The organism is Pseudomonas sp. H1_D05 (genome assembly GCF_054682705.1).
This window is the reverse complement of the sequence record NZ_CP162825.1, coordinates 169,221-210,000: the sequence shown is the minus strand read 5'-3', so window position 1 is coordinate 210,000 and position 40,780 is coordinate 169,221. Positions and strand designations below refer to the sequence as shown.

Genomic DNA, 40,780 nt, shown 5'->3' with positions numbered 1-40,780 from the left:
CGCCCAAGAGTTCATATCGACGGCGGTGTTTGGCACCTCGATGTCGGCTCATCACATCCTGGGGCTGAAGCCGGTCCCAAGGGTATGGCTGTTCGCCATTTAAAGTGGTACGCGAGCTGGGTTTAGAACGTCGTGAGACAGTTCGGTCCCTATCTGCCGTGGACGTTTGAGATTTGAGAGGGGCTGCTCCTAGTACGAGAGGACCGGAGTGGACGAACCTCTGGTGTTCCGGTTGTCACGCCAGTGGCATTGCCGGGTAGCTATGTTCGGGAAAGATAACCGCTGAAAGCATCTAAGCGGGAAACTTGCCTCAAGATGAGATCTCACTGGAACCTTGAGTTCCCTGAAGGGCCGTCGAAGACTACGACGTTGATAGGTTGGGTGTGTAAGCGCTGTGAGGCGTTGAGCTAACCAATACTAATTGCCCGTGAGGCTTGACCATATAACACCCAAGCAATTTGCGTCGAAGAGACCAGATTGCGGTGTGTGAAGACGAAACGAACCGAAAGTTCGATGTTCACAAAACACCGAAAGCTGTCACATACCCAATTTGCTGAAGCGAGGCCATCTGGTCACGAGTCAGTACCCGAATTTCTTGACGACCATAGAGCGTTGGAACCACCTGATCCCATCCCGAACTCAGCAGTGAAACGATGCATCGCCGATGGTAGTGTGGGGTTTCCCCATGTGAGAGTAGGTCATCGTCAAGATTAAATTCCGAAACCCCAATTGCGAAAGCAGTTGGGGTTTTGTTTTGCCCGCAGGAAAGTTTATCAGGGATAAAAAGTTCGGGAAGACTATCAAGTTCAAATACAAAAGCCCCGTCGCAATCGAAATTGCGACGGGGCTTTTGTTTTACCGTCAGCCGACGAATTGCCACAACGTGCCGCGACTGCATCATTGATCTTCAACATCAGACTGGATAAGCGGTTAACCCTCGTTCAGCTCAATTTTACCCATTGAGGTACTGACTTCGGTTATGTGTCGGCGACCGTAGACTTCGTATGTGCGGCTGCCGTCATCGCTGTCCGGTTTACGCAATGCCAGTTGCGCGAACAAACCATTCTTTTCGCTGTAACTGCCGAACCAGTCGATCAAGGCGCCGATGTAACAATCATTGCCAATGAAGACTGGCAGGTCGGCTACTTTTTCAATGCTGTAATGCGCCGGGCCAAAGCTGTAGTAATCGTTTTCACCAGCGCCTGTAGCCGGAATAGGGCAGAGCGGTTCTTTTGAAGGGATAGCAGCGGTTTCATTTACTTTCGCCACTGCCAGATTGAGCGCTCGGTGCAGATCGGGTTCGAGTTCAAACGTGCTGTTGCCGTCATCTTTGTGTTGAAGAACGGGCACGTTGAGGTCGTAGTGATAACGGATCGTCACCGTAGGCACCTGGACGTTGATTTGCAGCGGGTTGAGCAAGTAGATCCGATCAACGCCGTACTCGCTGTTTCGATAAGCCGCGTAAGTTTTGCCACGCAGGTTTATCCAGTCTACCGACTGATTGGCACCGCGATCGTTGGTGTAGAACAGCGAACTTTCGGGCTCAACAGAGCATTTGACGAACCGTTCTCCGTCGCGACGCCAGGTTTCCACATAGGTGAACAGACCTGTGCCCCCGGCGTAGGTATTCACAATCAGATCGCGCTGCCCGTCGCCATCCAGATCCTGCAAAGTGTAAGAGGTCAGGCCGGTTTCGGCAGCGTCAGTGATCCGCGAAGCGGTCAAGGCTCGCCATTCATTTGCAGTAACACCTTTGGGTTGTGCAGTCGGAAAGTGCGTTATCGACGAATCCTCTTCACTGGCATCGCCGTGAAAACCGCCGGCAGTTGTTTTCACGGCGAGCGCGGCGAGTGCTCGGTCCAGCGCAAATTCGGGATCATCTTTACTGGCGGCTTGAATGCTCTTTTGCAGGTCGTCCAGCGCCTGTTCATCGAGGTCATCCGGTTGATAGGCAACGGCTGCCTGCCACTGTGCCAGCAGCACTTGCAGGCGCTCGCGATAGTGCTGATCCAGGCACGAAATGTCTTCGGCGCATTCGTTGCGGGCTTTCAGCCACAGTCGTTGAGTGCGCCTGAGCTCAGGTTGTGCGGGAGCAGAAACCTTGAATAAATCCCGATAAACCACCCCCATCTGCGCATCCAGTTCATACAGCGACTTGTTCGCGCAAACAGTGTTTTCGACGGCATTCGCCGCTTTTGTGCAATCCATTCCAGCCGCCATTGCCTGCTGAACAAACAGCAGAGCGCAGGCGGACACGATGTAGCGTCCTTTGATGTCCACGATGTAAGCCTTGTAGTGGGAAGTTGTCCTGGCACGCAGGGTAAATGCTCGCAGAGGAATCTTGAAGCGCTGGCTTCAGGGAACCGCACTTCTGGCCGATAACCCATTCGGTGACTTAAAAGTCGCGCGAAATCGCTTGATAGCATTTTGCCGCCAGCTATCATCTGCGCGCCTGAAATTGCCCTCACTTCAACTGCCTGGAAATCTTCGATGCTGTCGTATCACCAAAAAAGCTTTCTGATCGTCGATGATTTCTCGGATTTCCGCAGTTCCGTGCGTTCGATGCTGCGTGAGCTCGGGGTCAAGGACGTCGACACGGCCGATACCGGTGAGCAGGCGCTGAAGATGTGCGCGCAGAAGTCCTACGATTTCATCCTGCAGGATTTCCATCTCGGCGATGGCAAGAAGAACGGCCAGCAGGTGCTCGAAGATCTGATGTCGGAAAAGCTCATCAGCCATGAAGCGGTGTTTGTCATGGTGACGGCCGAGACCAGTCAGGCGATGGTGCTCAGTGCTCTGGAGCACGAACCGGATGCGTACCTGACCAAGCCGTTCAACCGCTCCGGCCTGGCCCAGCGCCTGGAGCGTCTGGAACAGCGCAAGACGTTGCTCAAGCCGATTCTACAAGCCCTCGATCGTGGCAAACCGGTCGAGGTGCTTAACGCCTGCATCGCCCTGTGCAAGCAGGACATTCGCTATTCACCGCTGTGCCTGCGTTATCGCGCCGATGCGCTGCGCGAGATGAATCAGAACGAAGCGCTGGAACGTCTCTATGACAGCATCATTGCTGACCGGCCGTTGCCATGGGCATTTGCCGGACTTGGCAAATTGCTGTTCAAGCGTGGCCAGGTGGCGCAAGCCAAGGGCGTTTATGAAAAGGCCCTGAAGGTGTTCCCGATGATGCCGGCGCTGTACGACGGCATGGCCGATGTACTGGTCGCCGAAGGCGATAGCAAAGGTGCGCAACGGGTGCTGGAGGAGGCGATTCGCCTGTCTCCCTTGGCGGTGCGTCGGCAGGCGTTGCTGGGCAAACTGGCGATGGCCAACGAAGACTTCGACACCGCGTCCCGCGCCTATCGTCAGGCCGTAGCGCAAGGCGCGCAGTCGCGCTTCAAGGATCCGGAAAGTAATCTCGGCCTGGCTCACGCGCTGATCAGCAAAGGCAGTGAGCGCGGGCTCGACACGCGCACACGCCTGGAGATCAACACCACGCTCAGTGCGGTGGCCAAAGAAAACCCGAGCGACCCCGGCCTGCAGATTCGTGCGCGTCTGATGAAAGCCACCAGTCTGTTGCTCAACGATGCCGAGACCGCAGACAAGCTCACCGAGCAAGCGCTTATGCGCCTCGACGGCATGGAGCAGTTCATGAGTCCGGAAGCTGCGCTGTTGGTCGCCAAGCAATTGCAGATGCTCGGACAGGCCGAGGCGGGCACCTCGATGCTCAAGAGCTGCGCAGAGATCTACGGTGACGATCCGGCAGTAATGAAAGACATCGCCAAGCTCACTGATGATCCGACTATCCTCAGTTCCAGCAACGCCGCTGCTGACCTCAACCGTCAGGGCGTGCGCGTGTACAAGACCGGCAACCTGGTGGAGGCCCGTGAGGTGTTCCGCAAGGCGCTGAAGATGCAACCGAAGAACATCAGTATCGCGCTGAACATGGCCCAGTCGCTGCTCCACGGCACCGACACCAGTGTGCCGTCGGCGGAACTGGAAGAATGTCGGGCCTGCCTGAAAATGGTTGGCCTGATGCCCGACACCGACGCGCGTTTTGCGCGTTATCAGAAGCTGAAAAGCAAGGCGTTTGGCGAATGAACCACGACGAGCAAGCTCTGGATTTTTCTACGGTGATCGCCTCCACCGTCCACGACATGAAGAACTCGCTGGCCATGCTCATGCAGGCCCACAGCCAATGGCTGGCACGGTTGCCTGAGGCGCAACGACTAGGCGCGGAGCAGGGTGTGATCGACTTCGAGTTTGCCCATCTCAACGGCATGCTGGTGCAACTGCTCGGGCTGTACAAGCTCGGCGTCAACCAGATGCCGCTGCAACCGGCGTATCACGAACTCGATGACTTTATCGAGGCGCAACTGGCGGCGCATCAGGAAGTGTTTGCCAGTCGCGGGATCATCGCCACCTATGAAGTCGATCCGCTGAGTCCGTTGGGTTTCTTCGACCGTGAGCTGATTGCCTCGGTGCTGGGCAACTGCATCAATAACGCCATTCGTTACGCCCGCGAATCGCTGCTGATCACCGTCAGTGACGAGGCCGGGCAACTGGTGCTGAGTATCAACGACGACGGCGACGGTTATCCGGCCGAGATGCTCGAGCGCCAGGCCGATTATGTACAGGGCATCAATCACAGCAGTGGCAGCACCGGGCTCGGTTTGTATTTCGCCAATCGTATCGCGGCGCTGCATCAGCGCAATGGTGTCGAAGGACGCACCGAAATCCGCAACGGCGGACCGCTTGGCGGCGGGGTGTTCAGCCTTTATCTGCCGTGACACAGGTTTTTCTTTGACGCTGCTTGATATTCCGAACAGCCGGAGCCTATTTTGTGCGGGTCGCCGTTCGCGGCTCGCACAATAACAAGGATTGCGTCATGACAACCGATGGCCAGGGTTCACTCGCGCAGCGATTGACCGGCATTGATGAGATTGAATGTGTTACGCCGGATCTGAATGGCGTGCCGCGCGGCAAAGTGATGACCGCTGAGGGTTTCCTCGAAGGGCGGCGTCTGCAACTGGCCCGTGGCGTGCTGTTGCAATGCATCATGGGCGGTTACCCGGCAGCACGGTTTTACGGCAGCGACGACGGCGATCTCGCCCTGATTACCGACCCGACCCAGATCCATCGTTTGCCATGGAGTGACGACCCGCGTGCCCTGGCGATTTGCGATGCCGATGAGTTGAGCGGCGAAAGCTCCAACCTGTCGACTCGCGGTCAGCTCAAGAAAGTCATTGCCCGTTATGCCGCGCGCGGCCTGGCGCCGGTGGTGGCGACCGAGCTGGAATTCTTTGTCTTCGCGCCGAATGCCGATCCGACCCAGCCATTCCGTCCGCCAGTAGGCCTTGACGGGCGTCGCGAGGATGGCCAATCGGCGTTCAGCGTCAGTTCCAATAACGGTCTGCGGCCGTTCTTCAACGAAGTCTATAAGTGCATGGCGGCACTCGGTCTGCCGCGCGATACTTTCATGCACGAGATGGGCGTCAGCCAGTTCGAGATCAATCTGCTGCACGGTGATCCACTGCTGCTGGCCGATCAGACGTTCCTGTTCAAGCACCTGCTCAAGGAAGTCGCGCTCAAGCACGGCTTGACTGTGGTGTGCATGGCCAAGCCGCTGGCACACACGCCAGGCAGTTCGATGCACATTCATCAGAGCATCGTCGAGACCGCTAGCGGCAAGAATGTCTTCAGTGATGCGCACGGTGAGCCGACCGCGATGTTCCGTCACTTCATCGGTGGCCAGCAGGCGGGCATGGCTGATTTCACCGCACTGTTTGCACCTAATGTGAATTCCTATCAGCGCCTGTGCCATCCGTACGCATCACCGAACAACGCCTGCTGGTCGCACGACAACCGGGCGGCCGGCCTGCGAATTCCGGCCAGCTCGCCGGTTGCCCGTCGGGTGGAAAACCGTTTGCCGGGCGCCGATGCGAATCCGTATCTGGCGATCGCCGCCAGTCTGGCTGCCGGTTTGCACGGGATCGAGAATGAGCTGGAACCGAGCGAAGCGATTCAGGGCGAGTTCGCGGTGCCGGACAATCTTGCGCTGCCGTGTACCTTGCACGCCGCGCTCGAACGTCTGAAACGTAGCCAATTGGCGAGGGAACTGTTCGGACAGGAGTTCATCGAAGGCTACATCGCTTCGAAGACCATGGAGTTGACCAGCTTCTTTGATGAAATCACTCCCTGGGAACGACGTGTTCTAGCAGCCCAGGCCTGACGTACCGCCGCCATCGGGCTATCGTTCTGGTAGCCCGATATTAACTGCAAGGAGCCGCTCGGAACGCCGATGCGCCAAATCTGGAAATCCTTTCGAGCACTGTATTTCGCCTCGCTGATGATGTTGATCGGCTCGGGCCTTCTATCCACTTATCTGGCATTGCGACTGGCCGCTGACAATGTCGACGGCCTCTGGGTCGGCGCGTTGATGGCGGCCAACTATTTCGGTCTGGTGCTGGGCGGCAAGATCGGTCACCGACTGATTGCCCGGGTCGGGCACATCCGTGCTTATTCGGCCTGTGCCGGGATCGTTGGGGCGGCGGTGCTTGGCCACGGTCTGGTCGATTGGCTGCCGGCGTGGCTGGTGCTGCGGACCATCGTCGGTCTGGGCATGATGTGCCAGTACATGGTGATCGAGAGCTGGCTCAACGAACAGGCGGACGCCAATCAGCGTGGCCTGGTGTTCAGCGGCTACATGATCGCTTCGTACCTGGGCCTGGTCCTCGGCCAACTGATTCTGGTCATGCACCCGGGCCTGGGGCTGGAACTGCTGATGCTGGTCGCGCTGTGTTTCGCCCTGTGTCTGGTGCCCGTGGCATTGACGCGGCGGATTCACCCGGCGCCACTGCATCCGGCGCCGATGGAGCCACGCTTCTTTATCAAGCGCGTACCGCAGTCGTTGAGTACGGTGCTGGGTGCCGGTTTGATCATCGGCTCGTTTTACGGTCTGGCGCCGCTGTATGCCTCGCAGCAAGGGCTTTCGACCGAGCAGGTCGGTCTGTTCATGGGTAGCTGCATCTTTGCCGGTTTACTGGTGCAGTGGCCGTTGGGCTGGTTGTCCGATCGTTATGACCGGGCGCTGTTGATTCGCTGCTTTGCCGGGTTTCTGGCGGTGGCGGCGTTGCCGTTGGCCGTGCTGCCGCAGGTTCCGCTGGAGGTGTTGTTCGGGGTTGGTTTCCTGTGTTCACTGGTGCAGTTCTGTCTGTACCCACTGGCGGTGGCATTCTCCAATGACCATGTGGAAGGCGATCGTCGCGTGTCGCTGACGGCGATGCTGCTGGTGACTTATGGTGTCGGTGCGAGCATCGGGCCGTTGCTTGCGGGCGTGTTGATGAAGCTGTTTGGCAGCCAGAGCCTGTATGCGTTCTTCAGCTTCTTCGCGTTGGTGCTGGTGTGGCGGATCCGGCCGAAAGCGGTGACCAATCTGCATCAGGTCGACGACGCGCCGCTGCATCACGTGGCCATGCCGGACAGCATGTCCAGCTCACCGCTGGTGGCGGCCCTTGATCCTCGGGTAGACGAGCAGGTGGTGCAGGAGCAGATGGTGCAAGACCCTGTGCAGGCGCCGGCAAGTCCCGAGCCTGAAGCTGATGCTCCGTCAGAGCCTGCGGCAGAAGTCGAACCGGATACCGATAAACCCGCGCCTGATCTCAGCGGCGGTAGACCCTGAACTGAACAAAAAACATCGCGCATAAAAAAGGGCAGTCCCGCCAAGGACTGCCCTTTTTATTGGCCGCAACGAATCAGAGATCGTCTTTGTCGAAACGGCGTGCTTCACGTTGCAACTGATACACGAAACGCTCAACGTTGCGCGCAGCCTGGCCACTGATGTTGTGGAAACGCAGACCGGCAAAGGTGATGTTGAGTTTTTCTTCGAAATGCAGATAGCGCAATTCGACGGAGATCGGCTGGTTGCCGAACAGCGGCGGGGCGATCAAGCGGTCATAAACCTGGCCCAATTGCAGGCGGTCGGTGATATCACCTTCGAAACGCAGCTTGCAGCCGGTCGCGGAGATATCCAGCAGTTTGCCGTTGATTGGCGCCTTGAGTTTTTCGCCGCCCAGTTCAACGCTGACCAGATCGGTCAGTTTCAGTGCCGCGCGGAAGGCATTGCGGCGCTGGTGGTAAACCACTTCAGTCGGCAGTGCGCCGGTGTAGAAACGATCACCCTCGGACTCTTCGATATTCAGCGTGCCGGTGCATTCCCAGGCGATGCGCACGCCTTCATGAAAACCTTCAACCTTGAATGGCTCACCGGCCTGCAGGAAGCGTTCGCCATCACGCGGGATCATCTCGTCCAGTGCGATCGTAGCGCTGTCGCGGTCGACTTTGATCAGATAGCTCTGGAAGCGCTGGCTGCGCTCATGAAAGGTGATGATCAGCGGATCGTGGCTTTCTTGCAGCTGGCGCAGGTTGCTGGAGATTTCCAGTGGCGTGGTAAGCACCTTAGGGGGCTGCGGAGCATCATCCGCGCTGAGGGCGTTGGACACGGTTTATCAATCTCCAGACAAAATATGACGACTAGCCAGCATTTTGCCAGCATGTTTCGCGGGTTGATAGAGCTGGCGCATCAACGGCTCATGCCTGGCTGAGCGGACGCGGTACGGCGGGTTTGGCAAAAGTACCGCTGGCGTTGTACAGCGCCGGCGCTTCACCACCGGTGAGGATCTTCAGCTGATTGGCCGTGGCGGCCTGCTGGATCTGGATCGACTGGCCGTTCTTGAGGTTGGCGGCCTGGCATTGAGCGATCAGATCGGTCAATGCATCGCCTTGCGCCAACAACTGCTCACCAATGCTCGACTGGCCAGCCAGTTGCTCCAGACCGCTGCGGTCTGTCGGCAAGTTGAGGCTGGCGAGGATTTCACTGCGCTTGCGGCCATGCTGTTCAAGCAGAATGATCAATGCCTGTTTATGCGCCAGAATGTTTTCCAGCAAGGGCATGTCGCGACCGTGCAACGCGAGGGATTCGGTTTGCAGCAACTCCAGCAATTGTTGAGCTGGAGCAAAGTCGTCGTTGATCAATTGCAATAAATTAGTGTCGTGCATGGCTGGCCTTGGGTTTTAAGCGTCCAAAAGCCTGGCGCCGGCAAAAGCCTAGCGCTGGGCTTCGAAGTTGAGCAGTTTGCTGGCTACACGGTTGCTGTCGACTTTATAGCTGCCATCGGCAATCGCGGCTTTCAACTCGGCCACACGGGCTTTGTCGACAGCAGGCTGATCGCGCAGCTTGTCAGTGACCTTCTGCAACTGTTGAGCCTCATTGCTGAGGTGTACCGATTCCCCGCTTTTTGCGGTACTGGCCGGTTCGGCCTGGGTATTCAGCGGCGCGGAGGTGCCGGTTTCGGCGGTTTCCTTGGCGTTGCTGGTACGTGTACTGCCCGTAAGTGACGAGGAGCTGTTCAAACGGCTGAAATCGATGACCATGATAAAAACCTCTGGGAATTTGGACGCTTGCCATGTTTTCGGCCATCCCCTGGAAAACTTTAGGCACATTTACAATGAGCCTTGCATGCGCCGGCGCGTGTCCTGCTGCGGCACAGTTTAGGGAACAGCCGGGGTCAGCGCCAGTTTTCTACATCGCCACTTCCACTTGGCCGGGCGCGGTGACTTGCGCCTTGATGACCCGTTGCGAGTTGAGGTTTTTCACCCGGATCTGTTCTTTCAAACCACCATTGGCCAGCGCTTCCCCGGGCATGCGCACGGCGAGCGTGCCGCTGCGCGCAGTGATGACCACTTGATCACCCTTGCGAATGACTTCCGCCTGTTCCAGATGGACCAGAGTAATGACCTGATCGGCTACCGTTGGTCGGGTTAATTTCTGCCCGATCGCTTCGTCTACCGAGGTCAGAAAGCCTTGGTTGATCGTGCTCACGTCGCGTTCACGCAGGGTCACGTCTTGGGGTTCGATGATCCCTGCACGTTTCAGCGGTCGGGTGGTTGTCACAATCTCGCGAAACAGGCGGACTTGAGCGGGCACGAACACAGTCCAGGGCGAGGCGCCCTCACAACGGACCTTCACGGTAACCCGGCCCAGCGGACGTGCCGGACTCTCCAAAGTCGCTGTCAATTCCTTGTCGCACATAGGCATGCGCATACGGGGGTCGAGCTGGTTTACTTCGATCTCGTAGCGGCCTTCCGTTTGACTGGTGGCCAGATAGTCTTCTACGGTGAACTCAAGAAAGCCCTGAGTGACGCCGATAAGCATGTCAGGCAAGGTAACCGCATCAGCAATGGCAGGGCTGCCAGCGAAAAAGCAGCAGACGGCGGACATCGCGCAAAGGCTTTTGCGAGCGCGGGAGGTCAGGTGTCGGAAAAATGTCGTTTGAGCGTTCATACGAGTTAAAAAGCAAGCGCCGTGCCGTTTAGCAATGAATGTGCGTCGCAACAACACTTGGCGTTGGTGTAGGAGTCTGGGCATGGCTGGTGTAATGGATTCGGTGAACCAGCGCACGCAACTGGTGGGGCAGAATCGCCTGGAGCTGTTGTTGTTCCGTCTCGACGGTCAGCAGCTCTACGGAATCAACGTGTTCAAGGTGCGGGAAGTGTTGCAGTGCCCGTCGCTGACGTTGATGCCCAAGTCCAGTCCTGTCGTGTGCGGGGTGGCAAATATCCGGGGGGCGACCATTCCGATCCTTGATCTGGCAATGGCCACCGGTTCCGGAGCGTTGAAGGACAAGAACAATCCGTTCGTGATCATCACGGAGTACAACACCAAGACCCAGGGTTTCCTGGTCCGCTCGGTGGAGCGCATCGTCAACATGAACTGGGAAGAGATTCATCCACCGCCCAAGGGCACGGGTCGCGATCACTACCTGACCGCTGTGACTCGGGTGGACAATCAGTTAGTCGAAATCATCGACGTCGAGAAAGTGCTGGCGGAAGTTGCGCCGACACCGGAAGCGATTTCGGTGGGCGTGGTCGATGTCGAGACCCAGACCAAGGCACTGTCATTGCGTGTCTTGACGGTCGATGACTCGTCGGTGGCGCGCAAGCAGGTCACGCGTTGTCTGCAGACAATCGGGGTCGAAGTGGTGGCGCTGAACGACGGCAAACAGGCGCTGGATTACCTGCGCAAGCTGGTCGATGAGGGCAAGAAGCCGGAAGAAGAGTTCCTGATGATGATTTCCGACATCGAGATGCCGGAGATGGACGGGTACACCCTGACGGCGGAAATCCGCGGCGACGCACGCATGCAAAAGCTTCATATCATCCTGCATACTTCGTTGTCGGGGGTATTCAATCAGGCGATGGTCAAGAAAGTCGGTGCCGATGACTTTTTGGCCAAGTTCCGTCCTGATGACCTGGCATCCCGGGTAGTCGACCGGATCAAAGCAGCAGATATCAGCTAGGGGCGTTTTGCTCCTGGCGGTCAACACGATTTAAGAGGCGGCATCATTGTCTACGGGTAATTTGGATTTCGAACAGTTCCGGGTCTTCCTGGAAAAAGCCTGTGGCATTCTGCTCGGTGAAAACAAGCAGTACCTGGTCTCGAGCCGTCTCAACAAACTGATGGAGCAGCAAGGCATCAAATCCCTGGGTGAGCTGGTTCAGCGCATCCAGACCCAGCCGCGCAGCGGTTTGCGCGAGCAGGTGGTCGATGCCATGACGACCAACGAAACCCTGTGGTTTCGTGACACCTATCCGTTTGAAGTCTTGAAGAACAAGGTGCTGCCTGAAGCGATCAAGGCCAGCCCCAATCAGCGTCTGCGGATCTGGTCGGCCGCCTGCTCGTCGGGCCAGGAACCGTACTCGCTGTCGATGTCGATCGACGAGTTCGAGCGAACCAACCTCGGCCAGTTGAAGATGGGCGTGCAGATTGTCGCCACTGATTTGTCCGGTCTTATGCTGACCAACTGCAAGACCGGCGAATACGACAGTCTGGCGATCGGTCGCGGTTTGTCGCCGGAACGCCTGCAGCGTTACTTCGACCCGAAAGGGCCGGGCCGCTGGGTGATCAAGGCGCCGATCAAGAACCGGGTAGAGTTCCGTTCGTTCAACCTGCTCGACAGCTATGCCGCGCTGGGCAAGTTCGACATCGTGTTCTGCCGCAACGTGTTGATCTACTTCTCTGCCGAAGTGAAGAAAGACATCCTGTTGCGCATTCACAGCACGTTGAAGCCGGGCGGTTATCTGTTCCTTGGCGCTTCCGAAGCGCTGAACGGTTTGCCGGACCATTACCAGATGGTGCAGTGCAGCCCGGGGATTATTTACCAGGCGAAATAACCGTATCGGCAACACCAAAAAACGGCAGGTCCCAAAAAGACCTGCCGTTTTTTATGCCCAAAGAAATTCTCCCTGACACCATAAACCCCCTGTAGGAGTGAGCCTGCTCGCGATAGCGGTAGCACATTCAGCAGCATCGGTACCTGACACACCGCTATCGCGAGCAGGCTCACTCCTACAGGGGATCGTGGTGTGTATGAGATGGACGGCAAGCGGCAGAAAAGCGGCATCCGGCGGAAACCGGTTGCCGCTTTTCTGGCATTGCCGCTTTGCCGACTCTCTGCAAAGCCCCGGTTTATGCGGCTTTTGTGGTTTGGCACGGCGCTTGCTAAAGCTCAGTTACGAAAAACCGGTCACCTGAAGGTTCCCGACATGAGCATCAGCTTCGATAAAGCGCTCGGCATTCACGAAAAGGCATTGGGCTTCCGCGCCCAGCGTGCCGAAGTGCTGGCCAACAACATCGCCAACGCCGACACCCCGAACTACAAGGCTCGGGATCTGGATTTCTCCAAAGTGCTTGAAGCACAGACCCAGAAAAATGCGAACGGCACCATCGCCCTGAACATGACCAACAGCCGTCACATCGAAGCTGAAGGCCTGGGCAATGGCGACGAATCGCTGATGTATCGCACGCCGATGCAACCGTCGATCGACCAGAACACCGTGGACGCTCAACTGGAACAGTCGAACTACGCGGAAAACGCCGTCGGCTTCCAGGCCAGCTTCACCCTGCTCAACAGCAAATTCAAAGGGCTGGTGTCAGCCCTGCGCGGAGAGTAATCCATGTCCCTGTCCAGCGTTTTCAACATTGCCGGCAGCGGCATGAGCGCACAAACCACGCGTCTGAACACCGTGGCGTCGAACATCGCCAACGCCGAAACCGTCTCGTCGAGCATCGACCAGACCTATCGCGCCCGTCACCCGGTATTCGCCACCATGTTCCAGGGCGGCCAGAGCAGCGGCAGCAACTCGCTGTTCCAGAGCCAGGACGCGGCCGGTCAGGGCGTACAGGTGCTCGGTGTGGTCGAAGACCAGAGCAACCTCGAAGCGCGTTACGAGCCGAACCATCCGGCGGCCGACGCCAAAGGCTACGTCTACTACCCGAACGTCAACGTGGTGGAAGAAATGGCTGACATGATTTCCGCGAGCCGCTCGTTCCAGACCAACGCCGAAATGATGAACACCGCCAAAACCATGATGCAGAAGGTACTGACCCTCGGTCAGTAATAAGGGGCGACTGCCATGAGTGTTTCCGATACCACTAGCAGCCTGAGCATGAATGACATCCTGGCGAACTCGTCGAAAAAGACCAGTTCGACCACCGGTGGCATTGCTTCGGCGACCAACAGCGCCACCGGCGGCCAGGCACTGGGCAAGGATGCGTTCCTGCAATTGCTGGTCACCCAGCTGAAAAACCAGAACCCGCTTGATCCGCAGGACAACAGTGCCTTCGTTGCGCAGTTGGCACAGTTCAGCAGTCTTGAGGGGATCACCACCCTCAACAGCACTGTCAGCTCGCTGGCTGGCAACTACAACTCCTCGCAGGCGTTGCAGGCTTCGTCGCTGGTGGGCCGCAATGTGATCGTGCAGACCAACTCGGTTCAGCTCGACGATCCGAGCAAAGGCATGACCGGCTCGGTCAGCGTTCCGTCGTCGATTGCCGGCGGCACCGTCAGCATCACCGACAGCAGCGGCACGGTGGTTCGCACCATCGATCTGGGCAGCCGCGCCGCAGGCAGCGCGAGCTTCACCTGGGACGGCAAGGACAAGGACGGCAACGTGGTCAAGACCGGTACCTATACCGTCAAGGCCAACGCATCGATCAATGGCACCTCGACCGATATGGCGACCTACCTGCCGGCCACCGTCACCAGCGTGACGATCAGCCAGACCGGCGGCGAGCTGATGCTCAACCTGTCCGGCAAGGGCACTGTTGCCCTGTCCAAAGTACAAACCATTGGTATATAGAGCCGACTAACCGGCACAAAGGAGTGGAATATGTCTTTCAATATCGGCCTTAGCGGTCTCTATGCAGCCAACAAGCAACTGGACGTGACCGGCAACAACATCGCCAACGTCGCGACCGCCGGTTTCAAATCGTCCCGTGCAGAATTCGAAGACGTCTACTCGGCCACTCGCCTGGGTAGCGGCAGCAAAGTGATCGGCAACGGCGTGCGCCTGGCCAATGTTTCCCAGCAGTTCACCCAGGGTGACATCAACAACACCGGTAACGTGCTGGACATGGGCATCAACGGTTCGGGCTTCTTCACCATGAGCAACAACGGCTCGGTGTCCTACACCCGTGCCGGTACGTTCAAGGTCGACAACGCCGGTTACATCACCAACACCGACTACACCTCGCGCCTGCAGGGTTACGGCGTGGACGCCAATGGCAAGATCATCAACGGTGTGTTGACCGACCTGAAGATCGATACCTCGAACCTGGCGCCGAAATCGACTTCCCTGGTGACGTCGAGCATCAACTTGAACTCGACTGCGCCGGTGATCAACGACACAGTGGCGGCCGGCAAGTTTGATCCGAGCAAGCTTGAGACGTACACGAAGAGCTTCAGCACTCCGATCTACGACTCGCAGGGCAACTCGCACGTCATGGATCAGTACATGGTGAAAACCGGCCAAAACACTTGGAAGGTTTACACCCTGGTGGACGGGCGTAATCCGGATGCAACCGGTAGCAATCCACTCACGACGCCTCCAACTGCTTCGACACTGACGTTTGACAGTTCGGGCAATCTGACTCAGGTCAGCACACCTAATCCGGCGGATCCGGCCAATCCGATCATCAGCAGCGACTTGAAGCTGGCCAATTGGAAGCCGGGCAACGTGGTCAACGGTAACTTTGTACCTAACGGCGCAGCAGCCAACACGGCTGGCGTGACCATCTCCATGTCCAAGACCACTCAGTACAACGCTGACACCGCGCGTTCGATTCCGACTCAGGACGGTTACGCCACTGGCCAGATCACCAACCTGACCATCGACGGCACCGGTACTTTGTTCGCCAACTTCAGCAACAACCAGAGCAAGGCCATCGGCCAGGTTGCGCTGGCCAGCTTCACCAACGAACAAGGCCTGCAGGCTATCGGTGGCACCAGCTGGAAAGAGACGTTTGCTTCGGGTATCCCGGGCTACGATGCACCGGAAACCGGTACCTTGGGTTCGATCGCTTCCAACTCGCTGGAAGAGTCGAACGTTAACCTGACCAACGAACTGGTAGACCTGATCAAGGGCCAGAGCAACTATCAGGCGAACGCCAAGACCATTTCCACTCAGAGCACCATCATGCAGACCATCATTCAGATGACCTGATGTGATCTGAGAGCTGCACTGAAAACCGACGCGCCAATGCGTCGGTTTTTTTTGGCGTAGTATTTGGGACGTGTGTTCAGCTATCTACCGTTTGTCGGTCGCTGTGGTGTGGAACTTGCACTCTCGGGAAGCGGTGGCGGTGCGCGTCAAACTTTCATTCACTCCGCCTGTTTGCAAGCCGGGCCTAAGGTCCGGTGGCTTGGAAGCCATCAGTAGTCACCAGGGATGCGACACTTTGAACAGTCATGATTACGTCAGTGCGCCGATTGCGGTGCCAGCGCTCGACGGCCTCCGGCCGGGCCGTATATGCCCGCACTGCCCGGGCATTGCCGGTTGCCCTGTCAGTGCCCCCTCATTCAAACCGATTGAAATCAATTCTCCTGTTGTCGGGTTCACACAGCAACGTCTGCGCGGCCGATGTCGTGCGCGGTGATTTTTCTGATCGTGTCGAGCATCACCGCCCCCAGCCCAAAGCGGTCGGATTTTTCAAAATGCTCAAGCCTTTTTGCAATCAAGCCTTACGTGCATCAGAGAGGGTGAGTCCTCAGCGCCAGGCGATTTGACGCAGTTTCCAACACAAGCACACTCACACAAGGAAGATGTAATGGCGGTAATTTATGGGTCCAATGGTGCAGATTCGCTGGTAGGTACCATCGGCGATGATCAAATACGTGGTTTGGCGGGCGATGACGTTTTGAATGGTGGGGATGGCAACGACCTTCTCATTGGTGGCGAAGGGGCTGATCAGCTCATTGGTGGCGCAGGTTTCGACATCGCCAGCTACGAAGACGCCAATCAGGGAGTCGGCGTGACGATCAACCTGAAAACCGGCGTTAACTCCGGTCTTGCGGCGGGCGATACGTTCAACGGTATTGAGGCGTTTCGCGGTACCAGTTACACCGACAACTTTGTCGCCGACGCTTCGGCCAACACGTTTGATGGTGTGATCGGCTACGACACCTTGAGCTACGCCACCTCCGAGCAGGCGATCAACCTGACGTTGACCGGCGTCAATGGTACCGGTCTGGGCGGCGATGCGCAGGGTGATGCCTTCAGTAACATGGACGTGGTTATCGGTACCGCGTTCGATGACGTCTTTACCCTGAACTCTGGCAGCACGAGCGTCTATGGTGGCGCCGGTAACGACGTCTACATCATCAATGGTCCCTGGACTGGTGGCATCGGTGAAGGCGCCGGTGGCGGCGATGATGAGATTCGTACCAATCAGATCAAAATAAGCATGAGTGGCGAAATCGAGCGCCTGACGTATACCGGCACCGGCAACTTCACCGGTATAGGCAGTGCAGGCAACAACGTCATCACCGGCGGTGTCGGCAACGATGTGCTGATCGGTGGTGCGGGTGCCGACCAGTTGATTGGCGGCGCAGGTTTCGACACGGCCAGCTACGAAGACGCCAACCAGGGTATCGGTGTGACGATCAACCTGAAAACCGGGGTTCACACCAGTCTGGCTGCGGGTGATACGTTCAACGGTATCGAGGCGTTTCGCGGCACCAGTTACACCGACAATTTTGTCGCCGACGCCACGGCCACCTCTTTTGATGGTGCGGGCGGCTACGACACCTTGAGCTATGCCACCTCCGAGCAGGCGATCAACCTGACGCTGACCGGCGTCAATGGCACCGGTCTGGGCGGTGATGCGCAGGGTGATAGTTTCAGCAACCTGGAAGCAGTTGTCGGCACTGCATTCGATGATGTTTTTACCCTTAACTCTGGTAGCACAAGCGTCAGTGGTGGCGCCGGTAACGACGTCTATATCATCAATGGTCCCTGGGCGGGCGGGATAGGTGAAGGCGCCGGTGGCGGTGATGATGAGATTCGTACCAACCAGCTCAAAATGGGCATGAGTGGCGACATCGAGCGCCTGACGTATACCGGCACCGGTAACTTCACTGGCATCGGCAGTACAGGCAACAACATCATCACCGGCGGCGTTGGCAACGACGTGTTGATCGGTGGTGCGGGTGCCGACCAGTTGATTGGCGGCGCGGGTTTTGACACGGCCAGCTACGAAGACGCCAACCAGGGTGTCGGCGTGACGATCAACCTGAAAACCGGGATTCACACCAGTCTGGCGGCGGGTGATACGTTCAACGGTATCGAGGCATTTCGTGGTACCAGTTACACCGACAATTTTGTCGCCGACGCCACGGCCACCTCGTTTGATGGTGCGGGCGGTTATGACACCTTGAGCTACGCCAGCTCCGAGCAGGCGATCAACCTGACGCTGACCGGCGTCAACGGCACCGGTCTGGGCGGCGATGCGCAGGGTGATACCTTCAGCAACATGGAAGCGGTTATCGGCACGGCGTTCGATGACGTCTTTACCCTGAACTCCGGCAGCGCGAGCGTCGGTGGTGGCGCCGGCAACGATGTCTACATCATCAATGGTCCTTGGACAGGTGGCATCGGTGAAGCCGCCGGTGGTGGTGATGATGAAATCCGTACCAACCAGACCAGTATGGGCATGAGCGGCGAAGTCGAGCGCTTGACCTATACCGGGACGGGTAACTTCACCGGTACTGGCAACGCTGGCGACAACATCATCACCGGCGGCGCTGGCAACGATGTGCTCCTCGGCGGTGCAGGTGCCGACAAATTGATTGGCGGCGCCGGTATCGACGTTGCCAGCTATGAGGACAGCCTTGCTGCGGGTGTCACGGTCAACCTGAAAACCGGTGTACACACAGGCTTCGCTGCAGGCGATACTTTCTCCGGTATCGAAATCATTCGTGGCAGCAAGAACGGTGACACGTTCTTCGGTGACGCGCAGGCCAACATTTTTGATGGCGGCACCGCGGGTGGCGTCGATACCGTCGATTACTCGTTGTCGGCGCAGGCCGTGAACATCACGCTTACCACGCTCGGCGCCGGCAGTGGTCAGGGCGGCGACGCGCAGGGCGATACCTTTACCAATATCGAGAAAGTCGTCGGTTCGGACTTCGACGATGTGTTTGTCAGCGGCTCCGCAGCCTCCCTGTTCCAGGGCGGGGCGGGTAACGATCTGTACATCATCAACGGCTCGCCCAATCAGTCGGTCATTGAATTGGCGGGTGGAGGTGACGACGAAATACGCACCTCGCTGAGCAGCATGACCTTGAGTCCTGAAGTCGAACGCCTGACCTATACCGGCACCGGTAACTTCACCGGTACAGGCAATGCGGGCAACAACATCATCACCGGTGGCGTTGGCAACGACGTACTAATGGGGGGTGCGGGTGCGGACCTCTTCATCGGTGGCGCGGGCCTCGATACCGTCTCCTACGACGACTCCACCGTAGGCGTGACGATCAACCAGAAAACCGGTATTCACACGGGCATTGCTGCTGGCGATACCTTTGAGGGTATCGAAGTCATTCGCGGCTCCAAATACAGTGACACGTTCATGGCCGGCGCCGCTGCCGACAAGTTCGACGGCGGTACGGCCGGCCCGGACAACATGGACGTCATCGACTATTCGCAGTCTGGCGCGGCCATCAACCTGACGTTGGTTTCCGGAACTGGCACCGGGACCGGTGGTGATGCCGAGGGCGATTCGTTCTCTGGAATCGAAAAGGTGATCGGTTCGGGGTATGACGATGTGTTCACCACTTCCACGTCCGGCTCCTTCACCCTACAGGGTGGTGCGGGCAACGACGTCTACATCGTCAACGCCGGTGCCTCGGCGGTGATCGTCGAAGCGCAGGGCGGCGGCGACGACGAAGTGCGTACCAACCAGCTCAGCATGGGGCTGCACAATAACGTCGAGCGCCTGACTTACACCGGCACGGGCAACTTCACCGGTCGCGGTAATGCCAGCGACAACATCATCACCGGTGGCGCTGGCAACGATACCTTGCTGGGCGGTGCGGGTGCCGACAGCTTTATCGGTGGTGCCGGTACGGACACCGTCAGTTATGACGACAGCACGGTGGCGGTGACGCTCAATTTCAAGACGGGCGTATACAGCGGCATCGCCGCAGGTGACACCTTCACCGATATCGAACTGATTCGCGGCACGCAGTACGCCGATACATTTATCGCCGGCGCGGGTGCCGACAAGTTCGACGGTGCTACGGGCATTGATGTGGCGGATTACTCGCAATCCACTCAGGGCGTGACGCTGACATTGGGTGCTGCCGGTGTCGGCTCTGGCACGGGCACGGGTGGCGATGCCGAGGGAGACAGTTTTTACGGTATCGAATCCATCATCGGCTCGGCTTACAACGACGTCTTTATCGCCAATGCCAACTCGACCGGTTTCACTGTGCAAGGTGGTTTGGGCGACGATGTTTACGTCCTCAACAACGCAAACTATGGCGCTATCATCGAACTGGCTGGCGGCGGTAATGATGAAGTGCGCACCAATCAGTCTTACTACCTCATGAATGCCGGGATCGAGCGCTTGACCTATACCGGTACCGGGATGTTCCAGGCGCGAGGCAATGCGCTCGATAACGTCATCACGGGCGGGGCCGGGGACGACATTTTGATGGGGGGCGATGGCGGCGACACGTTTATCGGTGGCGATGGTTTCGATACGGTCAGCTATAACGACGTCGGGCCGGTAGGCGTGGTCATCAATCTCAAAACTGGCGAGCACACCGCTATAGCCAAGGGCGATACCTTCCAGAGCATCGAGAAGTTCGTCGGCTCGGGACGCGACGACACCTTCATCGGTAATGATCAAATCAACAATTTTGACGGTGCTTTCGGGCGCGACACGGTGAGCTTCGCCTTTGAAAGCTCAGCCATCACGCTTGACCTCACTCAGCCATTGACCGGTGCCGCAGCAGGCGACACCTACACCAACATCGAAAACTGGGAAGGCACTGCATTCAATGACACGTTGATCGGTGGTGCCGGCGCCGAGACGTTTATTGGTGGCAAGGGCGCTGACTTTATCGATGGCGGTGCAGGTGTTTCCGATGAAGCCTGGTACATCGGCAGCTCGGCTGCGGTGCAAGTCGACTTGCTGGCCAATACAGTCACCGGCGGTGATGCGAGCGGCGATGTACTGGTCAATATTGAGGGGCTGCACGGCTCGTCATTCAACGACACCCTGACCGGGAACGCTGCCTGGAACACCCTCTATGGTGGAGCAGGGAATGACCTGATCTACGGCGGGGACGGCAACGACTCGATTTATGGCGGCAACTACGAGCCTTACGCGATCAACGGTCCGGATCGCAGCGGTCCGGCCGAGGCGGATCAGCTGTTTGGCGGCAATGGCAACGACAGCATGTTCAGCGCCAACAACGATGTCGGCAGCATCCTGCACGGTGATGCCGGTAACGACGATATTAACGTTTACGCCGGTATTGCCTATGGTGATGACGGCAGTGACTCGCTGGTGGGCAATGGGCCTGAATATCAGCTGTTTGGCGGCGCGGGTTCCGACACCTTGATCATGTTCGGCGGTGGGTATGCCTACGGCGGTGAGGGCAGCGATACCTACAAGGTGTATTCGTCGACCAATGTGATGATCAAGGACGATGGTCTTCAAGGCGGCGATAGAGTCGAGCTGCAGAATATCAAGTCGTATGCCGATGTGATCATCAAGACCGACGGCACCAATGCCTACATCTTCAATGCTGTGGAGTGGAATGCCGGTAAGCAGAGCAACGCGGTGATTCTTGCGGACTGGTATGCAGGCTCGAACACCATCGAAACCTTCGCTACTGCCAATGGTGATACGTTCACCATTCCAGTAGTGGGGCAGGCGATGGCCGAGTCCTTTATGGTCTGATGAGGTACTGAAAGCACAATGAGCGGCGAAACCTGTAACCGGGTTTCGCCGTTTTTTTGCTTCAATATTTACTCCAGCCAAAAGAAAACCCCCGACACACCAGAAGTCTGTCGGGGGTTTCTTTTGCCTGGAAGAATCAGACGTCTCGCAACGCCTGACTCAGCTCAGCTTATTGGCAAGCTTCGCAATCCGGCTCGTCAATCGCGCAAGCCTTTGGCACTGGCGCAGGACCGGCAGGAGCTGCCAGAACCGAATCGTCGCCGTGGTTGCCGCCGCTGGAAACAGCGTTCAGCTTGCCGGTGTTGATGGTCGACTTCTCGGTGCTGGTCGCGGCCAGGGCACGGAGGTAGTAAGTGGTTTTCAGACCACGGTACCAGGCCATGCGGTAGGTCACGTCGAGCTTCTTGCCCGATGCGCCGGCGATGTACAGGTTCAGCGATTGGGCCTGGTCGATCCACTTCTGACGACGGCTGGCCGCGTCAACGATCCACTTGGTGTCCACTTCGAACGCGGTTGCGTAGAGCTCTTTGAGTTCTTGCGGGATGCGCTCGATCTGCTGAACCGAACCGTCGTAGTACTTCAGGTCGTTGATCATGACCGAGTCCCACAGACCGCGAGCCTTGAGGTCGCGAACCAGGTACGGGTTGATCACGGTGAATTCGCCCGACAGGTTCGATTTCACATACAGGTTCTGGTAGGTCGGTTCGATCGACTGCGATACGCCGGTGATGTTGGCGATGGTCGCGGTCGGTGCGATGGCCATGATGTTGGAGTTACGAATGCCTTTCTGTACACGGGCGCGAACCGGTGCCCAGTCGAGGGTTTCGTTCAGGTCGACATCGATGTACTTCTGGCCACGGGCTTCGATCAGGATCTGTTGCGAATCCAGCGGCAGGATGCCTTTGGACCACAGCGAACCCTGGAACGTCTCGTACGCGCCACGCTCGTCAGCCAGGTCGCAGGACGCCTGGATCGCGTAGTAGCTGACCGCTTCCATCGACTTGTCGGCGAACTCGACGGCAGCGTCGGAACCGTAAGGGATGTGCTGCAGGTACAGCGCGTCCTGGAAGCCCATGATGCCCAGACCGACCGGACGGTGCTTGAAGTTGGAGTTCTTCGCTTGTGGCACCGAGTAGTAGTTGATGTCGATCACGTTATCGAGCATGCGTACAGCGGTGTTCACGGTACGTTCCAGCTTGGCGGTGTCCAGCTTGCCGTCAACGATGTGGTTCGGCAGGTTGATCGAGCCCAGGTTGCAAACGGCGATCTCGTCCTTGTTGGTGTTCAAGGTGATCTCGGTGCACAGGTTCGAGCTGTGAACCACGCCGACGTGCTGCTGCGGGCTGCGCAGGTTGCACGGGTCTTTGAAGGTCAGCCATGGGTGGCCGGTTTCAAACAGCATGGAGAGCATTTTGCGCCACAGGTCTTTGGCCTGGATGGTCTTGAACAGTTTGACCTTGCCTGGGTATTCGGTCAGCGCTTCGTAGTACTCGTAGCGCTCTTCGAAGGCTTTGCCGGTCAGGTCGTGCAGGTCCGGTACTTCGGATGGCGAGAACAGGGTCCACTTGCCGTCATCGAAGACACGCTTCATGAACAGGTCAGGGATCCAGTTGGCGGTGTTCATGTCGTGGGTACGACGACGATCATCACCGGTGTTCTTGCGCAGCTCGATGAACTCTTCGATGTCCATGTGCCAGGTTTCCAGGTAGGCACAGACAGCGCCTTTGCGCTTGCCACCCTGGTTAACGGCTACAGCGGTGTCGTTCACCACTTTGAGGAACGGCACAACGCCTTGCGACTTGCCGTTGGTGCCCTTGATGTACGAACCCAGAGCGCGAACAGGCGTCCAGTCGTTGCCCAGGCCGCCGGCGAATTTCGACAACATGGCGTTGTCGTGGATCGCGTGGTAGATGCCCGACAGGTCATCCGGCACGGTGGTCAGGTAGCAGCTCGACAGCTGTGGACGCAGGGTACCGGCGTTGAACAGGGTCGGGGTCGACGACATGTAGTCGAAGGACGACAGCAGGTTGTAGAACTCGATCGCACGGTCTTCTTTCTGCTTCTCTTCGATCGCCAGGCCCATGGCCACGCGCATGAAGAAGATCTGCGGCAGTTCGAAACGCACGCCATCCTTGTGGATGAAGTAACGGTCGTACAGGGTCTGCAGGCCCAGGTAGGTGAATTGCTGATCACGCTCGTGGTTGATCGCCTTGCCCAGTTTTTCCAGGTCGAAGGAAGCCAGCACAGGGTTCAGCAGTTCGAACTCGATACCTTTGGCGATGTAAGCCGGCAGTGCCTTGGCGTACAGGTCGGCCATTTCGTGGTGAGTGGCGCTTTCGGCCACACCGAGGAAACCCAGACCTTCGGCACGCAGGGTGTCCATCAGCAGGCGGGCAGTCACGAACGAGTAGTTCGGCTCACGCTCGACCAGGGTACGGGCGGTCATCACCAGGGCGGTGTTGACGTCGGTCAGGGCCACGCCGTCGTACAGGTTTTTCAGGGTTTCGCGCTGGATCAGGTCGCCGTCGACTTCTTCCAGACCTTCGCAGGCCTCGGTGACGATGGTGTTCAGGCGGCCCATGTCGAGCGGCGCCAGGCTGCCGTCGGTACGGGTGATGCGGATCGACGGGTGAGCGTTGACCGCTTCTTCGGCCGGCGCGTGGGCAGCGCGTTCTTTCGAACGACCGTCACGGTAGATCACGTAGTCGCGAGCGACTTTCTGCTCACCGGCACGCATCAGGGCCAGTTCGACCTGGTCCTGGATTTCTTCGATGTGGATGGTGCCACCCGACGGCATGCGACGCTTGAAGGTCGCGGTGACCTGTTCGGTCAGACGGGCAACGGTGTCATGGATTCGCGACGAAGCGGCAGCGGTGCCGCCTTCAACTGCGAGGAACGCTTTGGTGATAGCGACGGTGATCTTGTCATCGGTGTAAGGAACGACAGTGCCATTGCGCTTGATCACGCGCAGTTGACCAGGCGCGGTGGCTGCCAGATCCGAATTCGAATCAGCGGCCTGCGGCAAGGTGCCCTGCGGGTTCTCGCGAGTTGTGTCGGTTTGCATGGGGGGTGGTCTCCACATTCTCTATGTTTGTTTGGGCACCATCATGGTGCCCACCGTTCTGTCCAGAAGCACTACAGCCGACGGGCGTCGGGTATAACAACTTCGGGACAGTAGGAAAAAAGGCTGATGAAGCCGCATCCTTGCCGAAGTTTTTGGCTACGAGCCAGGGCTCGAGCCGGATTCCTTCCCGGGTGACAGTAATGACTGCAACACCCGTACCGTTCTCGCCGCTGCGAGCTAAAAAACGGTGCCATCCGCAAGTGCGGTTTGGGCTTTGAAAAACTTGCTTGGTTCAACCGGAAACAGGCAATAAATCGCTTGAGTTTCAGGTCTGAAATGTGGTTGGGCGTTTAAGCAGAAAACCCTATATGTAGGGTCTCTCCCTGCGCCGTGCTACAAGATAATGCGTTTTACGGGTGCTTGCAACGTACTAGCTGTGGATAAACCTGTGCGTAAATTGTGTAAGAAATCCGGAATTCGCGTGTAGGCCGCGAACCTGCTGAGCTAGACCGTCTGTCACTGTTTTTTCACCGGGAAAAACGCTTCAGCGGATTTTTAAGGGCGCGAACCCTATCACAAAAAACGGCCTTGTCCGAACGCATTTACCGACTTGTGTTCTGGCTGTACGCCGTTTATACAATCGGCCCATGCGCAGGCATTCTTATCCTCCTCAAACATGACAAAAGGTCGGGAGGATCTGAAGCTGTGGGAGCGAGCCTGCTCGCGAATGCGCTATGTCAGCTGACTCAGATGTTGGCTGATACGACGCCTTCGCGAGCAGGCTCGCTCCCACAGGGAATTGTGTTGAGGCAGACGTTCCTCCTTTATTAATAACAATAGAAAGCAGAGGTCAGCGGTGGAGCAACAAGCCTTTGAGGTATTGATCGTCGAGGATGACCAGCGGCTGGCCGAATTGACGCGCGACTACCTGCAAGCCAATGGACTGCGCGTGGATATCGAAGGCAACGGGGCGCTGGCGGCTGCGCGGATCATCCAGGAGCAGCCGGATCTGGTGATCCTTGATCTGATGCTGCCGGGCGAGGATGGCCTGAGCATCTGTCGCAAGGTGCGCAATCAGTATGACGGGCCGATTCTGATGCTCACCGCGCGCACCGACGATGCCGATCAGATCCACGGGCTCGATCTCGGTGCCGACGATTACGTGTGCAAACCGGTGCGCCCACGTCTGTTGCTGGCACGAATCCAGGCGTTGCTGCGCCGTAGCGACACACCTGAACCGCTCGCCGAAAAATCCCGCCGTCTGCAATTCGGCCCGCTGGTGGTCGATAACGCCTTGCGTGAAGCGTGGCTGAGCGACAGCGGCATCGAGCTGACCAGCGCCGAGTTCGATCTGCTCTGGCTGTTGGTGTCCAACGCCGGACGGATTCTGTCCCGCGAAGAAATCTTCACTGCACTGCGCGGCATCGGCTATGACGGTCAGGACCGTTCGATCGATGTGCGCATCTCGCGCATCCGCCCGAAAATCGGCGACGACCCCGACCATCCGCGCCTGATCAAGACCATTCGCAGCAAAGGTTATCTGTTCGTTCCTGAAGCCTGCGTAGACCTGCCGCTGTGAACTCGATCTTCCTGCGCATCTACGGCGGCATGTGCGCAGCGCTGATTCTGGTGGCGGTGCTCGGCGTGCTGGCGCTGAATCTGCTCAATCAGGTGCGCAGCGAGCAGTATCGCGAGCGGCTGGCCCACGGTACGTTCTCGCTGATGGCCGACAACCTGCAACCGATGAATGAAACCGAGCGCCATCGCGCGTTGCTGGTGTGGGAACGTTTGCTGGGGATCCCGCTGGCGCTCAAGAAGTTTGCCGAGACCGATCTCGATCTGACCCAGCGCACCCGCGTGCAACGGGGGCAGGCGTTGGTCGAGCAGACCGGTCCGCACGCGGCGAAGGTTTACCGGATGGTCAGCGACAAGGAACAGCTCGTACTGGTGGGTGAAGTTCAGCAGATCAGCGAGCAACTGGCCCGCGCAACCATTTACCTGCTGGCCGATGAACTGGTGCGCGTGCCGGTCGCCGAGCAACCCAAGCGCCTCGCACAGATAAAGGAAGAGAAGGGCTTCGGTTTCGATCTGCGCCTGGTCACGGTGAATGACGCCGACATGGACGAAGACCAGAGCCGCCGCGTGGCCGAAGGCGACACGGTGATGGCGCTGGGCAAGGGCGGCGATTCGATCCGCGTGTTTGCCGGCATGGTCGGCACGCCGTGGGTGCTGGAAATCGGACCGCTGTATCAGATGAACCCGTACCCGCCGGAATGGCTGGTGCTGATTGCGGCACTCGGCCTGAGCCTGATCGGCCTCATTGTTTATCTGTTGGTGCGCCAGCTCGAACGCCGTTTACGCGGCCTCGAAGCAGCGGCCACGCGGATTGCCAAGGGCAGCCTGGAAACCCGTGTGCCGGCGCGCGGTGCCGACTCGGTCGGGCGTCTGGCGGCGGCGTTCAACGGCATGGCCGAGCACTTGCAGCAGCTACTGGCAATCCAGCGCGAACTGGTGCGTGCGGTCTCTCATGAACTTCGCACGCCGGTGGCGCGTCTGCGTTTCGGTCTGGAAATGATCGGCTCGGCGACCACCCCGCAAGCGCTGGAGAAATACCGCGAAGGCATGGATCACGACATCGAAGACCTCGATAAGCTGGTCGATGAAATGCTCACCTATGCGCGACTGGAGCAGGGTTCGCCAGCGCTGACGTTCCAGCGCATCGATCTGGATGCGCTGGTCAATCAGGTGATTGAAGAGTTGGCGCCGTTACGCGCCGAGGTCACCGTGCAGCGGGGATTGTGCCTGTCTGCCGCCGATAACGATGATGCCTGGGTCGAAGCCGAGCCGCGTTATCTGCATCGGGCGCTACAGAACCTGGTGAGCAACGCCATGCGCCATGCACGCTCGAAGGTGACGGTCAGTTATCAGGTCGGGCAATTGCGCTGTCGCGTGGATGTCGAGGATGACGGGCCGGGCGTGCCGGAAGTGGCGTGGGAGCGGATTTTCACGCCGTTTCTACGCCTGGATGACAGCCGTACGCGAGCGTCGGGCGGGCATGGCCTGGGCTTGTCGATTGTGCGACGGATCATTCACTGGCATGACGGCCGGGCGATCATTGGCAAGAGCAAGAGTCTGGGTGGGGCTTGCTTTAGCCTGAGTTGGCCGCGCAATCAGGAACGCCGGTAATTCTTGTGGTGGCCGCGATGCCGCCTTCGCGAGCAAGCTCGCTCCCACATTTGAAATGCGGTTTCCTGTGGGAGCGAGCTTGCTCGCGAAGAGGCCCTTGCAGGCACCGAAAGATTTCAGGCCTTGATGCTGACCAGACTCAACAACTGCCCATCCTGCACCCCGAACTGCGCCTCCAGTTCAGTACCGTTGCGCCATTCAGCGGACAAGTCTGTCAACAAGCGCAAATGCACCTGACCCGCCTCCGTCCATTCCAGCACTTCTGCATGCTCGAAATAAAAGCGCTTCTGCACAATCGGGTACAGCGCTTTGAACAGACTTTCCTTCACCGAAAACGTCAGCGTCACCCACAGCGCCAACTGATCCCGCGAGGCGGCCGTCATGCGCTGCATTTCAGGTGGCGTCAGAATCTCCCCAGCCAAGCGCTCGGCCCGTTCGGTGTCGAGCAGATTTTCCAGATCCATGCCCAAACCGCGCCAGTGCCTTTTGTTGGCGACAATCGCTGCCGCGCGTCCGGTGCTGTGCGTGATCGAGCCGCAGATATGCGCGGGCCATATCGGCGCGCGGTCTTCACCAATCGCTGGCACAACGCTGCTGCCTTCCAGTTGCTGCAACGCTGCACGGGCGCAAATCCGCCCGGCGAGGAATTCCGCCTGACGTTTGGCCACCGAGCGCTGAATGCTTGGCGGCGGCTCGATGGCGCTACGGCGAAAGTCATCGCCAAGCAATTGAGCCGGATCGAAGTGAGTGCTGAGCAGCACGGTATCAGGCAGCACCGTCGGCAACGGCCAGTGGCTGTCGAGCGCGGTGCAGCAGGCGGGGAGGGTGGGGGTGAGATTCATGGCGGGCATTTTGCCGGTTAGTCGAGACAAGGTCGAGATTGGCGGTGAAGCTTTCGCGAGCAGGCTCGCTCCCACAGGGGATCTTCTGGGCGGCATAGATCCGGTGTGGGAGCGAGCCTGCTCGCGAAGGCCGCACCGCGGTGTCGCTGATCAGCTAAAGATGTTCTGCAAGAACGCTTTCATGTCCGCCCAGGATTTTTCGTCCGCTGCCTTGTTGTACCCGATGTCCGGGCCACCGTGCTCGCCATGGCTCAGGCGATCGGCATCCGGATTGGTAAAACCGTGCTTGGCGCCGTCGAGGCTGACGAACTTGTAGTCAGCGCCAGCCTTGTCCATTTCCGCCTTGAACGCCGTGACATTGTCTGGAGTGACCATGCTGTCCAGCGCACCGTGTTCGACCAGAATCTTCGCCTTCACACTGCCGGGTGTCGCCGGGGTCTTGGTCGCCAGCGCACCGTGGAAACTCACCACCCCTGCCAGCGGCTCTCCTTGTCGTGCGGCGTTGAGCACCACGCCGCCGCCGAAGCAGTAACCGATGGCGGCGATTTTGTTGACGTCGGTCTGCGGCTGCTTCTTCAGCAAATTCAGCCCGGCCTCAAAGCGCTTGCTGGAAGCCGCCGCATCCTGAGTCGCCGCCTGCATGAACGCCATCGCGTCTTTCGGGTGCTCGGTGTTCTTGCCTTCGCCGTACATGTCGATCGCCAACGCGCTGTAGCCAAGTGCGGCGAGATCGCGTGCGCGGCGTTTGGCGTAATCGTTCAGGCCCCACCATTCGTGCACCACGACGACACCCGGGCGTTTGCCTTTGATGGCGTCGTCGTAGGCGTAGTAGCCGATCAGTTTCGTGCCGTCGGCGCTCTGATAGGGAATTTCTTCAGTCTTGATCGCAGCGTGAGTGAGGCTGCTGACAGCCAGCAAAGTAAGGGCGAGGAACAGGCGCATGGTCGGGTCTCCTGACAATAAAGGGTCAAAACAGCCTAGTTCATTTGGTTCAGGTCAGGTTCAGAGACGGTTCAGGGGCGGTACAGGGGGCGGTCAGTAACCTTGCGCCATACCCAAACAGCACTGTGAAAGAGGAAATACCCATGACTTTTAACAAACTGTTGCTGGCATTGACCGTAATGAGCGCCAGTATCGCGGCCCAGGCTGACACCACTTCGAACTTCGCCGGCCTGTCCTTTGGCCAGACCAGCGACAAGATTGACAAGTCCCACGCACTGAACAACAACCTCGACCACCCGAACGCCACCGGCGCCATCGACGGTAACAACACCTACGGCGTACGCCTCGGTCAGCAAAACAGCCAGGGTCGCTACTACGCCACCTACGACAACGTGTCGGGCTCGCACAATGGCATTAAACTGCGTCAGGAAAACCTGCTGGGCAGCTACGATCTGTTCTACCCGGTAGGCGGCAGCACCCAGTTGTTCGGTGGCGCGACGGCGGGTTTGACCAAGCTGACTCAGGAATCGCCAGGCTTTAGCCGCGACAGTGATATCGGTTACGCCGTCGGCGGTCAGCTCGGTGTGTTGCAACAAGTATCGCAAAACACTTCGGTCGAACTCGGTTACCGTTACCTGCGCAGCAATGCCAGCACCGAGATGAGCGAACGCGGTGGCAGCAAGCAAGGTTCGCTGGATTTGACCAGCAGCGCGCAGACTTACCTGTCGGCTAACTACAATTTCTAAGGAGTTGCCAGCAGGTTCAATGTGGGAGCGAGCCTGCTCGCGAAGGCGGTGAATCAGTCGATCAATTTATCGACTGACACACAGCCTTCGCGAGCAGGCTCGCTCCCACAGGTGTGTGACTGGAGATTCTGATTTATCCGGGAGAGTGTTATGAAACTGTTGGTCGTCGAAGATGAAGCGCTGTTGCGCCATCACCTGCAAACCCGCCTGACAGAAAGTGGTCACGTGGTCGAGTCCGTGGCCAATGCCGAAGAGGCGCTGTACCAGACCGGACAGTTCAACTTCGACCTGGCGGTGATCGATCTCGGCCTGCCGGGCATGGGCGGTCTTGACCTGATTCGCCAATTGCGCGCGGCGGGCAAGACCTTCCCGATCCTGATCCTCACCGCGCGTGGCAACTGGCAGGACAAGGTCGAAGGCCTCGCCGCCGGCGCCGACGATTATGTGGTCAAGCCGTTCCAGTTCGAAGAACTCGACGCGCGCCTGAACGCCTTGCTGCGCCGCTCCAGCGGGTTCACCCAGTCGACCATCGTCGCCGGGCCGCTGCTGCTCGACCTCAATCGCAAACAGGCGAGCCTCGACGAGCAACCGCTGGCGCTGACCGCCTACGAGTACCGCATCCTCGAGTACCTCATGCGCCACCATCAACAAGTGGTGCCCAAGGATCGCTTGATGGAGCAGCTCTACCCGGACGACGACGAGCGCGATCCGAATGTCATCGAAGTGCTGGTCGGTCGTCTGCGGCGCAAACTCGAAGGCCCGGCCGGGTTCAAGCCGATCGACACTGTGCGCGGCCTCGGCTACCTGTTCAATGAGCGCTGCACTTGATTCGTTCCCTTCGCGTTCGCTTGATGCTCGCCGCCACCACGTTGGCGGTGTTGTTCATGCTTGCCTTGCTGCCGGCGATGCAAGGCGCGTTCAGCCTCGCCTTGCAGGATTCCATTGAGCAGCGGCTGGCTTCGGATGTCACCACGCTGATCTCGGCCGCGCGTATTGAAAACGGTCGGCTGGTGATGCCGACGCAACTGCCGGATGAGCGCTTCAATCTCACCGACTTCCGTTTGCTCGGCTACATCTACGACCGCGAAGGGCATCTGGTGTGGCGCTCGAAAGCCACCCAGGAAGAGCAGATCAACTACAAACCGCGTTACGACGGTCTCGGTAACGAGTTCGCGCGGATTCGTGAAACCAACGGCCAGGAATTCTTCGTCTACGACGTTGAAGTGAAATTGCTCGGCGGCAAAAGCGCGGCGTTCAGCATCGTCGCCCTGCAACCGGTGCGCGAGTACGAAACCACCCTTGAAGGCCTGCGTGAAAATCTTTATCTGGGCTTCGGCGCTGCGTTACTCGTGTTGCTGGCGCTGTTGTGGATCGGCCTGACCTGGGGCCTCAAAGCCTTGCGCCGGCTCAGTCAGGAACTCGACGAAATCGAAGGCGGCACCCGTGAAAGCCTCACCGAGCAACATCCACGCGAACTGCTGCGCCTGACCGGCTCGCTCAACCGTTTGCTGCACAGCGAGCGCCAGCAGCGCAGTCGTTACCGCGATTCCCTCGATGACTTGGCGCACAGCCTGAAAACCCCGTTGGCGGTGTTGCAAGGGGTTAGCGAGGACATGGCTCAACGTCCCGAAGAGCGCGATCAGGCCTGGGTGCTGCAAAGCCAGATCGAACGCATGAGCCAGCAAATCAGCTACCAACTGCAACGGGCGAGTTTGCGCAAAAGCGGACTGGTGCGGCACCAGGTGCGCCTGCAACCGGTGCTCAAAAGCCTCTGCGACACGCTGGACAAGGTTTACCGCGATAAGCACGTGCGGGTGGCGTTTGATTTACCCGAGCATTGCTATGTGCCGATCGAGCAGGGTGCCTTGCTGGAGATGATGGGCAACTTGCTGGAAAACGCTTATCGCCTGTGTCTGGGCGAGGTGCGCATCAGCGTGCGCGAGACCCTCGCCGGAATCGAACTGTGCGTCGAAGATGACGGCCCGGGCGTGCCGCCGGATCAGCGTGCGCGGATTCTCGAGCGTGGCGAGCGGCTGGATGCCCAGCATCCGGGGCAGGGGATCGGGTTGGCGGTGGTCAAGGACATTATTGAAAGCTACAACGCCAAACTCGCGCTGGGCGATTCGCCGATGGGCGGGGCGGCGTTCAGGATTCATTTTCCGGCGGTGTGATTGCGAGAGCCCTCACCCCAGCCCTCCCGAAACGTCGGACCGCCCAGAGGGAGAGGAGGCCGACCGAGGTGTCTAGCGTTATACATCGACCTGAAATAGCCAGTCGATTATGAATTCAAACGCGAAGTTTCAGGCAGGCGTACTTCTTGAGCATCCCCCAATCAGTCCCCTCTCCCTCCGGGCGGTCCGACGTTTCGGGAGGGTTAGGGTGAGGGGCTTTTGATTTTTGTGCCTCACTGCTCCTGCGCCCGATAAGCCCCCGGCGTCAGCCCGGTCCACTTCTTGAACGCCCGATGAAACGCCGACGGTTCGGAAAACCCCAACTGCTCGGCAATCTGCTGCAACGACAGATCCGCACGGCCCAAATGATAAATGGCGATATCCCGCCGCAACTGATCCTTCAACTCCTGAAAACTGCTGCCTTCCTCGCGCAAGTGCCGGCGTAGCGTCTGCGGGCTGATGTGCAGATGCGCCGCCACTGCCTCAAGATCCGGCCAGCGTGCCGTGTCGCGACTGAGCAAACGGCGCAGACGGCTACTCAGGCTGTCGCCGTCGTCCGGGCGTGAGAGCAGGTCGGCGGGGGAGCGTTCGAGAAAATGTTTGAGCGTGCGTTCGTCCTGCAACAGCGGCATAGACAGATAGCGGCTGTGGAATAAAAGGCTGCTTTGCTCGGTGCCGAAAGTCAGCGGGCAGGGGAACAACAAGTCATATTCAGCGCCGTGTTCGGGCCGGGGATAGCTGAAAGTCGCCTGTTCGAGGCGAATCCGCTGGCCAATCAGCCAACTGCCCAGACGATGCCAGATCACCAGCAAACTCTCGGTGAGAAAGTGATCCGGGTCCCACATTTGCGAATCATCGAGGTTCAAACGCACCCATTCGTCTTCGCGCGTCAGGCTCAGGCGCGGGGCTTCGGGGAATAGGCTATAAAACAATAAACCCCGTTGCAGCGCTTTCTCCAGATTGCGGCAGTGGATCGAGGCGTGGCACATCATGGCGAAACTGCCGGGTTTGCTCGGGGCGTTGCCGAAACCCAGGTATTCGTCATCCAGCGCCAGCCACAGGCCCTGAATCAACCGGGTGAATTGTTCCGGAGCGATGCGTGCGCGCGGCTCGTCGAGCAGTTCCGGGCTGATGCCCAGTTGCAGCAGCAGGCCCGAGTAATCGAACCCCTGGCGGCGCGCGCCGCCGAGGGCGGCACGGGCGAAATGGCTGGCGATGGTGCGTTCGCGCATAAGCGGCAGATCCTTTCTCAGGCGCCGGATGGTAGCCGGCGGCTGGGCGCGCCTACAAGGCGGATTTCCGCCAAATTGTAGGACGAGAAGCGGCGAGTTGGCGGAAATCCGCCACACTTGAGTAACGGGACGGTGACATCCATGCACCTGTAATACCTGATATCAAAAGGCTTGCAGGCAATTGCACCAAAGTGGCACGAGGTTTGCGATAACAGCGACAGAAGCGTGCATCTATCCCGCCCGGAGAGGCGCCGCTCGAACAACAAATCCCTCCAGTGCAGGAGGGTTCGCAATTCAGGTTTCGCGGCCAACAGATGGATGTTGCCACGCGGGACGCTTGAGGACACTTGCAATGACGACTCGTCAGCCACTGTACAAATCCCTGTATTTCCAGGTGATCATCGCAATCATCATCGGTATTGCGCTCGGTCACTACTACCCGCAGTTCGGTGTCGCGGTAAAGCCGCTGGGTGACGGGTTCATCAAGCTGATCAAAATGATCATCGCCCCGATCATCTTCTGCACCGTGGTCAGCGGTATCGCTGGCATGCAGAACATGAAATCGGTCGGCAAGACCGGCGGTTACGCACTCCTGTACTTCGAAATCGTTTCGACCATCGCTTTGCTGGTTGGTCTGGTCGTGGTCAACGTGGTGCAACCGGGCGCCGGCATGCACATTGACGTCGCCACCCTCGACGCTTCGAAAGTCGCCACCTACGTAGCCCAAGGTGCTGACCAAAGCGTTGTCGGTTTCCTGCTCAACGTGATCCCGACCACCATCGTCGGCGCGTTTGCCACCGGTGACATTCTGCAAGTGCTGATGTTCTCGGTGATCTTCGGTTTCGCCCTGCATCGCCTGGGTGCCTACGGCAAGCCGATCCTCGACTTCATCGATCGCTTCGCCCACGTGATGTTCAACATCATCAACATGATCATGAAGCTTGCGCCGATTGGTGCCTTCGGTGCGATGGCCTTCACCATCGGTGCCTACGGTGTCGGCTCGCTGGTGCAGCTGGGTCAACTGATGATCTGCTTCTACATCACCTGCCTGGCGTTCATCCTCATCGTCCTCGGCGGTATCGCCCGCATGCACGGTTTCAGCGTGCTGAAGATGATTCGTTACATCCGTGAAGAGCTGCTGATCGTCCTCGGCACTTCCTCGTCGGAATCGGTACTGCCACGCATGCTGATCAAGATGGAGCGTCTGGGCGCGAAGAAATCGGTAGTGGGTCTGGTGATCCCGACCGGTTACTCGTTCAACCTCGACGGCACCGCGATCTACCTGACCATGGCTGCCGTGTTCATTGCCCAGGCCACCGACACGCACATGGACATCACCCATCAGATCACCCTGCTGGTGGTGTTGCTGCTGTCCTCCAAAGGTGCGGCTGGCGTGACCGGTTCGGGCTTCATCGTGCTGGCTGCCACCCTGTCGGCGGTCGGTCACCTGCCGGTAGCCGGTCTGGCGCTGATCCTCGGTATCGACCGCTTCATGTCCGAAGCTCGCGCATTGACCAACCTGGTGGGTAACGCTGTTGCGACCATCGTGGTTGCCAAGTGGGTGAAAGAGCTGGACACCGACACGCTGCAAACCGAGTTGGCCTCGGGCGGTCGTGGTATCGCTGATACCCGTCCTGAAGATGACCTGGGTGTGGCTGAAGGCCCAACCCCAAGCAATGTGAAATAAGCACTGCTTGCCTGGAAAAACCCGCTTCGGCGGGTTTTTTCTTGCCTGCTGTTTGAGCGTAACGGTCACACCCGCTGACATTTGCGGTGATTGCCGTACACGGCATCGCTGCCTAGGCTGAGTGCATCGCCCAAGGAGTTCACCCATGTCCGCACCGCTGGCCTCACTGAAGATTCTCGATTTCTCGACATTGCTGCCGGGGCCGTTCGCCTCGCTGTTGCTGGCGGACATGGGCGCTGAAGTGCTGCGCATCGAGTCGCCGACGCGCCTGGATCTGCTGCGGGTATTGCCGCCGCATGATGGCGGAGTATCGGCCAGTCACGCCTACCTCAATCGCAACAAGCGCAGCCTGGCCCTGGATCTGAAACAACCCGAGGCGCTGGAAGTGATCAAGCAGCTGCTGAGCGATTACGACATCGTCCTCGAGCAGTTTCGCCCCGGTGTGATGGAGCGCCTGGGCCTGGGTTATGAGGCGCTGAAGGCGATCAACCCGAAGCTGATTTACGTGTCGATCACCGGTTACGGCCAGACCGGGCCGTACAAGGATCGCGCCGGGCATGACATTAACTACCTGGCGCTGGCCGGCCTTGCCAGTTACACCGGCCGTGCCGATAGCGGGCCGTTGCCGCTGGGCATGCAAGTGGCGGACGTGGCGGGTGGTTCGCTGCACGGGGTGATCGGCTTGCTCGCGGCAGTGATTGCCCGTCAGCAATCGGGGCAGGGCACGCACCTGGATGTGAGCATGACTGACTGCGCGTTCAGCCTGAATGCCATGGCCGGTGCCGGCTATCTGGCTTGCGGCGAAGAGCCAGAGTGGGAAGAGCAGATGCTCAACGGCGGCAGCTTCTACGATTATTACCGTTCTCGCGATGGACGCTGGATGTCGGTGGGCAGTCTGGAACCGGGGTTCATGCAGCAATTGTGTGCGGCGCTGGGGCGGTCGGAGTTGGCCGCGCAGGGCCTGTCGCCCAAGCCTGAACAGCAGCGGGCGTTGAAATACGCGCTGACGGTCGAGTTCGAAAAACATGACTTTGCCGAGCTGTGCGAGATGTTTGCCGGGATCGATGCGTGCGTCGAGCCGGTGTTGAGTCTGGGTGAGGCGGTGCGCCACCCACAATTGCAGGCGCGGAAACTGGTGACGCAGGTGCCGCGTGGGGATGGCTCGACGCAGGCGCAGATGGCCTGCCCGTTGAAATTTTCCGAGGCGTTGCCGGCGCCGCGGCATGTTGGCGCGGCGTTGGGGCAGCATACGGATCAGGTGTTGGGCGAGTTGGGGTTTAGTGCTGAGCGGATTGCCGAATTTCGTTCATCCAAAGTGATTCTTTAGTGCCTGTACCGACCCTTTCGCGAGCAAGCTCGCTCCCACAGGAGAATGCATTCCACGGTGGGAGCGAGCTTGCTCGCGAAGAGGCCAGAACAGGCAATAAAAAACTGACTATTCGACGCGCATCTCACCACTGAACACCAACGTGTTCCGGCATCGGCGACACAGGTAACGCCGCCCCTGCCGCACCAGACTATGGCGCTGCGCCGAGAACGGGAAATCGCTTTCTGCGCACGGGCATTTGTAGATATAGCGGGTCACGCTGCGGCGCTTGATTGCATAGGTGTGGCAGCGATCCGGCGGCAGTTCGTAAACACCGCGCATGATCAGTTGCCATTCCTCGCCATGCGGCTGGATACGCTCGCCAAACAACTGATGGGCGATCAGGTGCGCGACTTCGTGGGCCACGGTCTGCTTGAGGAAATGTTCGGTGTTTTCCCGGTACAGCTGAGGATTGAAGCGCAGCAGGTTCTCGTGCAGATGCGCGACACCGGCTTTTTGCCCGCGCAGCTTGAGGCTGACGACAGGGCGTGGGAAAGAGCGTTTGAAAAAGGATTCAGCGAGTTGGTAACAGTCTTCGACGCGGGTATTGAGTTGCTCGGGCATGCTTGATGGATCTCCAGAGGCGTCGAGTATGCCGCAACCCTGTGCACTTGCGAATCGCCAAGCTGCCGAATGGTCATCGCGCAAACGACAAGGCCGCCTTGCGGCGGCCTCTGATTGGCTTATCGAGTCAGTTGGTATAGACGGGCCCCACGCCCAGCCCCCAGACGATCACGGTAAACGCCATGATGGCGACCAGCACCACCAGACCCACCGCCAGCACCGAGCTCGAGAACAGAAAACCTTCGTCCGACGGAATGTTCATGAACGTCGGCAGCCCCACATACAACAGATACACCGTGTAGCAGATGGCCGCCGTGCCGACGATCATCCCCAGCCACATATGCGGATACAGCGCCGCCAGGCCGCCGACAAACAACGGTGTTGCGGTGTAAGTGGCAAACGCCACGCAACGGGCCAGGCTCGGATTGGCGTCATAGGTGCGGGCCATCCAGTGCACAAAAGCACCCATGACCGCGACCCCACCGAGCATGGCCAGATACGACATGACCGTCATCCAGATCGCGCTTTCGACGGTGAGCATCACCGGCGCGCGGTTGCCGATCACCCAGCCGACTTGTGTAGTACCGATAAACGCCGAGACAGCGGGGATCGCCGCCAGAATCAGCGTGTGAGTGAGGTACATGTGGCTGATGCTTTCCTCTTGGTCGCCACGGATTTCCTTCCATTCCTGATCGGGGTGGGTAAAAAGTCCCACTACGTGATGGATCATGCCAGTCACTCCTCTTGTTATTGCCATCGCCCCCCAACGGAGCGCCTACGGGCCAAGGTGGCCGAGCAAATTCAGGTCTTCAGATGTGTGCGACCTTATGTCGCAGTATAGAAAGGTCTTACCCGCACAGGTATTAGGGGCTTAGAGCAAATCGCGCTGTAAACAGGGCGGGTAATCGCCTCGGGGTCTGTTAACGCGCCGTCGGCTGGCCGCGACAACCTGTGCCCACAACCCCGGGGTTTTTGCGTAAAATGCCGGCCTTTCGTCACACCTCACGGATTTCGCGTCATGGGCACTCTTACGGTCAACCAGAACAAACTGCAAAAGCGCCTGCGCCGTCTGGCCGGCGAAGCGGTCGCCGATTTCAACATGATTGAAGATGGCGACAAGGTCATGGTCTGCCTGTCCGGCGGCAAAGACAGCTACACCATGCTCGACGTGCTGCTGCACCTGCAAAAGGTTGCCCCGATCAAGTTCGAGATCGTTGCGGTGAACATGGACCAGAAGCAGCCGGGCTTCCCCGAGCATGTGCTGCCGGCCTATCTGAAAGAGCTGGGCGTCGAGTACCACATCGTCGAGAAAGACACCTACTCGGTGGTCAAGGAACTGATCCCGGAAGGCAAGACCACTTGCTCGCTGTGCTCGCGCCTGCGTCGCGGCACGCTGTACACCTTTGCCGATGAGATCGGCGCGACGAAAATGGCTCTCGGTCACCACCGTGACGACATCGTCGAGACGTTCTTCCTCAACATGTTCTTCAACGGCAGCCTCAAGGCCATGCCGCCGAAGCTGCGCGCCGATGACGGCCGCAACGTGGTGATTCGTCCGCTGGCCTACTGCAACGAGAAAGACATTCAGGCGTACTCGGACTTCAAGGAATTCCCGATCATCCCGTGCAACCTCTGCGGTTCGCAGGAAAACCTGCAGCGTCAGGTAGTCAAGGAAATGCTTCAGGACTGGGAACGCAAGACCCCGGGCCGTACCGAAAGCATCTTCCGCAGCCTGCAGAACGTGATTCCGTCGCAACTGGCCGACCGCAACCTGTTCGACTTCACCAGCCTGAAGATCGACGAGACCGCGGCTTCGCGCTTCGTCAACGTCGTTAACCTGTAAACCCATTCCCTGTGGGAGCGAGCTTGCTCGCGAAGGCGTCGTGTCAGCCGGCATCAATGTTGAATGACATGCCGCTTTCGCGAGCAAGCTCGCTCCCACAGTGTTTTGTGTTCAAAGGTAGAATTTCATTTTCAATTCCCAGGAGAGGGCATGCGCGATTACAAGTGGCTGTACGAATACTGTCTGAACCGCTTCGGTTCGGCGGCTGAACTGGAAGCCCATCTGCCCGTTCCCAAGACTCCGGCGCAACTGCGCAAGATCAGCGACGACCGCTACCTCTCGACCATGGCCCTGCGCGTATTTCGCGCCGGCCTCAAACACAGTCTGGTCGACGCCAAGTGGCCGGCTTTCGAAGAAGTGTTCTTCAAGTTCGACCCGGAAAAAGTCGTGCTGATGAGCGCCGAACATCTTGAACGCCTGATGCAGGATGCGCGGATTATCCGTCACCTGGGCAAGCTCAAGAGCGTGCCGCGCAATGCGCAGTTCATCCTCGATGTCGAGAAAGACAAGGGCAGTTTTGGCGCGTTGATCGCCGACTGGCCGGTGACCGATATCGTCGGCCTGTGGACGTACCTGAAAAAGCACGGCCATCAATTGGGCGGGCTGTCGGCGCCACGCTTTTTGCGCATGGTCGGCAAGGATACGTTCGTGCCGAGCTACGACGTGGTTGCGGCGCTGAATGCACAGAAGATCGTCGACAAGGTGCCGACCAGTCTGCGCGATCTGGCGATCGTGCAAGATGTGTTCAACCAGTGGCACGAACAGAGTGGCGGGCGGGCCATGAGCCAGATTTCGATGATGCTCGCGTACACCGTCAACCATTAAGACCGCGTCGCCCCATTCGCGAACAGGCTCGCTCCTACAGGGATTTGTGAACGCCACAGATCCCCTGTAGGAGTGAGCCTGCTCGCGATAGCTATTCGTCAGGCGACGCTGATCTCGCCCTCGCCAGCCAGTTTACGATTCAACTGATACCGCCACCGCACATACAACAGCGCCGAGCAGAACACCGCCAGGCTCGCGATCATCTCCAGCACCCCAAACCACTGTCGACTCGGGTCATACGCCGCCAGTGCGCCTTTGATGAAATACAGATTCACCACAAAGCACATCCACGAATGCCCACGGGCGCTGCCCATGATCATCGCCGGGGCGAGGACGATCCACGGGATCAACTCGACCAGCAGAATCACCCATGGCCGCGCGCCGTGCAGGTCGGCGAACAGCAGATAGTAGGCCGCGAGCAGACCGGCGAGGGCGAAAAAGCTCAGCAGGCTGAGCACCCGCATTGCCTTCACCCGTGGCTCAAGCCACTCGACACTCGGCAGAATCTTCGGCTTCTTCGCCATCTCAGCCCACCAGTTTCTGAGCGGTTTTGGCCAGCCGCAGACCCAACGCACGGCACAGCGCCACTTCGTGTTGATCAAGGCCTTTTTTGCCGTCCGCTCCGGCGTGATGACTGGCACCGTAAGGCGTGCCGCCACCACGGGTTTCCAGCAGCGCCGACTCGCTGTACGGCAAGCCGGTGATTAGCATGCCGTGGTGCAGCAGCGGCAACATCATCGACAGCAGGGTGGTTTCCTGACCGCCGTGCAGGCTGGCGGTGGAGGTGAACACGCCAGCCGGTTTGCCGACGAGGGCGCCGGTCAGCCACAGGTTGCTGGTGCCGTCGAGGAAGTACTTCAGTGGCGCAGCCATGTTGCCGAAACGCGTCGGGCTACCGAGGGCGAGACCGGCGCAGTTCTTCAAATCATCCAGCGTTGCGTACAGCGCGCCTTCGTCCGGGATGGCCGGGGCCACGGCTTCGCACTCGGTGGAGATTGCCGGCACGGT

The 40,780-nt window shown here is 58.7% G+C and carries 33 protein-coding genes and 2 rRNA genes (2 of these 35 only partly in view); 22 read left to right on the top strand and 13 right to left on the bottom strand.

Going from position 1 to position 40,780, the window contains the following annotated elements; translation table 11 throughout:
- Together AB4O11_RS01015 and rrf are read left to right on the top strand one after the other, a co-directional pair.
- A 23S ribosomal RNA gene (locus AB4O11_RS01015) occupies positions 1-442 on the top strand; it begins 2,452 nt to the left of the window's first position.
- A 152-nt stretch (positions 443-594) separates the two neighbouring features.
- Positions 595-710 (top strand): 5S ribosomal RNA (gene rrf / locus AB4O11_RS01010).
- A 220-nt stretch (positions 711-930) separates the two neighbouring features.
- Here rrf and AB4O11_RS01005 read toward each other — a convergent pair.
- Positions 931-2,280: a lysozyme inhibitor LprI family protein gene (locus AB4O11_RS01005; protein WP_460129850.1), complete on the bottom strand. Its 1,350-nt coding sequence runs from the start codon at positions 2,278-2,280 to the stop codon at positions 931-933.
- 210 nt (positions 2,281-2,490) lie between these two features.
- Between AB4O11_RS01005 and AB4O11_RS01000 the strand changes: the two genes are divergently transcribed.
- The 4 genes from AB4O11_RS01000 (at position 2,491) to AB4O11_RS00985 (ending at position 7,675) form a co-directional block, all read left to right on the top strand.
- Positions 2,491-4,095, top strand: a complete 1,605-nt coding sequence (locus AB4O11_RS01000; RefSeq protein ID WP_093442081.1) for a tetratricopeptide repeat-containing response regulator — start codon at positions 2,491-2,493, stop codon at positions 4,093-4,095.
- On the top strand, positions 4,092-4,784 hold the full coding sequence (locus AB4O11_RS00995; protein WP_093442086.1) for a sensor histidine kinase: 693 nt from the start codon (positions 4,092-4,094) through the stop codon (positions 4,782-4,784). Before AB4O11_RS01000 ends, AB4O11_RS00995 begins: the two co-directional genes overlap by 4 nt.
- Positions 4,785-4,984: 200 nt before the next feature.
- Positions 4,985-6,226 carry a glutamine synthetase family protein gene (locus AB4O11_RS00990; RefSeq protein WP_460131178.1) on the top strand — a complete coding sequence of 414 codons (1,242 nt, stop codon included), beginning with the start codon at positions 4,985-4,987 and terminating at the stop codon, positions 6,224-6,226.
- A gap of 69 nt (positions 6,227-6,295) precedes the next feature.
- Complete coding sequence (locus AB4O11_RS00985) at positions 6,296-7,675, top strand: MFS transporter (protein ID WP_186624805.1); 1,380 nt, start codon at positions 6,296-6,298, stop codon at positions 7,673-7,675.
- A gap of 73 nt (positions 7,676-7,748) precedes the next feature.
- On the opposite strand, the gene AB4O11_RS00980 is transcribed toward AB4O11_RS00985, so the two are convergent.
- The 4 genes from AB4O11_RS00980 to flgA form a co-directional block, all read right to left on the bottom strand.
- Complete coding sequence (locus AB4O11_RS00980) at positions 7,749-8,495, bottom strand: flagellar brake protein (RefSeq protein ID WP_093442101.1); 747 nt, start codon at positions 8,493-8,495, stop codon at positions 7,749-7,751.
- Positions 8,496-8,583: 88 nt separating this feature from the next.
- Positions 8,584-9,051 (bottom strand): flagella synthesis protein FlgN, encoded by a 468-nt coding sequence (locus tag AB4O11_RS00975; protein WP_460129847.1) that lies wholly within the window; start codon positions 9,049-9,051, stop codon positions 8,584-8,586.
- Between the two features lie 48 nt (positions 9,052-9,099).
- Complete coding sequence (flgM, locus tag AB4O11_RS00970; protein ID WP_077574151.1) at positions 9,100-9,426, bottom strand: flagellar biosynthesis anti-sigma factor FlgM; 327 nt, start codon at positions 9,424-9,426, stop codon at positions 9,100-9,102.
- 148 nt (positions 9,427-9,574) lie between these two features.
- A complete protein-coding gene (gene flgA, locus AB4O11_RS00965) occupies positions 9,575-10,336 on the bottom strand; it encodes a flagellar basal body P-ring formation chaperone FlgA (protein WP_026000512.1) in 762 nt (253 codons plus the stop codon).
- A gap of 82 nt (positions 10,337-10,418) precedes the next feature.
- Between flgA and AB4O11_RS00960 the strand changes: the two genes are divergently transcribed.
- The 7 genes from AB4O11_RS00960 (at position 10,419) to AB4O11_RS00930 (ending at position 21,304) form a co-directional block, all read left to right on the top strand.
- Positions 10,419-11,351 carry a chemotaxis protein CheV gene (locus AB4O11_RS00960; RefSeq protein ID WP_007917585.1) on the top strand — a complete coding sequence of 311 codons (933 nt, stop codon included), beginning with the start codon at positions 10,419-10,421 and terminating at the stop codon, positions 11,349-11,351.
- Between the two features lie 46 nt (positions 11,352-11,397).
- Positions 11,398-12,225 (top strand): protein-glutamate O-methyltransferase CheR, encoded by an 828-nt coding sequence (gene cheR / locus AB4O11_RS00955; protein WP_016983976.1) that lies wholly within the window; start codon positions 11,398-11,400, stop codon positions 12,223-12,225.
- A 372-nt stretch (positions 12,226-12,597) separates the two neighbouring features.
- Positions 12,598-13,005, top strand: a complete 408-nt coding sequence (gene flgB / locus AB4O11_RS00950) for a flagellar basal body rod protein FlgB (RefSeq protein ID WP_007917581.1) — start codon at positions 12,598-12,600, stop codon at positions 13,003-13,005.
- A 3-nt stretch (positions 13,006-13,008) separates the two neighbouring features.
- Positions 13,009-13,452, top strand: a complete 444-nt coding sequence (gene flgC, locus AB4O11_RS00945; RefSeq protein ID WP_099756939.1) for a flagellar basal body rod protein FlgC — start codon at positions 13,009-13,011, stop codon at positions 13,450-13,452.
- A 15-nt stretch (positions 13,453-13,467) separates the two neighbouring features.
- Positions 13,468-14,193, top strand: coding sequence for a flagellar hook assembly protein FlgD (gene flgD, locus AB4O11_RS00940; protein WP_093442110.1), 726 nt, complete (start codon positions 13,468-13,470; stop codon positions 14,191-14,193).
- A 30-nt stretch (positions 14,194-14,223) separates the two neighbouring features.
- Positions 14,224-15,555 (top strand): flagellar hook protein FlgE, encoded by a 1,332-nt coding sequence (gene flgE / locus AB4O11_RS00935; RefSeq protein ID WP_093442114.1) that lies wholly within the window; start codon positions 14,224-14,226, stop codon positions 15,553-15,555.
- 604 nt (positions 15,556-16,159) lie between these two features.
- Positions 16,160-21,304: a beta strand repeat-containing protein gene (locus AB4O11_RS00930; RefSeq protein ID WP_460129845.1), complete on the top strand. Its 5,145-nt coding sequence runs from the start codon at positions 16,160-16,162 to the stop codon at positions 21,302-21,304.
- A 169-nt stretch (positions 21,305-21,473) separates the two neighbouring features.
- Here the strand turns inward: AB4O11_RS00930 and AB4O11_RS00925 are convergent, their stop codons facing one another.
- Positions 21,474-24,368 (bottom strand): ribonucleoside-diphosphate reductase subunit alpha, encoded by a 2,895-nt coding sequence (locus AB4O11_RS00925; RefSeq protein WP_093442118.1) that lies wholly within the window; start codon positions 24,366-24,368, stop codon positions 21,474-21,476.
- A gap of 856 nt (positions 24,369-25,224) precedes the next feature.
- On the opposite strand from AB4O11_RS00925, the gene AB4O11_RS00920 reads away from it, so the two are divergent.
- Both AB4O11_RS00920 and AB4O11_RS00915 read left to right on the top strand, forming a co-directional pair.
- Positions 25,225-25,947 (top strand): response regulator, encoded by a 723-nt coding sequence (locus AB4O11_RS00920; RefSeq protein ID WP_093442121.1) that lies wholly within the window; start codon positions 25,225-25,227, stop codon positions 25,945-25,947.
- A complete protein-coding gene (locus tag AB4O11_RS00915; protein WP_460129843.1) occupies positions 25,944-27,554 on the top strand; it encodes an ATP-binding protein in 1,611 nt (536 codons plus the stop codon). The genes AB4O11_RS00920 and AB4O11_RS00915 overlap by 4 nt, the downstream gene beginning before the upstream one ends.
- A gap of 116 nt (positions 27,555-27,670) precedes the next feature.
- Here the strand turns inward: AB4O11_RS00915 and AB4O11_RS00910 are convergent, their stop codons facing one another.
- The gene (locus AB4O11_RS00910) at positions 27,671-28,396 is read right to left on the bottom strand and encodes a 4'-phosphopantetheinyl transferase family protein (RefSeq protein ID WP_460129841.1); all 726 of its coding nucleotides are present in this window, start codon (positions 28,394-28,396) and stop codon (positions 27,671-27,673) included.
- A gap of 150 nt (positions 28,397-28,546) precedes the next feature.
- Entirely contained in the window at positions 28,547-29,338 is a 792-nt protein-coding gene (locus AB4O11_RS00905) for a dienelactone hydrolase family protein (protein WP_460129839.1), read from the bottom strand.
- A gap of 143 nt (positions 29,339-29,481) precedes the next feature.
- Between AB4O11_RS00905 and AB4O11_RS00900 the strand changes: the two genes are divergently transcribed.
- The 3 genes from AB4O11_RS00900 (at position 29,482) to AB4O11_RS00890 (ending at position 32,255) form a co-directional block, all read left to right on the top strand.
- The gene (locus AB4O11_RS00900; protein ID WP_093442140.1) at positions 29,482-30,084 is read left to right on the top strand and encodes a porin family protein; all 603 of its coding nucleotides are present in this window, start codon (positions 29,482-29,484) and stop codon (positions 30,082-30,084) included.
- 150 nt (positions 30,085-30,234) lie between these two features.
- Positions 30,235-30,912: a response regulator transcription factor gene (locus AB4O11_RS00895; RefSeq protein ID WP_093442145.1), complete on the top strand. Its 678-nt coding sequence runs from the start codon at positions 30,235-30,237 to the stop codon at positions 30,910-30,912.
- The gene (locus AB4O11_RS00890) at positions 30,909-32,255 is read left to right on the top strand and encodes an ATP-binding protein (RefSeq protein ID WP_095051103.1); all 1,347 of its coding nucleotides are present in this window, start codon (positions 30,909-30,911) and stop codon (positions 32,253-32,255) included. The genes AB4O11_RS00895 and AB4O11_RS00890 overlap by 4 nt, the downstream gene beginning before the upstream one ends.
- A 233-nt stretch (positions 32,256-32,488) precedes the next feature.
- Here the strand turns inward: AB4O11_RS00890 and AB4O11_RS00885 are convergent, their stop codons facing one another.
- A complete protein-coding gene (locus AB4O11_RS00885; RefSeq protein ID WP_460129837.1) occupies positions 32,489-33,487 on the bottom strand; it encodes an AraC family transcriptional regulator in 999 nt (332 codons plus the stop codon).
- Between the two features lie 352 nt (positions 33,488-33,839).
- Here AB4O11_RS00885 and AB4O11_RS00880 point away from each other — a divergent pair, with 352 nt between their 5' ends.
- On the top strand, positions 33,840-35,174 hold the full coding sequence (locus tag AB4O11_RS00880; RefSeq protein WP_016987435.1) for a dicarboxylate/amino acid:cation symporter: 1,335 nt from the start codon (positions 33,840-33,842) through the stop codon (positions 35,172-35,174).
- A 145-nt stretch (positions 35,175-35,319) separates the two neighbouring features.
- On the top strand, positions 35,320-36,501 hold the full coding sequence (locus AB4O11_RS00875; protein ID WP_460129835.1) for a CaiB/BaiF CoA transferase family protein: 1,182 nt from the start codon (positions 35,320-35,322) through the stop codon (positions 36,499-36,501).
- A gap of 108 nt (positions 36,502-36,609) precedes the next feature.
- Here AB4O11_RS00875 and AB4O11_RS00870 read toward each other — a convergent pair whose 3' ends face one another.
- Both AB4O11_RS00870 and AB4O11_RS00865 read right to left on the bottom strand, forming a co-directional pair.
- Positions 36,610-37,104: a SprT family zinc-dependent metalloprotease gene (locus AB4O11_RS00870; protein ID WP_093442163.1), complete on the bottom strand. Its 495-nt coding sequence runs from the start codon at positions 37,102-37,104 to the stop codon at positions 36,610-36,612.
- A gap of 127 nt (positions 37,105-37,231) precedes the next feature.
- On the bottom strand, positions 37,232-37,834 hold the full coding sequence (locus AB4O11_RS00865) for a Yip1 family protein (protein ID WP_007917515.1): 603 nt from the start codon (positions 37,832-37,834) through the stop codon (positions 37,232-37,234).
- 288 nt (positions 37,835-38,122) lie between these two features.
- Between AB4O11_RS00865 and ttcA the strand changes: the two genes are divergently transcribed.
- Entirely contained in the window at positions 38,123-38,947 is an 825-nt protein-coding gene (gene ttcA / locus AB4O11_RS00860; RefSeq protein WP_093442168.1) for a tRNA 2-thiocytidine(32) synthetase TtcA, read from the top strand.
- A gap of 150 nt (positions 38,948-39,097) precedes the next feature.
- Positions 39,098-39,772, top strand: a complete 675-nt coding sequence (locus AB4O11_RS00855; RefSeq protein WP_460129833.1) for a DNA-3-methyladenine glycosylase I — start codon at positions 39,098-39,100, stop codon at positions 39,770-39,772.
- Positions 39,773-39,870: 98 nt separating this feature from the next.
- On the opposite strand, the gene AB4O11_RS00850 is transcribed toward AB4O11_RS00855, so the two are convergent.
- Together AB4O11_RS00850 and wrbA are read right to left on the bottom strand one after the other, a co-directional pair.
- Positions 39,871-40,296, bottom strand: a complete 426-nt coding sequence (locus AB4O11_RS00850) for a DUF2069 domain-containing protein (protein ID WP_460091940.1) — start codon at positions 40,294-40,296, stop codon at positions 39,871-39,873.
- Between the two features lies 1 nt (position 40,297).
- Positions 40,298-40,780 carry the 3' portion of an NAD(P)H:quinone oxidoreductase gene (gene wrbA, locus AB4O11_RS00845; RefSeq protein ID WP_460129830.1) on the bottom strand. 114 nt of this gene lie beyond the right edge of the window, so only the last 483 of its 597 coding nucleotides appear in the window; the start codon falls outside the window, past its right edge; it ends in the stop codon at positions 40,298-40,300.

Coding starts and splice junctions, on each gene's coding strand:
- AB4O11_RS01000 (WP_093442081.1), top strand. CDS start 2,491: ATGCTGTCGTATCACCAAAAAAGCTTTCTGATCGTCGATGATTTCTCG.
- AB4O11_RS00995 (WP_093442086.1), top strand. CDS start 4,092: ATGAACCACGACGAGCAAGCTCTGGATTTTTCTACGGTGATCGCCTCC.
- AB4O11_RS00990 (WP_460131178.1), top strand. CDS start 4,985: ATGACCGCTGAGGGTTTCCTCGAAGGGCGGCGTCTGCAACTGGCCCGT.
- AB4O11_RS00985 (WP_186624805.1), top strand. CDS start 6,296: ATGCGCCAAATCTGGAAATCCTTTCGAGCACTGTATTTCGCCTCGCTG.
- AB4O11_RS00975 (WP_460129847.1), bottom strand. CDS start 9,051: ATGCACGACACTAATTTATTGCAATTGATCAACGACGACTTTGCTCCA.
- flgM (WP_077574151.1), bottom strand. CDS start 9,426: ATGGTCATCGATTTCAGCCGTTTGAACAGCTCCTCGTCACTTACGGGC.
- flgA (WP_026000512.1), bottom strand. CDS start 10,336: ATGAACGCTCAAACGACATTTTTCCGACACCTGACCTCCCGCGCTCGC.
- AB4O11_RS00960 (WP_007917585.1), top strand. CDS start 10,419: ATGGCTGGTGTAATGGATTCGGTGAACCAGCGCACGCAACTGGTGGGG.
- flgB (WP_007917581.1), top strand. CDS start 12,598: ATGAGCATCAGCTTCGATAAAGCGCTCGGCATTCACGAAAAGGCATTG.
- flgC (WP_099756939.1), top strand. CDS start 13,009: ATGTCCCTGTCCAGCGTTTTCAACATTGCCGGCAGCGGCATGAGCGCA.
- flgD (WP_093442110.1), top strand. CDS start 13,468: ATGAGTGTTTCCGATACCACTAGCAGCCTGAGCATGAATGACATCCTG.
- flgE (WP_093442114.1), top strand. CDS start 14,224: ATGTCTTTCAATATCGGCCTTAGCGGTCTCTATGCAGCCAACAAGCAA.
- AB4O11_RS00930 (WP_460129845.1), top strand. CDS start 16,160: ATGGCGGTAATTTATGGGTCCAATGGTGCAGATTCGCTGGTAGGTACC.
- AB4O11_RS00925 (WP_093442118.1), bottom strand. CDS start 24,368: ATGCAAACCGACACAACTCGCGAGAACCCGCAGGGCACCTTGCCGCAG.
- AB4O11_RS00910 (WP_460129841.1), bottom strand. CDS start 28,396: ATGAATCTCACCCCCACCCTCCCCGCCTGCTGCACCGCGCTCGACAGC.
- AB4O11_RS00905 (WP_460129839.1), bottom strand. CDS start 29,338: ATGCGCCTGTTCCTCGCCCTTACTTTGCTGGCTGTCAGCAGCCTCACT.
- AB4O11_RS00900 (WP_093442140.1), top strand. CDS start 29,482: ATGACTTTTAACAAACTGTTGCTGGCATTGACCGTAATGAGCGCCAGT.
- AB4O11_RS00895 (WP_093442145.1), top strand. CDS start 30,235: ATGAAACTGTTGGTCGTCGAAGATGAAGCGCTGTTGCGCCATCACCTG.
- AB4O11_RS00885 (WP_460129837.1), bottom strand. CDS start 33,487: ATGCGCGAACGCACCATCGCCAGCCATTTCGCCCGTGCCGCCCTCGGC.
- AB4O11_RS00880 (WP_016987435.1), top strand. CDS start 33,840: ATGACGACTCGTCAGCCACTGTACAAATCCCTGTATTTCCAGGTGATC.
- AB4O11_RS00875 (WP_460129835.1), top strand. CDS start 35,320: ATGTCCGCACCGCTGGCCTCACTGAAGATTCTCGATTTCTCGACATTG.
- AB4O11_RS00870 (WP_093442163.1), bottom strand. CDS start 37,104: ATGCCCGAGCAACTCAATACCCGCGTCGAAGACTGTTACCAACTCGCT.
- AB4O11_RS00865 (WP_007917515.1), bottom strand. CDS start 37,834: ATGATCCATCACGTAGTGGGACTTTTTACCCACCCCGATCAGGAATGG.
- ttcA (WP_093442168.1), top strand. CDS start 38,123: ATGGGCACTCTTACGGTCAACCAGAACAAACTGCAAAAGCGCCTGCGC.
- AB4O11_RS00855 (WP_460129833.1), top strand. CDS start 39,098: ATGCGCGATTACAAGTGGCTGTACGAATACTGTCTGAACCGCTTCGGT.
- AB4O11_RS00850 (WP_460091940.1), bottom strand. CDS start 40,296: ATGGCGAAGAAGCCGAAGATTCTGCCGAGTGTCGAGTGGCTTGAGCCA.